Annotated in this window: 43 protein-coding genes and 1 other RNA gene; 30 read left to right on the top strand and 14 right to left on the bottom strand. The window is 54.5% G+C overall.

The features are described from left to right. Nucleotides 1–137: 137 nt before the first annotated feature. The 5 genes from Q6A51_RS25045 to Q6A51_RS25065 all read left to right on the top strand — a co-directional run bounded on the left by Q6A51_RS25045 (nt 138) and on the right by Q6A51_RS25065 (nt 7,963). Nucleotides 138–908 carry a DegT/DnrJ/EryC1/StrS family aminotransferase gene (locus Q6A51_RS25045; RefSeq protein WP_304575998.1) on the top strand — a complete coding sequence of 257 codons (771 nt, stop codon included), beginning with the start codon at nt 138–140 and terminating at the stop codon, nt 906–908. Further along, the gene (locus tag Q6A51_RS25050) at nt 905–1,930 is read left to right on the top strand and encodes an NAD-dependent epimerase/dehydratase family protein (protein ID WP_025259290.1); all 1,026 of its coding nucleotides are present in this window, start codon (nt 905–907) and stop codon (nt 1,928–1,930) included. Before Q6A51_RS25045 ends, Q6A51_RS25050 begins: the two co-directional genes overlap by 4 nt. Nucleotides 1,931–1,978: 48 nt before the next feature. Beyond that, nucleotides 1,979–3,349 carry a lipocalin/fatty acid-binding family protein gene (locus tag Q6A51_RS25055; protein WP_122320711.1) on the top strand — a complete coding sequence of 457 codons (1,371 nt, stop codon included), beginning with the start codon at nt 1,979–1,981 and terminating at the stop codon, nt 3,347–3,349. 475 nt (nt 3,350–3,824) lie between these two features. Further along, nucleotides 3,825–4,298, top strand: coding sequence for a hypothetical protein (locus Q6A51_RS25060; protein WP_025259288.1), 474 nt, complete (start codon nt 3,825–3,827; stop codon nt 4,296–4,298). A 323-nt stretch (nt 4,299–4,621) separates the two neighbouring features. Beyond that, nucleotides 4,622–7,963, top strand: a complete 3,342-nt coding sequence (locus Q6A51_RS25065; protein ID WP_201019959.1) for a glycosyl hydrolase — start codon at nt 4,622–4,624, stop codon at nt 7,961–7,963. Between the two features lie 274 nt (nt 7,964–8,237). Here Q6A51_RS25065 and Q6A51_RS25070 read toward each other — a convergent pair whose 3' ends face one another. Further along, nucleotides 8,238–9,224 carry a helix-turn-helix domain-containing protein gene (locus Q6A51_RS25070; RefSeq protein WP_025259286.1) on the bottom strand — a complete coding sequence of 329 codons (987 nt, stop codon included), beginning with the start codon at nt 9,222–9,224 and terminating at the stop codon, nt 8,238–8,240. 155 nt (nt 9,225–9,379) lie between these two features. Here Q6A51_RS25070 and Q6A51_RS25075 point away from each other — a divergent pair, with 155 nt between their 5' ends. The 8 genes from Q6A51_RS25075 to Q6A51_RS25110 all read left to right on the top strand — a co-directional run bounded on the left by Q6A51_RS25075 (nt 9,380) and on the right by Q6A51_RS25110 (nt 16,239). Beyond that, entirely contained in the window at nt 9,380–9,853 is a 474-nt protein-coding gene (locus Q6A51_RS25075; RefSeq protein ID WP_025259285.1) for a hypothetical protein, read from the top strand. A 455-nt stretch (nt 9,854–10,308) separates the two neighbouring features. Continuing rightward, nucleotides 10,309–12,111 (top strand): glycosyltransferase, encoded by a 1,803-nt coding sequence (locus Q6A51_RS25080; protein ID WP_147471842.1) that lies wholly within the window; start codon nt 10,309–10,311, stop codon nt 12,109–12,111. A gap of 291 nt (nt 12,112–12,402) precedes the next feature. Beyond that, entirely contained in the window at nt 12,403–12,900 is a 498-nt protein-coding gene (locus tag Q6A51_RS25085; protein ID WP_304575977.1) for a PAAR domain-containing protein, read from the top strand. A 2-nt stretch (nt 12,901–12,902) separates the two neighbouring features. After that, the gene (locus Q6A51_RS25090; protein WP_304575978.1) at nt 12,903–13,649 is read left to right on the top strand and encodes an alpha/beta hydrolase; all 747 of its coding nucleotides are present in this window, start codon (nt 12,903–12,905) and stop codon (nt 13,647–13,649) included. Continuing rightward, nucleotides 13,646–14,161: a hypothetical protein gene (locus tag Q6A51_RS25095; RefSeq protein ID WP_304575979.1), complete on the top strand. Its 516-nt coding sequence runs from the start codon at nt 13,646–13,648 to the stop codon at nt 14,159–14,161. Before Q6A51_RS25090 ends, Q6A51_RS25095 begins: the two co-directional genes overlap by 4 nt. 7 nt (nt 14,162–14,168) lie before the next feature. After that, entirely contained in the window at nt 14,169–15,005 is an 837-nt protein-coding gene (locus Q6A51_RS25100; protein WP_201006135.1) for a hypothetical protein, read from the top strand. A 32-nt stretch (nt 15,006–15,037) separates the two neighbouring features. Further along, nucleotides 15,038–15,280, top strand: coding sequence for a hypothetical protein (locus tag Q6A51_RS25105; protein ID WP_304575980.1), 243 nt, complete (start codon nt 15,038–15,040; stop codon nt 15,278–15,280). A gap of 122 nt (nt 15,281–15,402) precedes the next feature. Beyond that, nucleotides 15,403–16,239, top strand: coding sequence for a macro domain-containing protein (locus tag Q6A51_RS25110; RefSeq protein WP_201006132.1), 837 nt, complete (start codon nt 15,403–15,405; stop codon nt 16,237–16,239). Between the two features lie 65 nt (nt 16,240–16,304). On the opposite strand, the gene Q6A51_RS25115 is transcribed toward Q6A51_RS25110, so the two are convergent. From Q6A51_RS25115 to ffs, 3 genes are all read right to left on the bottom strand, one after another. Then, nucleotides 16,305–16,790 (bottom strand): TIR domain-containing protein, encoded by a 486-nt coding sequence (locus Q6A51_RS25115; protein ID WP_236124288.1) that lies wholly within the window; start codon nt 16,788–16,790, stop codon nt 16,305–16,307. Nucleotides 16,791–17,114: 324 nt separating this feature from the next. Next, entirely contained in the window at nt 17,115–17,948 is an 834-nt protein-coding gene (locus Q6A51_RS25120) for a hypothetical protein (protein WP_304575981.1), read from the bottom strand. A 324-nt stretch (nt 17,949–18,272) separates the two neighbouring features. Then, nucleotides 18,273–18,369: signal recognition particle sRNA small type (gene ffs / locus Q6A51_RS25125), an RNA gene on the bottom strand. 455 nt (nt 18,370–18,824) lie between these two features. Here ffs and Q6A51_RS25130 point away from each other — a divergent pair. Beyond that, complete coding sequence (locus Q6A51_RS25130) at nt 18,825–19,100, top strand: hypothetical protein (protein ID WP_122320727.1); 276 nt, start codon at nt 18,825–18,827, stop codon at nt 19,098–19,100. A 107-nt stretch (nt 19,101–19,207) separates the two neighbouring features. On the opposite strand, the gene Q6A51_RS25135 is transcribed toward Q6A51_RS25130, so the two are convergent. From Q6A51_RS25135 to Q6A51_RS25155, 5 genes are all read right to left on the bottom strand, one after another. After that, nucleotides 19,208–20,350 (bottom strand): zinc-binding metallopeptidase family protein, encoded by a 1,143-nt coding sequence (locus Q6A51_RS25135; RefSeq protein WP_304575982.1) that lies wholly within the window; start codon nt 20,348–20,350, stop codon nt 19,208–19,210. 141 nt (nt 20,351–20,491) lie between these two features. Further along, a complete protein-coding gene (gene ligA, locus Q6A51_RS25140) occupies nt 20,492–22,855 on the bottom strand; it encodes an NAD-dependent DNA ligase LigA (RefSeq protein ID WP_304575983.1) in 2,364 nt (787 codons plus the stop codon). A gap of 268 nt (nt 22,856–23,123) precedes the next feature. Beyond that, nucleotides 23,124–23,972 (bottom strand): cell division protein ZipA, encoded by an 849-nt coding sequence (gene zipA / locus Q6A51_RS25145; RefSeq protein ID WP_122320733.1) that lies wholly within the window; start codon nt 23,970–23,972, stop codon nt 23,124–23,126. A 251-nt stretch (nt 23,973–24,223) separates the two neighbouring features. Further along, nucleotides 24,224–27,712, bottom strand: coding sequence for a chromosome segregation protein SMC (gene smc, locus Q6A51_RS25150; RefSeq protein WP_304575984.1), 3,489 nt, complete (start codon nt 27,710–27,712; stop codon nt 24,224–24,226). 4 nt (nt 27,713–27,716) lie between these two features. Beyond that, nucleotides 27,717–28,376 carry a GntR family transcriptional regulator gene (locus Q6A51_RS25155; protein WP_304575985.1) on the bottom strand — a complete coding sequence of 220 codons (660 nt, stop codon included), beginning with the start codon at nt 28,374–28,376 and terminating at the stop codon, nt 27,717–27,719. A gap of 263 nt (nt 28,377–28,639) precedes the next feature. Here Q6A51_RS25155 and xdhA point away from each other — a divergent pair, with 263 nt between their 5' ends. The 4 genes from xdhA (at nt 28,640) to guaD (ending at nt 34,729) form a co-directional block, all read left to right on the top strand. Then, a complete protein-coding gene (gene xdhA, locus Q6A51_RS25160; RefSeq protein ID WP_304575986.1) occupies nt 28,640–30,094 on the top strand; it encodes a xanthine dehydrogenase small subunit in 1,455 nt (484 codons plus the stop codon). Then, entirely contained in the window at nt 30,087–32,441 is a 2,355-nt protein-coding gene (gene xdhB / locus Q6A51_RS25165; RefSeq protein WP_304575987.1) for a xanthine dehydrogenase molybdopterin binding subunit, read from the top strand. The genes xdhA and xdhB overlap by 8 nt, the downstream gene beginning before the upstream one ends. A 121-nt stretch (nt 32,442–32,562) precedes the next feature. Continuing rightward, entirely contained in the window at nt 32,563–33,402 is an 840-nt protein-coding gene (xdhC, locus tag Q6A51_RS25170) for a xanthine dehydrogenase accessory protein XdhC (protein WP_201019967.1), read from the top strand. 7 nt (nt 33,403–33,409) lie between these two features. Further along, nucleotides 33,410–34,729: a guanine deaminase gene (guaD, locus tag Q6A51_RS25175; protein ID WP_304575988.1), complete on the top strand. Its 1,320-nt coding sequence runs from the start codon at nt 33,410–33,412 to the stop codon at nt 34,727–34,729. A 129-nt stretch (nt 34,730–34,858) separates the two neighbouring features. Here the strand turns inward: guaD and Q6A51_RS25180 are convergent, their stop codons facing one another. After that, on the bottom strand, nt 34,859–35,611 hold the full coding sequence (locus tag Q6A51_RS25180) for a GntR family transcriptional regulator (RefSeq protein WP_304575989.1): 753 nt from the start codon (nt 35,609–35,611) through the stop codon (nt 34,859–34,861). 87 nt (nt 35,612–35,698) lie between these two features. Then, complete coding sequence (uraH, locus tag Q6A51_RS25185) at nt 35,699–36,052, bottom strand: hydroxyisourate hydrolase (RefSeq protein ID WP_201006107.1); 354 nt, start codon at nt 36,050–36,052, stop codon at nt 35,699–35,701. 367 nt (nt 36,053–36,419) lie between these two features. Here uraH and puuE point away from each other — a divergent pair, with 367 nt between their 5' ends. The 8 genes from puuE to Q6A51_RS25225 all read left to right on the top strand — a co-directional run bounded on the left by puuE (nt 36,420) and on the right by Q6A51_RS25225 (nt 43,851). Further along, a complete protein-coding gene (puuE, locus tag Q6A51_RS25190; protein ID WP_201019970.1) occupies nt 36,420–37,343 on the top strand; it encodes an allantoinase PuuE in 924 nt (307 codons plus the stop codon). Further along, nucleotides 37,340–37,855 carry a 2-oxo-4-hydroxy-4-carboxy-5-ureidoimidazoline decarboxylase gene (uraD, locus tag Q6A51_RS25195; RefSeq protein ID WP_201019971.1) on the top strand — a complete coding sequence of 172 codons (516 nt, stop codon included), beginning with the start codon at nt 37,340–37,342 and terminating at the stop codon, nt 37,853–37,855. Before puuE ends, uraD begins: the two co-directional genes overlap by 4 nt. Before the next feature lie 52 nt (nt 37,856–37,907). Beyond that, nucleotides 37,908–38,903 (top strand): allantoicase, encoded by a 996-nt coding sequence (gene alc / locus Q6A51_RS25200; RefSeq protein ID WP_304575990.1) that lies wholly within the window; start codon nt 37,908–37,910, stop codon nt 38,901–38,903. Between the two features lie 89 nt (nt 38,904–38,992). Beyond that, nucleotides 38,993–39,496: an ureidoglycolate lyase gene (locus Q6A51_RS25205; protein WP_304575991.1), complete on the top strand. Its 504-nt coding sequence runs from the start codon at nt 38,993–38,995 to the stop codon at nt 39,494–39,496. Nucleotides 39,497–39,529: 33 nt separating this feature from the next. Continuing rightward, the gene (locus Q6A51_RS25210; protein ID WP_304575992.1) at nt 39,530–40,825 is read left to right on the top strand and encodes a urate hydroxylase PuuD; all 1,296 of its coding nucleotides are present in this window, start codon (nt 39,530–39,532) and stop codon (nt 40,823–40,825) included. 507 nt (nt 40,826–41,332) lie between these two features. After that, nucleotides 41,333–42,118, top strand: coding sequence for an outer membrane protein OmpK (locus Q6A51_RS25215; protein WP_304575993.1), 786 nt, complete (start codon nt 41,333–41,335; stop codon nt 42,116–42,118). A 155-nt stretch (nt 42,119–42,273) separates the two neighbouring features. Then, nucleotides 42,274–42,963 (top strand): lipopolysaccharide core heptose(II)-phosphate phosphatase PmrG, encoded by a 690-nt coding sequence (gene pmrG, locus Q6A51_RS25220; RefSeq protein WP_304575994.1) that lies wholly within the window; start codon nt 42,274–42,276, stop codon nt 42,961–42,963. Between the two features lie 21 nt (nt 42,964–42,984). Beyond that, entirely contained in the window at nt 42,985–43,851 is an 867-nt protein-coding gene (locus tag Q6A51_RS25225; protein ID WP_304575995.1) for a phosphatase PAP2 family protein, read from the top strand. Here Q6A51_RS25225 and Q6A51_RS25230 read toward each other — a convergent pair. Further along, a complete protein-coding gene (locus Q6A51_RS25230) occupies nt 43,781–44,689 on the bottom strand; it encodes a DUF808 domain-containing protein (RefSeq protein ID WP_304575996.1) in 909 nt (302 codons plus the stop codon). The genes Q6A51_RS25225 and Q6A51_RS25230 overlap by 71 nt on opposite strands. A gap of 213 nt (nt 44,690–44,902) precedes the next feature. Between Q6A51_RS25230 and Q6A51_RS25235 the strand changes: the two genes are divergently transcribed. Both Q6A51_RS25235 and Q6A51_RS25240 read left to right on the top strand, forming a co-directional pair. Continuing rightward, nucleotides 44,903–46,192 (top strand): hypothetical protein, encoded by a 1,290-nt coding sequence (locus Q6A51_RS25235; RefSeq protein ID WP_304575997.1) that lies wholly within the window; start codon nt 44,903–44,905, stop codon nt 46,190–46,192. Continuing rightward, nucleotides 46,193–46,843 carry a LysE family translocator gene (locus Q6A51_RS25240; protein ID WP_201019979.1) on the top strand — a complete coding sequence of 217 codons (651 nt, stop codon included), beginning with the start codon at nt 46,193–46,195 and terminating at the stop codon, nt 46,841–46,843. It abuts the gene before it with no gap. Here Q6A51_RS25240 and Q6A51_RS25245 read toward each other — a convergent pair. After that, nucleotides 46,796–47,596 carry an AraC family transcriptional regulator gene (locus Q6A51_RS25245; RefSeq protein WP_201019980.1) on the bottom strand — a complete coding sequence of 267 codons (801 nt, stop codon included), beginning with the start codon at nt 47,594–47,596 and terminating at the stop codon, nt 46,796–46,798. The genes Q6A51_RS25240 and Q6A51_RS25245 overlap by 48 nt on opposite strands. Before the next feature lie 224 nt (nt 47,597–47,820). Here Q6A51_RS25245 and Q6A51_RS25250 point away from each other — a divergent pair, with 224 nt between their 5' ends. After that, on the top strand, nt 47,821–48,300 hold the full coding sequence (locus tag Q6A51_RS25250; protein WP_201019981.1) for a transketolase: 480 nt from the start codon (nt 47,821–47,823) through the stop codon (nt 48,298–48,300). 6 nt (nt 48,301–48,306) lie between these two features. On the opposite strand, the gene Q6A51_RS25255 is transcribed toward Q6A51_RS25250, so the two are convergent. Next, nucleotides 48,307–48,813, bottom strand: coding sequence for an Lrp/AsnC family transcriptional regulator (locus tag Q6A51_RS25255; protein WP_201007386.1), 507 nt, complete (start codon nt 48,811–48,813; stop codon nt 48,307–48,309). A gap of 153 nt (nt 48,814–48,966) precedes the next feature. On the opposite strand from Q6A51_RS25255, the gene Q6A51_RS25260 reads away from it, so the two are divergent. After that, complete coding sequence (locus tag Q6A51_RS25260; protein WP_201007384.1) at nt 48,967–49,983, top strand: 1-aminocyclopropane-1-carboxylate deaminase; 1,017 nt, start codon at nt 48,967–48,969, stop codon at nt 49,981–49,983. The last annotated feature ends 158 nt before the right edge of the window (nt 49,984–50,141 follow it).

Below are 50,141 nucleotides of genomic sequence, written 5' to 3' on the forward strand. Positions count from 1 at the left end.
CAACATTTCCATGCTGATCACCCTGTGTTCTCCTGCTCAAAAAGTGAGCAGAAGCAGTTGAACACCTGGGTCAGTTTTCAGTCGGCAGAACAGCCTCTACTGGGTCAGTTTTCGGTCAGCGGCAACACACTGGAGCCATTCTAGCAGTGGATGTCTACGGTTATGCCAACGACTACAAGTCTCTGGAGAAACTTGCTAAACAGAACGGGCTGCGGTTGTTCATCGATAGCGCGCCGGCATTTGGCAGCCTTTATCAGGGTCAGCGCATTGGTGGATTCGGCGATGGGCAGATTTTCAGCTTTCACGCGACCAAGCCATTCAACACTCTGGAAGGCGGTTGCGTATGCACTAATGACGCTGAACTGATGAGCCGCGTAGCGGCAATTCGCAACTTTGGTCAAAGCGATCAAGGCGAATGCCTATATGTAGGGCTCAACGGGAAGATGAGTGAAATCAATGCGATTGTCGGCTTGGCTCAGTTGCCATCTCTGGAGTTGCAACTCAAATGCCGACGCCAAGCTGCTGCGCGTCTGATTCAGGGTTTGGAAGGCATACCTGGCCTGAATGTATGCCAGCCGACAGGGGAACAGGAACCGGTCTGGCAATACCTCCCGGTACGCGTAGACCCCGAACACTATGGAATGAATCGGGATGAACTACAACACACTATGGCAACGGCCAATGTGATGGTTCGCAAGTATTACTCGCCAGCGTGCCACTTGATGCCGGCGTATGCCTCCCCCCTGCAAACCGATCTGAAACTGACAGAGGAACTCGCCTGCAGTGTCCTGGCACTGCCTATCTATAACGACATGAGCGAAGCCGAATGCGATCGGATAGTCGCATTGCTATACACGCTTTATTTATCAGGACTTCCAGTGGTGGATCATCAAGGGGTCGCATCATGAGTAAAAAAATCCTGGTAGCAGGCGCTGGCGGTTATATCGGTATTGTCTTATGCCAGCTTCTGGTTAAAAGCGGTTATGAAGTCATCGCGTTTGACCGTTTCTTTTTCGGAAGGCGCAATGGTGATTTTGAGCTTTCGTCAACTCTGGTAATCCGGGGAGATATACGCGAAATAGAGGCCTCTCTGCTTGAGCATGTCGATGCCGTGGTGGACCTGGCCGGACTCAGCAACGACCCGGCAGCCTTGATCTCACGTCATGCAACGTATTCGATCAACTACGAGGGTGCCTGCCATCTGGCCCGGACGGCCAAGGAAGCCGGAGTCAAAAACTACGTTTACATGAGTTCGGCCTCTGTTTATGGGCGGTCCGGAAATGAACCTTTGCAAGAAGAAGCGACCTGCGTTCCTCAAAGCCTTTATGCGGAACTGAAACTTAAGGTGGAAAATAGCCTGTTAGCGCTGGGCGACACACACTTTCAACCTGTCATGCTGCGCAATGCAACGGTGTTTGGCCTCGCTCCACGCATGCGTTATGACCTGGTCGTCAACACCATGACGCATATGGCGATGCGTGAAGGCGTGATAAGAATCGACGGTGATGGTTGCCAGCAAAGACCCTTCATTCATGTTCGGGATGTCGCACGGGCTGTGCTGCTGGCACTTGAGCTTGACACAGAGTTAGTGCCCGAACGCATATTCAATGTGGGCGGCGATACGCTGAATTACACCATTAAACAAATTGCCGAGTGCGTTGCACAACAAGTAAGTTCTGCACAGATCATCATTGCCCCTAACAACGCAGACAGCCGTGACTACTGCTTGAACTTTAATCGAGCTCGGAAACAATTAAAATTCACACCCTCAATCGACATTGAGGCTGGAATCAAAGAAATCGTCACCGAACTGACCACGCAGTCAAATATGCCGGGTGATCCTTCCTGCTTTACCGCACCTTGGTATAAAAATCTGATGGAGTGGGAAGAGCGACTGACAAGACTGAGCTTACGAGGCCGAATTCTCTGATTGCTGAATCACTGACGCCTGCTCGTCAGTGATAGGAGGAGCCTCACAATGTTTAAACGCATGAACAAGGCAATAAGCTCAGTGCTATTTATGGGCCTAAGCGCGTGGGGAAAAATAGCAGAGTGCAAGACAACCGAGGAAGGTTTTTATGAGCAGACTCAAGTAACAAGCCACCTTAATTACTGGCAACGTACACGTCATGAATGGGACGCTACGGCACAGAACAGCGACGTCAAAAGCACATTGAAACAAGCTGTTCTTGCACAACATATAGACATTACATCAGGGTATGCTCTAAATACCCTAGGGCTGGATATAGGCCTTTTCAGCAGCGCGCCCTTGACGGCAAGCCAAGGCAGTATTCATCCCAACACAATGGGACTGTCTCAAGAAAAACAGTTGTCCGAAGAACGCTACTCAGGGGACAGGGCAGGCTGGAGCTACTACAAGGCTGCCGGCAAATGGAGATCAGGCCCGTTCTGGGCTCGACTTGGGTATTTACAACCCCACGGTCAAGGCTTATTGGCGACAAACTGGAGCTTCGTACCTGGAACCTATCGCGGTTTGGAAGCCGGCGTAAAACTGCCACAGCCGTCAGGTGTTCTTGAAATGTCTTATTTTTGGAGCGATCAATACAAAGCACCATGGTATACAAAGACAGACTCTTTTTTACAAGGCGATGGGAGAACCCGAATACATTACTTGCACACTCTGGGATTAAAATATCAAGATGACAAAGACTACTCAGTTGAAGCCGCATGGGGACAAGCACAAGGTTACCGTCAGCAGTTTTTCTTTAAAGTCTCACGGCCTGTCAATATCACGCTCATGCCGGCACTCATGACCTATCAGCTCTATGCTGCACGAGACCAGAAACAGGAAGACGCACAGTATACCGACCTGGCGTGGCTGCAAGCCCTGACTATTGGTTCCACCCAAGGCTCACTGGGGTGGCGGATAGAGGCTACCTCCGTGAAAGCAGAAGGATCGATGGGATATTTCACACCACGCATGACACCCGCTTATGGATCATCCAACGGTCGCATGGATATAGGGTGGGATAGCCGTTCAGACTTCAATGCACATGGCGAGCGCGCCCTGTATACAGGCATCACATACAAATTGAGTAAGGAAGAGCGAGGACTGACAGTCGGTATTGCCCACACTTACGCCTGGAATGCCCGCCCTGCCGGGTCTATCGACATTCAACAACAGACATCACTCACAGAACAGGCTTGGCGATACAGCATCGCTTACAAGCTGCGCACGGGAAGCGATCGTTACACACAATTCGACTTTCGCCACATACGATACCGGAACAGCGCCAATGGATCACCCCAACAATCAGGCTATTCCAGCATTCCACTCAAGAGCAACGAATCCATTCTGTCCGTCAGCGTTCCTTTAAAATTTCTCTGACGTGAGCCTGATGAAAACCATCCATTCCTGCGCGGCTTTCTGAATGGGCTTGGTGTAACGCCGCCTCTCCTCATCACTCTACTGAGTGTCCTCACGCTAAACCTCAATACTCCGCCATTAATGACCGAAAAAAGTGCAGGGAAGTTTATTCATCTCAAGCAATCCCTCTTGAATTAAAACTCAGAAAAATCACATAAACCTCACCGAAAGGCGGGGGATGTCAATGAACGCTGAACCCGCCACAATACCGGAACCTTGAAACACACGCCTTCAGAACCCCAGGGTAAAAACCGGATGTTCGCACAGACGGCGTGTTCCTTTTATTGCCTGGCTAAACGATCAATGGCCCGCACAATCAACTCATTGTCCTGTTCAGACAAGCCAGCCCCCTGCGCCCTTAGATAAGCTTTACCAAGACGATTAAGACATGGCATTTTGAATGCTTACTTTCTCTTAGTGCGACAAGGATAGCTGTATGGCCGACATAGATTTCTATACGCTTTTCTCCGGCTTGCCTGAAAGTCATGATCACCGCTTTTCGCAAATAGAGAGTTTCTATTCACAGCATAGGGTTACGCTATTATGCACGCTGCCTTGGCTCGCTGCTGAGCTGGCTGAAAATGACGGAATTCTGGCAATGTCCTGTTTTATCCGCCGGTATGGAGGAAGTCGCTTATATATAAACAAATCACATCACGATTTTTTAGAAAAAATAGAAATAATTATTTCAGAAAAAACTTATAAACAACTGCTCACTCACGCAGGTGCCAGTGGAAGCATTGATATTCCCTCTGCATGGGGAATATTCAGCGCCTTGAGAAAGGTAGCCATACAGCAGGCCATTACAGAAGATATGCCTGCACAGAAAATCGCCAATTGTTTTGGTGTCACTGAACGCCATCTCCGAAATCTCGCTCATAAAGAACTACTTAAACGCGCTGCCATTTAATTCTGCGGCCCAACAGGGGGATTCATCAAGGCCACAGGGAAGTGCCACGATGCTTAAGCTCTAACCATTTAAACCCTGAAAACCATGCAGATCTGTGCAAGGAAACGCTGAAAAAGTCACCTGCAAGTTGTTAACTTATGCAATACCCAGGGTACCGCGGTAGGGATTTCTATTTTAATTGATGGGCACGTATTGCCACCCAATTACAAATAAGACACCTGCTTTGACAGCAGTCTCGAACACAAAACGGCATCGCTGAATAGCGACTGTCTGCCTTCGCGCAGCCTAAACAAAACCACGTCAACACTATCGAGGAGAATACCTTGCGAACGTCTGTCATCATCCCAACCCATAACAAAGCAGAATACCTTAATCTTGTGCTCGCCTCTCTGGTTTCTCAAACTGAGGCGCCGGATGAGATTGTCATCATTAATGATGGATCAAGTGATCATACACTTGATGTTATTCGGAACTATATCGATAGACTGCCGATTCGGGTTCGATCTCAGGCGTGTGGTGGCCGCGCAGCCGCACGTAATGCAGGCCTGGAAGAAGCCACAGGAGATTTAATTATTCTTTGTGATGATGACCGAATCGCCGCACCTGATTTTGTCGAGCAGCATCGTGCAGCGTTGCAGCGTGACCCCTCCGTGATCTGCATTGGATGGAAGAAACGAGCCTTGACCATTTGGCGGAACGCTCTGCCCCTGATACCAACTGATTATGAACGCCTTAGCGTTTCTGCCGGATTCTCATTTCCATACTTACCCGATGACACATGGCAGGCACTCATTTCGCCCAGACAAATCATGAATGATTTTGATGAGTTCCTGAAATTATGGGTGATGGGGGATGAAATTGACAACTCACCAGGAGAGCCCTCTTTGTGTGCTGAGTTGATGCCCTGGATTTGGGGGACAACAGCCAATATGTCTTTTGACAGACGCTATGGCAAAGAAGCCGTCTTTGACGAAACCTATAAGGGCTGGGGTGTTGAAGATGTTGACTTTTGCTTAAATCTTATCCAGCAGGGACGACACATTAGCTTTGAAAATTCGGCTGTAAACTATCACCAAATACACAAACTCGGCGATGCAGGATTACGTGAGGCGAAAGCCGAACGAATGCACCAGGCAAACATCAATCTCAACTATTTCTGCGAAAAGCATAGAACACTGGAGGCTCATCTCTACCGGCGTGTACAACAAGGAATGAAGCCGCATGAAGCCGCTGCTATTTTGTTGACCGCACGCCAGGATTCAAGCGGTATTCTGACCGAAGAGTTGAGAACCATTTACGCACTCCAAACGTTCTCCAATGAAGATTGCGGCGACTTGAAGTCAATTTCCGGCAATGATCTTTGGGCTCTGGACAGGGTTCAGGAGTACCTGTGGGATGATGAGCAAAGCCAGAGACAACCTGTTCCCGCAACCCAATCTCGCTCTGGACGTATGCAGCCTGCCCGTCCTCGGATCGCAGGTTTAATGCAAAAGCTGCCCACTACACATAAATGGTGGACTCCTATGTTGTGGCAAGCAGAAGAAAAGCAGTTTTGCGAAAGGATGTATGCCTTGCCGCTATGTTTCCAGGCGACGAAGAGCGGCATGAAAATCGGCTATCCAAGAGCCGTGCAAATCACACCAGATAACCGAACATTTGAACTGCCTTTTTTACATGACCTGACCCTTCGCTTGGCAGAGGATGAGGCAGTAAGCTTCGGCGTACAGGATTACTCCGACAGAACAGTGGATGTTGTTTGGGAGGGGAAAAACCAGCGCATGACCATGCGAGCTGTTCAGGGTTGTCCCTCTGTTCATTTCTGGTTTGAGGGCCCTTCACATCTGGACATCTCTTTTGAACACACCACCCACTTTTCTGCCTGCCCTGATGACCAGGCGATTATTGCAACTTCCAAAGACGTGCAGTATTTGATTTGCTACAAAGGTTGCTCTTGGGAGTGCAAAGATAATAAAACGCTGGGCGTCCGGGGTGTCAAACACGACTCCGCCGTGACCGTGCACGTTCTTCCCGATCTAGAGGGAACACTGCTAAAGCACTTCCTTCTTCAGGGGACAAGAAGACCAGTGGACAAAGGCTTCGAGTGGGAAGTGGATCATTCAGAGAAACGCGTTCAGATGCATTTCGCGATGCACAATGATGATGAATCTCAAAGTGGCGGCTTTCTGCAAGCGCTGTTACCGCATCAGTGGCGTCGAAGCAGCGGGCTTGTCGCCCTTGGTCATTATGCCTCTGCACGCGGACTCATGACCCTTGTTGATGTAACTGAATTCTCGGTAGACATGAAAAAGCGCAGCTTCCTGCCCTACCTTCCACCGATCGTCGATGCGACAGCTCACACCTATCAATTGATCGACGATGCCCACACTGCATCCGCAACAACAGCCTTATGGCAACGTCCCTTGGAAGGGTATTCATCAGACGATGGATATTGGGCCGGTAAAGCACTTGTTCGCCTGGCAGACATGGCGAACACTGCTCGGTACGTTGGCCATGATTCAGCTGTTCAGCATTTTATAGAAACCATCAAATACAAGCTGGAAAGCTATTTTGAAATGCGCGACCAAACAGGCTTTTACTACGACAAACAGTGGACGACGTTGTTATTTACGCCCTGCTCGGTACACGGAGTGGCTGAGCACATGAATGATCATATCTATTATTATGGTTATTTTTTAAGAGCGGCCGCCGCCGTAGGACTGCACGATCGCGCCTGGATTAATCGTCCTGAAATCAAAACTGTTTTGTTAAAAATAATAGGCGATGTGGCCAACCCTGAGCGTGACAGCACCCTCTTTCCGTTCATGCGGTGCTTTGATGCCTATTCGGGTCACTCTTGGGGTAATGGCAGTGGTGCCTATTCCCAAGGACTTAACGCCGAGCCGTCAAGCGAATCGATCAATTTTGCCGCATCGGTAGCACTGCTAGGCGGTTTACTGGAAGATCAAAAAATTCAAGATCTTGGCATCATGCTCTATACCGCCGAATGCGAAACAACACTCGATTACTGGTTCAATCGCTGGGACGATAGTTTTCCCGACAATTTTGCGCAGCCTTTTGTTGGAATGTTATGGTCAAGTGGAGCAAGCTGCAGGTCCTGGTTTGATGTTCGCCCGACCGAAGCCCTGGGTGTCAACCTCCTGCCGATCCAGGCAAGTTCGACTTATTTATATGGCAATCCGCATTTACAGGCTGTGCTAAACAAAATTTATGCTGACTGGGATCACAATGGGCCGCGCTGGGGAAACGTAATGGCGATGACTCAGGCATTGACCAATACCTCGGCCGCACAGGCGACTATTGATCGTTTTTCTGAATCGGAACTGACAGAGTGGTCGTTACACCCCGGCACTGTACAATTATGGATTGCAACGCTTGCCAAACTCGGTGAACCGGTGGAATCCATAACCTGTAATCTGCCGTTCTATGCCGTCTTCGAGAAAAATGGCAAGCGCAACTATTGGGCCTTCAATCCCGGAAAGGAACCTGTCGATGCCTTTTTCTCGGACGGCTTTCAACTTCTGATTCAACCTGGTATCGATGCAACCGGATGGCATCCCAATTTACGAGAGCCGACCTCGGAGAAAGAGCAGCACAAGCCTGGCGTATTCGTGCCTATGGCAGGGCTCTTAAAAGCTGATCACTAACGGATAAGAACTACAGCCAAGCTGCCAGCAGTTTTTCTTGAAAGTCTCGCGGCCTATCAGTCCGATGCGGCACGGGACTTAACCAGGAAAGACGGACAGTAGAGCAACGTGGCTTGGCTGCAAATACTGACAATAGGCTCCACACTGGCCTTACTGAGTAGACAGGGAGACTATATCGTGAAAAGTTCGATAAAATTTCAGGTCACGATGCCATCCGCTTGCGGCTTGTCCGGCGGTCCTTCACAGAGCTCTAAAGTGAGCCTGATTAACTTCATTAACACCTGTGCTGCATCCTGAACTGGCTTGGTGTAACGCCCCAGCACTCTTTAAACTTTCTACAAAAATGCGAAGCACTGCTAAAACCACATGAATACGCGATATCCGTGAGGCTTAAGCGATCATTGCTGCGCAATTTCAACGCCTGACTTGCCTGTTCGAGCCTCATTTTCCACAACAGCTTTTCTACACTTTCCCCGTGCACATCCCTCATCACTCGATTGAGCGTCCTCACGCTAAACCTCAATGCTTTCGCCATTTTACTGACCGAAAAAGACATATCATCCAAATGCGCACTCAAATACTGGATACTCAAATCCCTGTAATGACTATTTTTTGACTTCGCCAAATCAAAGGGCACGATGCTATAGCTCTCGATAGTCTCCTTCAGCAAATAAATCAATGCTTGCAGTATACGCTCTCCTGTCTCCGCCCCGTATGTCAACTCGTCGCAAATGAGTGTCAATGCAGAGTTGTAGAATAACTGTGATTTCTTTTCACGCGTGCTGTCAAAACGGAAAGGCAGTTGCATCTCGACCAACGACAGTATTGAATCTATTTGACTTGCCGGAAAGGTCATCATGATCAAGTGCACATCCTCATGAAGAAGCACTTCAGTTTCGACCCCGAGATTAAACAATCCCCAATCACCGGGTTGTAAGGTGATCATTTTATTATTCTGAACGTACTGAATACTTCCTTTTCGCTGAAAAACCAAAAATCTCCTTGCAGGAAGCGAGTGCGTCTCAGGCAATCCACTACAACCAATCTTCCATGGCGTAGAACGCAGCGAGGTTACATTGAATTCACCGAACTGCTGAGCGTAGAAATGAGCGTTGAAACCCTCCGTCACACCATGAATCTTGAAGCTCTTCTCCCAGAGGTCCGTGGGAAAATTACAGACATTCTCATTAAACATATAAAACCATTGAAAAACACGTTGCTCCGGAGAAAATTCCGACGCCCACACAGATGCCTTGTTCATTTTAACTCCTATTTGACCGAACCATGGCTCGCACAATCAATTCTTTGACCTGTTCAGACAAGCCAGAACACCGTGCTCATAGATAAGATGTACCAAGACGTTTAAGACATCACACCTGGCTTCTTACTTTCTCTTGATACGACAAGGATTGATGCATGGCCGACATAGACTTCTATACGCTCTTCTCTGGCTTACCAGACCGGGATGACGATCGCTTTTCGCAAATAGAGAGATTCTATTTAGTGCATCGACATGCGTTATTATGCACCCTGCCCTGGCTGGCTGCCGAGCTGGCCGAAAATGACGGCATTCTGACAATGTCCTGTTTTATCCGACGTTATGGAGGAAGTCGTTTGTACATAAATAAATCCCATCAAGATTTTTTAAAAAAGATAGAAATTATTATTTCAGAAAAAACACACAAACAATTCATTACTCATGTCGGTGCCAGTGGCAGCCTTGATATACCCTCTGCCTGGGGTATCTTTAATGCGTTTAGAAAAGTGGCTATACAACAGGCAATTACAGAAGACATGCCTGCGCAGAAAATTGCCAATTGTTTTGGAGTCACTGAACGCCACCTCCGCAATCTCGCCCACAGAGAACTACTTAAACACACCGTCAGCTAACGAAAATAAATATCCACCGATCGTAATCTGCCTGCCTAGGTGGAACGGTTCCATCGTTTTGATTTATCAAGGAGCCCAGGGAAGTTCGACGATGATCAGTTGCGCACTAACCCATTGAAATCAATAAATAAATACCCGTGAAACGGCCTGAATACAGGGGTGCCTGCTTCAGAAAAACAGAAGCATATGCAAACACACTTGCACTTCGGTTCGATGCCGGCAGCCTCGATAACGCCCAAAAAGCCGATAACGAACGGATCAAAATAAACCCTGAGCCATAAGTAAAACTGGGCAGTTCTCTATAAAAGACAATGTTCGCCCTGAAACAAGGCGTGTTCGATACACGCTGCGGCAACAGTCAATTGACACTGATGAGCGTCTGCATAAACAGCCAACACCCTGATAGATATTGATTCATTTCCTTTACGCATCCAAAATCATTGTGGGAGCACAACGTGGAATATCATATAACAGTCGGATTATTATTCGCGGCTTGGGCAACACTCGTCCTGACAATTAAACGCTTAGCCCATCACGTCAGGGGAACAGGTGAAGTCAACATTTCTCTCCTATGGCTCATCATCGTCATTGCACCCAGCGCGTTTCTACCCTTTAAAGAGGCGATGTTTATTTTAATAGGCACATCGGTCTCACTGACCCTGGCAATTCAAACACGAAAATGGTTTTTACCTTTAACCAATACAATGGGCATAGCAGTCACGACCGTAGAGTATCTGCCCTTTTTCTTAATGCTGACAGCCCTCGTCATCCATTATGCCTCCCTTGAAATAGAGGGATCAATTGTTGTCGGAATACTATTTTCATTTATTTATATGATGCTCACGGCCCCCTTCAAGCCTCTGTTAAATGTTCCTCAATTCAACATGCACTTCCCGAAAATGACACGCGCTCGCGAGCGGTTGGCAGAGCGCAGTGATTTCGACAGCGTGTGCGTCCATCTGCCCTCTTATTCAGAACCTCCCGAAGTCGTCAAAATGTCTATTGATGCCATTGCAAACAACTTGGGGAGACAGTCACATCTTTTGGTCATCGACAATAACACTAAAGATGAGCAGATCTGGCAACCGTTGGAAGCGCACTGTGAAGTCAAGGGCGAGTCCGTATCATTCAGGCATGTCGAAGGAATCACGGGTGCCAAAGCAGGTGCGTTGAACTATGCGCTTCGCCAGTCACCGTCTCATACAGAATTTATTGCCGTTGTGGACGCAGATTACATCGTGGAGTCAGCTTACTTTGAGGAGTATCAAAAGCTTTTCACGGACCCGGATATCAGCTATGTCCAACTCAGTCATGACTATCATAGCTACGAAGAAAACGTTTTTTTGGCGGGGTCTTACTACACCTATACGCCCTACCCCAAAATGGTATTGCCTGCGCTGGATGAATATGACGCTGGCCTATCGATTGGAACCATGTGCCTGTTCCGTCGCGACGTTATTACTGAAATAGGCGGATGGGGTGAGTGGTGCTTGACAGAGGACTCTGAACTCACAATAAGAATGGGGCTGGCGGGCTATAAGGGAAATGTGTTGGGCGATACGGCAGGACGCGGACTGTTGCCTGAAACATTTGAAGCCGTTAAGAAACAGATTTTTCGCTGGGCAGCAGGCCCGACACAACAGTTACTGCATCATTGGCGAGGCTATTTATCCGCGCTGACCCTAGGACAAATGAAATGGAATACTTTCATTTTGATCATGCGTACCCATCTACACCGCTTCGCAATACCCTTGAACATGCTTATCGTCGTATTGGCGATAACGGTTTTCCCCGCATGGGCCGAGTCGGACATCCCTTTCAGTATACTGGTTTCATCCATCATATTCAGTGCGGCCCGCGTGGCACTGCTTTATGGTGACAAATGGATTACATTCCAGATGATGGGCGGCGTACGGGTCAAAGACTTCTTGAATAGTATCCTTATCGAGAATGCCTTGAGATGGACAAACATGTGCGGCTTCCTGGCACCGCTCGTGAAAATTTCCCTTCCATGGAACAGAACCGAGAAATTCCCTAAAGCACGAGAATCAGGACGGATGTTGCGTTCGGTCGCAACCGAACTCAAGGTTGGCATATTTTTTGTTGCCCTGACGATGGGAGGACTCATTAATTATTATGACGAGTTACCTAATTTAATAACCTTGGCAGGAATGGCTGGGCTCTGGACCGCTACAACCTTTCTAGGAGCGGGGTGGGCGGCTTATCTTTCCGAAAAATCACTACCGAAAAATTTATGACTTAACCAGCCCATACACTGCACCGAGTCAGCAGTTGAGTTATTGACAAACCTCAATCACTCAACTGCTTTCGTAATGGGTAACGGCGGAGGCCTTGTATGATTTCCGTGAGCCTGGTGAGCCCCCAACGAACCGGGAAGTGATCCGCTACTGGCGTCGCACATGCTCCAGGAAGACAGACGTCATCCATTGCTGAACGTCGGGTAGGCCCTTAAACTGCCACCGCTGACAAGCTGTGAACGATTCGGCTTGCCAATCAGACCCATCCGACACTTTGAAATGGAATTTCGCATGAGTGGCAAACCTGCTGCCCGCCTTGGCGACCCCACCAGTTGCCCACTGCCTGGGCACGGCACCAACCCGATAGCCAGCGGCTCCCCCGATGTAAACTTCGACGGCCTGCCAGCCGCCCGCATGACCGACAAATCCGCCTGCGGCAGCCCCATCACCGGCGGCGTCAGCTCAACTGTCTTCATCAACGGCCTTAACGCCGCGACCATCGACAGCACCGGCGCACACGGCAACATCATCATTGGCGGGTCCGGCACGGTCATCATCGGCGACACCTTCGTCCCGGCCCCCTTCAGCGGCCTGCTGCCAATGCCCGTGCATTTCAGCGACAAGCTCAAACTCATCAACGAAACCACCGGCGAACCCATGGCCAATCACGGCTACGCCATCCAACGCGCCGACGGCAGCATCGAACACGGCGTCAGCGATGCACAGGGCTTTACCCACATGATCAGCTCGCACCTGGCTGAAAGCATCAAACTGTTTCTGGAAGATTGAAAATGGCCGTTGAACAACAAGCAGAAGAAATTGTGCTGCCGAACGGGAAGACAGCGCGTCTGGCGACGACGCATACGTTGACGGCAGTTAATGATGCCGTGATTAAAACGGTGCCGGTGGCTGAGAAGAAGGCGGTAGTGTTTTTTATTGGGGGGGCGGCAGATCAGGAGGCTTATTATTTCCAAGGGCCTTTTTACAACATCAACGACGCCCAAGCCGTTCTCAACCCAAGAATCCAAGCCATAAAAGCTCTTTCATCCAAATACATCAGCTATACAAAAAGCTATAAGCACGCCAAAGGTGACAGCGATATCCAAACTCATTTCATCGATAACATACCCAGCAAATCATGCCCCGTTTATATCGTCGGGCACAGTCTGGGTGGGTGGAATGGAGCACATCTTTCACAAATCCTGTCCGAGGCCGGTTACAACATCAAGTTCCTGGTCACTCTGGACCCGGTAGGTGAGGGCTTTTTGGTGTGGGTAGGCTCTGACATCTACTTCTCTGAACCGACCCCTGTTGCCGAAACCTGGATCAATATCAGGGCTAGCGCCCGTAGACCCGATGACTCCGATGGCGTCGCAAACTTTGGAGAGCACTGGGTTATCGAAACAGGGCCAACAATAAATATAACAGCCGATATCAACCACTACGCAGCAGGCAGAATGTTTGCAACACCTGTCCAAGGAGACAAATCAGCATGCGATCTGGTTTTTGAATCTATCCAAGGTATCTTTGGCCAATGAATATGTATCGCAGCCTCATATGCTTGATAGCAATTTCATGCACCGCCTGTGTAAAAACAGCAAACATTCCTCCCGCGGAACTGACGCTATCATCATTTGGGCCAGCACCGGACTACCCTTATACACTTAACTTTACCTCAAGCGTAGATCTACAAAATGCGTTCAATGACTACGAAAACAGCAACCAATTAACACCCACACTTATCTGCTCCCTGGACCCTGACGTAGAGTTTTCGATAGAGCGCCCTATCAACATAAGAGCCGAAGGACGGGTGGAAGCAAGAAATCAAACCAAACCCAATTACAGCTTTACTTCCAAGCTGGTATTTTATTATTACAACCCGGATGGATCCCAGCGTCAGCATAATGACTTTGAAGCTATAAGACCATTGCTTGCAAAACAGGCATCAGTCCCTTGCAAAGTGCGTATTACTGCCTATGGGTACAAAGCCTACTTTACAAATACGTTATTTATTCCGTCTACCGTGATAATCGAGCAGATAAGTAAATGAGCGCTTGATGAAAGTTTTTTATATTTCCACGCTCTTGGCAGCAGCCTTGTGTACTGCGTGCATGAAAACGCCAAACATCCCGCCCGCAGAGCTTAGATTATCGTCTTTTGAGCGAGGCCCCAATAATCTTTATACGATTGAATTTACCTCAAGCATTGATCTGATGCGCGCCTTCAACAATTACGAAAACAGCAACCAACAACGCCCAGTATTGACGTGCTCTCTGGATCGCGATACAGACTTTTCTACAGCTCATGTCATTAAAACAAAAGCCAGTGGCTTAGTAGAGGCAAAAAATCAAAGCAGGCTAAACCGCGACTTCATTTCAGAAGTATATTTTTCTCATTCAACACCAAACGGAAGCGAAAGCAGTCTGAGAGAGTACGACGACATAAAAGCATTGATTGAGGACCAAGTATCAATCCCTTGCAAAGTCCGTCTCACAGCTTCATGGGGATACGATAGTTACTACACCAATACCTTCTTTATCCCATCAGCGCTAATACTGGAAAAAGTGAGGGAAAATAACTCAATCACTGAAAGCCCCCTACCTACCGCGCACCCATTTATTGCAGATCGCTGGCCTCCTACTTTAATATTCCCGGCAATTGGAATCCCTCTGCCTGCACCTATCGTCATCATCGACGACACCTTCTTCTCGGCCTCCTTCAGCAACAAGTTCAAACTCATCAACGAAACCACCGGCGAACCCATGGCTAACCGCAGCTACGCCATCCAGCGCGCCGACGGCAGCATCGAACAAGGCGTCAGTGATGCCCAGGGCTTCACACATAGGGTGAGGTCGCAGGTGGCTGAAAGCATTAAAGTGTTTGTGGCGGATTGAAGATGGCCGTTGAATAATAAGCAGAAGAGATTGTGCTTTTGAACGAAAAGCCAGCGCGTCTGGTGATGACGCATACGTTGACGGCGGTTAATGATGCTGTGGTTAAAACGGTGCCGGTGGCTGAGAAGAAAGCGTTTTTTATTGGGGGAGCGGCGGATCAAGATGCTTATTATTTTCAGAGGCCTTTTTGCCCAAACCGTTCTCAACCCAAGAATTCAAGCTATAAAAACCTTTTATCCAAATACGTAAGGCATACAAAAATTATAAGCACGTGAAGGTGATAGCGATATCCACACTCAATTCATTAATACACACCTAGCAAAACCATGCAACAAAAAAATTTAAAGCACCGCACTTATCCTACAAACCAAAACACCGTTAACACAAAGAGAAAACCATGAAAAAAATCACAATATATGATAAACGCTTGATAAAAAAATTCTTGATACAGGCTTCATTTATCAGCGCCTTTTTCACATTAGCTTTGGCCTTCATGTCAATACCAGATGATTTCAAAAAACCTAGCGGCTATTCTTTTTTAGCATTACTTACCATAATATATATATTTAACTGGGTAGAACTAAATAGCTTAAAATCCATAAGCTTAAAAATAGAAGGCAGCACAGTAAACATTAAAACCGGAGATTTATTTTTGCAGCCTGGATTTAAAGCAATTGCATTCAATGAGTACTTCGACACAATAGTGGATGACAAAATAATCTCGCACGCCTCACTAAATGGAATATTTATAACACAGCACTCCAAGACATCACTAGAAGCTCTAGACAAACATATTGAAAGCTATGATTACGACAACGACGATTTACTTGAAGATGCCCAAAACCGGATAAGTGGAAAAAAACAAAAATACGAGCTAGGTACTATATGCGTATATAACGATTTTCTATTAGCAGCCTTTAGCCGATTTGATGAAAAAAACAAAGCCTATCTAACGATGCCTGACTACTTAGGTTTTCTTATAAAATTTTGGGATAAAGTAAATAAGATATATGCTCAAAAAAGCGTAAGCGTACCAATATTCGGCTCTGGCATAACACGAATAAAAGAGCACCGTAACATCTCCGACGAAGAACTATTAAAAATCATGCTCTGGACTTTTCGAATTAGCGAAATGCGTTTCAAACACCCAGCAAAACTATCAATAATCATTCACAAAGATAAAATCAACGAGATAAACCTTCTCGATATCCTCTCAACAAAACACGGGTTATAAAATAGCGCAGCGCAAAATCAACTCCAATAAAGCCCATAAAAAAATTATGGGCCATAACAACCTCCTCAGAGATCCAAGTCAGAATATATTTTTGAGGTGTAATTATGCGGACCTTTCCGCTCACCCTTTTTAAAATCCGATGGATAGTTATCCAAGGCAAACTTAATTATCGCAGGCTGGAAAGATACTGAAATCGTGTAATATTCATTATCCAGCAGTGGTTTCGGTATAAAATTCTTGTCAACAGTACGATCACCATCCGAATTAGCCACAACCACAGGTAAATTTAGCTCTATAATCAAATCAATTTCATATGCAAGAAATGACTCTCCATCACCGCCTTTCTTCTTAGCGTCTTTACTGCCTATCAGCACAATCTGTTTGGCATTCTTCATCCTTTCTCGAAGATTCTTCTTAATTGTCTCTGGCTTACTTGTGTCTTTTGATATAAAAAGATCATGGGCATCGTAAAAATCAAAATCAATATTCTCGTTATCCCTCCAAGCTTCCATCATCCTATACAGATGAATATTTTCACTAGCAAAAGCCACGTACGTTTTATTCCTATAACTCATAACTTCCCCTTATTTAAAATCAGCCATATTTACAAGCTATAATTACATTTAAAATCATACAACCTATAGAAAACGCCGGAGCTTACTTATAGCATCCTCAGTTAATATTTTTCTTTTAAAAACTCATACAACCAAAAACCCTAAGAACAACAAGCTCCGAACATTCTAAATATCAAACTTAAAAAGCGATACATTTTTTGTGACATCACTTCTCCTAATAACGGCAATTCAACCAGAGACTATATAAACGCATCAATAGACTTAGATAACTGCATTTGCATTAGCTTAACATGCTCAGCATTATACCCCCCCATGAAAAATAGAATACTTTCTAAAAGCTATATACTTTGTAAATCCAAATTTTATATATGTTTTCCCATTCTGCGCTTTAAACGCAACACCAACCACAATAAAATCCGCACCTTGAAGATCATCAATATCTTTTAAACGAAAATCCTCCATCAAATCAGAGTCTAGCTCTTCATCGTCAATCAGAATGCTCGGTTCTGTCTTATAGTCACCACAGTTCAACCACAGCGCACCATTATTTTTCTTCACGTTATTGATACGCCCCCAAAACACTCTGGGTGTACCGAGCGGAGCATTTGAAATTTCTGCCTGAGGAATTAGAAAGTCTGTGAGAGCACCCTCAAGAACAACACGCCCACCGTCTGCAACCATTTTTACAGTAGCGTCATCCTCAGGATATGCAGGATTACGCCACAAACTGGAAAGGATTTGTCGCAACGATTTGTTTTCGGGATAGTCGCCAATACTGGCGTATTTTCTTGTGGTTCCCCAGCGGGATTCTTTATCAGGTTTTGGCGCTGGAGCAGCTACCTCAATTGATTGTTTACGCTGTTTATCCAGGTCCACATGGATAGTGGCCGGATCACCCAAGGAGGGCTCGATATTATCGTCAGCAATAAGGGTGACTTTTTTATCGCACTCTTCATCATGGTGTGCAGCAAAACACGCTGCTCGGTGATATTTTTCCGTAGAGAAACCTTTGACAAACCATGCACGCTCGTCGCACAAGTCACAGGCGATATTGCCGCGATATTTTTCGGGATCTTGCAGATATAAAGTTATCCCGCAATCACTACCATCTGGCACGTAAGTAACCGAATCCATTCAGCAATCCCAATTCCCATTGAGCCAAAACGATGGGAACGGCCTTGCCTAAGCTAACCTCCCTTCTTCACGAGAATAACAGCTACAAAAAGCCACTGGAATGCCATCATCACAAAAGTTTTTCACACCCACGTGTGGGCCTGCACAGTTATGGGAAAGCTGGGAAGCTAAGCAAACACATGTTTACTAGCGTAAGAATATGCAAAAAGTTATGCCCACAATAAAGCAACACCCATTCAGGTGTATCCATCACTACCAAGCATCAGGACTTTTCAAACAGACAACCCGTCAAAAAACTCAACGAGTCAAAAAGAAAGGTGGCAACCCCACCAGCCACACCCCGGCACACAATGTTCCCGCTATGGCTGCTCCCTTCCGGGCCTGACCAGGTTGACGGGTAATCGTTGCGGGGGGACCGATGGGGTCACCATAACGACACTCGCCAGTCGGCGAGCCGCGCCATTGTACCGGTCTGGCGCGAAGTTACAACCCGTAATCCAGGATAAAAATTCGAGATTGCTCAAGCACTTGTGTCACAAGGGCTCGGCGGGTTGCAGGGAGCGGGTTCGGGGCTTATAGTCGCGCCGTCGCTGCATATCAGCGATGGGGTGTGGAAGCCCCGCTGTGTTAGAGGCCGCAGAAGCTCATAGAAGCAATCGGGGACCGAAAGGTGTCTGATTGCTGTGCTATGGCGGCTGTGCGCTGGGGGCACCTTCGGGTGCGCCGGGTTCCTCTAACCGGTCTTCCACACCCACGCACAGCTGCCACCCACTCATGTGGAAGTGAGTCTTCGGTAGCCTTATCCAATATGAGGAACCAAACCATGTTCAAAATCACACCCAATCCCCCTGCCCTCACGCCCTGCGGAGGTGCAGCATGACCCGCTTCGTACCTCTCAAAAGCAACAACACTGATAACCCTGTGATGCATATCGACAGTCAGGCGCCGCTGGATTTTCTGTTTGCCAGTGCCGACCGGCGTATCCGCATGGCTCGTCGCCTCTTGGAATGTCTGGACGGTGCCGATGACGCTGATGTGCGTTATATGGCCAATGCGGCGCTAATGCTGTTGAGCGATGGCTGTGATGCGCTGGATCTGGTGGAGAAGCAGGTGTTTCGGCCTGGGTTGGACAGGGCTGTGGTCAGGCATTAGCAGATTGGGGGCCTGGGTGATGCCGTCGCGGCCAAGGCCCCTCCCACAAGTGAGATGTATGCCTGATTGATCGGTATTTCACGGTTTGTTCGCGAATGAATTCGCTCCTACGGGGTGGTGGAGCCTTGGATGACGAGGTGGATGAAGTGCAGTTTGGCGATGGCCGGTGCGGGCAGGACGAAGGGGTAGAAGTCGGGTTGGCCCATGCTGCGTGACAGTTCGTTGAGCATGCTGGCCAGTTCTATCCAGGCGTTGATGAATGAGAGGAAGGCCGGGCCGTCGGGGTGTTGGGGCTCGTAAAGGGCTTGCAGCGGGAACGGTTGGTAGTCCAGCTCCATTTCCCGGGCGCTCATGCCCAGGCCCAGTGCGGTGTCGACGGCATCCATCATGTGCAGGTAGTGCGCCCAGGTTTCCGCCCAGTCTTCCCACGGGTGCATGGTCGCGTAGGCGCTGACGTACTGTTGCTGCCAGCCTTCCGGGGCGCCGTTCTGGTAATGGTTCTCCAGCGCGTCGGCATAGCTGGCGCGTTCGTCGCCGAACAGGTTGCGAAAGCCGTGCAGCCAGTAGGTGTCGGCAATCAGCCGGTCCCAGTAATAGTGCCCCACTTCATGGCGGAAATGCCCCAGCAAGGTGCGATAAGGCTCGTGCATCTGTACGCGCACGGCTTCGCGGTGGGCGTCGTCGGCTTCTTCGATATTGAGGGTGATCAGGCCGTTGGCGTGGCCGGTGGTCGGTGGTTTGCCTTCCAGGTCGATGCCGACAAAATCAAAGGCCAGCCCGGTGTCTTCGTCGCTGGTTTTGGGGATGACTTCCAGCCCGAGGGAAATCAGTTGCGCCACCAAGCGCCGCTTGGCGGTTTCGACCTTGCGCCAGCGCTCGGGGTTTTCCGGGACGGATAGGTCGGGGATGGTGCGGTTCAGGCTACAGGCGATGCAGTATTCACCTGCATTGTGAGCCGGAAACAGCCAGTTGCAGGCGGCTGGCGTGTGCAGGTTGGCGCAGCGTCGGTAGAGGCCTGCGCCGGCGTCTTCGCTCAGGCGCCAGGTATCGGGCTCGGCGGCGGCTTCGATTGTGGCGATGCGCTCCTGTTCCGGTAGATAGCCCAATGCCGCCGAGCAGGCCAGGCACTGGGAGTTGGGAAAGAACACCGATTGGCCGCAGCGGCACTGCCAGACCTTGCTGTTGCGCTTTGTTTCGCTGATGAAGGGGGCAGCGATCCTTGAACTGAGTTGTTCGAAAAAGCGGTACATGGTGGTTTCCCTGGGGTCCGTGAACAGACTAGATCATGGGCGAGGTGCAGGGGTTCCATGGATTTTCTCGGGTGGTGGTTTTCGCGAATGAATTCGCTCCTACGGAGGCCGGCGCAGGTGCGAATTCACTCGCGAAGGGCATCAATCCACTTCAATTCCCTGCCCGCTCAGAAATGCCACAAAGGCTTCTTCATCCAGTACTTCCAGGCCCAGTTCGTTGGCCTTGGTGAGTTTGGAGCCTGCGCCGGGGCCGGCGACGACGGTGTGGGTTTTGGCCGAGACGGAGCCGGATACCTTGGCACCCAGGCTTTCGAGTTTTTCCTTGGCGATGTCGCGGCTCATGCGTTCCAGCGAGCCGGTCAGGACCCAGGTCTGGCCGGCCAGCGGCAGGCCTTCGACGGTTTTCTTCTCGCTGCGCCAGTGCATACCGAACTCCTTGAGCTGCGCTTCGATAGCTCGCGCCCGCTCGGCGTTGGCGCTGTCATCAAAGAACTCGCGCACAGCCTTGGCCTGTTTCTCCGGCAGCGCCTGACGCATGTCCAGCCAGTCGGCGCTGATGATGTTTTCCAGCGTGCCGAACTTGTCGGCCAGTTTCTGTGCGCCGCCCGGCCCTACCGAGAAGATGTGCAGTTTGTCGATCAGGCTGCCCAGGGTGGTGCTGGCTGCAAATTCGGCACCCAGCTCGCCTTCATCCTGCAATTGCAGGCCGCTCTCGCCCAGCAAGGCATCGATGACTTCACGGTTGTGGCTGTCCTCGAAGAAGCTGTGAATTTCGTGAGCGACTTCCAGGCCGATATCCGGCAGGTAGGTGAGCACTTCCGGCAAGGCCTTGCGAACCCGCGCCAGGGACGCCAGCGAGCGGGCCAGCACCTTGGCGGTTTCTTCGCCCACATCGGGAATGCCCAGCGCGTAGATGAAGCGCGCCAGGGTCGGCTTGCGGCTGTCGGCAATGGCCTTGAGCAGTTTGTTGCTGGAGACTTCGGCAAAGCCTTCCAGGTCGATGATCTGTTCGTATTGCAGTTTGTAGAGGTCTGCGGGCGAGCCGATGAGCTTTTCGTCCACCAGTTGCTCGATGGTCTTGTCGCCCAGGCCTTCGATGTCCATGGCTCGACGCGAGACGTAGTGGATGATCGCCTGCTTGAGCTGCGCGCCACAGGCCAGACGGCCGACGCAGCGATAGACCGCGCCTTCGCTGATGGTTTCCTTGCCTTTGCTGCGCTTGACCAGTTGCGTGCGTTCTACGTGGGAGCCGCAGACCGGGCAGGTTTTCGGCACCTCCACCGGGCGGGCGTTTTCCGGGCGGCGTTCGGCCACCACTTGCACCACTTGCGGGATGACGTCACCGGCACGGCGGATGATGACGGTATCGCCGATCATCACGCCCAGGCGTGCGACTTCGTCCATGTTGTGCAGCGTGGCGTTGGACACCATGACGCCTGCGACCTTGACCTGCTTGAGACGCGCCACAGGTGTGACTGCGCCCGTGCGCCCGACCTGGAATTCGACGTCCAGCAGTTCGGTCAGTTCTTCCATGGCCGGGAACTTGTGGGCGATGGCCCAGCGCGGCTCACGGGCGCGGAAGCCCAGTTCACGCTGGGAAGCCAGGTTGTTGACCTTGAACACCACGCCGTCGATTTCATACTTCAACTGGAGGCGGCGCTCGCCAATGTCGTGGTAATACGCCAGGCACTCTTCGATCCCGTCCGCCAGTTTCAGCTCAGGACTGATCGGCATGCCCCATTTCTTGAGCTGATTCAGCATGCCTATATGGGTGTCGGAAATTTCGGTAGAAACCTGGCCCAGGCCATAACAGCAGAATTCCAGCGGGCGGTTGGCGGTGATTTTCGAGTCAAGCTGGCGCAGGCTGCCTGCCGCCGCATTACGCGGGTTGGCGAAGGTCTTGCCGCCGGTTTCCATCTGGCTGGCATTGAGCCGCTCGAAACCGGCCTTGGACATGAAGACTTCACCCCGCACTTCAAGCACGTCAGGCCAGCCTGTGCCTTGCAGCTTGAGGGGGATATTGCGCACGGTGCGCACGTTGACGCTGATGTCTTCGCCGGTGGTGCCATCGCCACGGGTGGCACCACGCACCAGCGCGCCGTCGCGATACAGCAGGCTGACCGCCAGGCCGTCCAGCTTGGGCTCGCAGCTGTATTGCACCTTGGCACCGCTACCGAACAGGTCGTCTGCCGGCAGGTCAAGGCCTTCGCTCACGCGCCGGTCGAACTCGCGCATGTCGGTTTCTTCGAAGGCGTTGCCCAGGCTGAGCATGGGGACTTCGTGACGCACTTGAGTGAAGGCCGAAAGCGCCGCGCTGCCGACACGCTGGGTCGGGGAATCCGGGGTGACCAGATGCGGGTTTTCAGCCTCAAGGGCCTTGAGTTCGTGAAACAGGCGGTCGTACTCGGCATCCGGGATGCTGGGTTCGTCCAGCACGTGATAGCGGTAGTTGTGTTGATCCAGCTCTGCGCGCAGTTCCAGGATTCGGGTTTCGACGACCTTCATACAATGTTCTCTCAAAAAGCAAAAAAGCAGCCTTGGCTGCTTGATGTGGCATGTAGGAGCGGATGCCGATCAGTTAAGGCATGCAGTCACCTGTGGGAGGGGCCTTGGCCGCGACGACCTGCTTACAGGCAACACATTTTCAGCGCCTGAAACCGGGCTGTCGCGGCCAAGGCCCCTCCCACGGATTTTGATTCCAGCCCCCCGACTTTTGAAATCAGCCTCTTAACTGATCGTCATTAGCATGGAGCGGATTCATCCGCTCCTACTGTCAGCGGCGCTGGGTTAATGCGCGGCGCTCGAATTCGACAATACGCTGGCGGTAATGCTCAATGGTTTGAGCGGTCATGACACTACGTTGGTCGTCTTTCAGTTCGCCGTTGAGTTCATGGGCCAGCTTGCGGGCTGCGGCGACCATGACGTCGAACGCCTGCTTCGGATGACGCGGCCCAGGCAAGCCCAGGAAGAAGCTGACGGCACGGGTGCTGAAATGGTCGATGTCGTCCAGGTCGAACACGCCCGGCTTCACGGCGTTGGCCATGGAGAACAGGACTTCGCCATTGCCAGCCATGCTTTCGTGACGGTGGAAGATGTCCATTTCGCCGAAACGCAGACCGCTTTCCAGGATGTTCTGCAGCAGTGCAGGCCCTTTGAAACCGCTTTCGTCACGGCAGATCACGCTGATGACCAGCACTTCTTCGACAGGCGGCAGGTCCTTGTCTTCGGTGATGCGCTGGGCCGGCTTGTCGTCCGGGAAGTCGTCGTTGCGATCGGTGAACAGACTAGGGCCGTCCATATCCAGGTTCAAATCGCCCTGTTGCGGCTCGTCCTTGCGCTTCTTGTCGCTGTTGCTGCGTTTGCTCTCACGCGGGGTCGCACTCAACGACGGCAGGTCCTGCTCGTCCAGTTGAGGTTCCTTGTGGGTATCCAGCACGCGGGGTGGGCCCAGCAATTCTGCGGACGTGGTTTCATCGTCGTCCGGCAGATTGGAGAAGCTTCGGTCGAGCCTGAATTTCAGTTTCCCCTTGCCGCCGCGCATACGGCGCCAGCCATCGAAGAGAATACCGGCAATGACAATAATGCCGATGACGATCAGCCACTCGCGCAGACCGATTTCCATGTAATCCAGTGCCTCTAATGAAGAATTTTCAAAATAAGGGCCTAAACCCCTTTAATACGTGGTGCCAAGTCTATGTTCTAACTGGCATTTTGCCCACGCCGAAATAAAAAAGTGGTCACTAAACTAGCACGACCAAAGGTAACTTTACACCGTCTGTTACACCTGTTTGGCCCTGAGGGTAGTATCTATCGCTACCGCTTCACATATTTGAGCCACTAAAAAGCCATTTCCCCGCGAAATCACGTTACAGATCACGCATCCACAAGGGCCATCGCCTCCTCGACATCCACCGCTACAAGGCGCGAACAGCCGGGTTCATGCATGGTTACGCCCATCAGCTGGTCGGCCATTTCCATGGCGATCTTGTTGTGGGTGATGTAGATGAATTGCACTGTTTGTGACATTTCTTTCACCAAGCGTGCATAACGTCCCACGTTGGCGTCATCCAGGGGTGCATCGACTTCGTCGAGCATGCAGAACGGTGCCGGGTTGAGTTTGAAAATGGCAAAAACCAGTGCCAATGCAGTCAGGGCTTTTTCCCCACCGGACAGCAAATGAATCGTGCTGTTCTTCTTGCCGGGAGGACGCGCCATGATTGTCACCCCTGTATCGAGTAAATCTTCGCCCGTCAGTTCCAAATAAGCGGAGCCGCCACCGAAAACTTTCGGAAACAGCGCCTGAATTCCGCTATTTATCTGATCGAAGGTCTCCTTGAAACGATTGCGGGTTTCCTTGTCGATCTTGCGGATCACGTTTTCCAGCGTCTCCAGAGCCTCCACCAGATCAGCGTTCTGGGCATCGAGGTAACGCTTGCGCTCAGACTGTTGCTGGTATTCGTCGATGGCCGCGAGGTTGATCGCGCCCAGGCGCTGGATGCGCCCCGCAATGTTTTCAAGTTGTTGCTCGGCACTCGCCTCGCTGGCTTCGGGGCTCAAGGTCGCCAGCACGCCGTGAAGGTCATAGCCGTCTTCCTGCAACTGGTCCTGCAAGGCCTTGCGCCGCACCGTCAGGGATTGCCACTCCAGGCGCTGCTGCTCCAGCTGGCCACGCAACAGTTGCGATTGTTGCTCGGCCTGGGTGCGACGCTTCTCGGCGTCGCGCAGTTCACGGTCGGCATCTTCCAGAGCGATTTTGGCGATACGCATTTCGTCGTCGACGACCATGCGTTTTTCCAGCAATTCTTCGAGCTTGAGGCGCAGTTCTTCAAGCGGGGCCTGCCCTTCTTCCAGGTTCAGGCCCAGTTGCTCGCTTTTTTCGGACAGCCGCTCGGACTGCATCTTCAGGCGCTCAAGGGCCTGGCGCGTGGAGTCGTGCTGCGCCTTGATCGAGCCCAGGCGCACCGCCAGTTGATGGCTGCGATCCTTGTGCTGACGCGCCTCCTGACGAATCCGGTCCAGACGCTCGCGCAGGCTGTCGCGCTGGGCTTGCAGCAGCTCGCGCTGCTCGGTGTCCTGGGCCATGGCGTCCAGGGCGTCTTGCAGTTGCACGCGGGATTCACCCAGGTGCTCATGCTCCATGGCACGCTGCTCGCCCACTTCGATGAGCTCTTCATCAAGGCGGGTACGGCGCAGGGTCAACTGCTCGACCTTGGCCTTGGCCGCCGACAGCTGGGCCTTGAGTTCGCCCTGCTGACGGGTTTCGTCTTGCAGGCGGCGACGCAGTTGTTCGCGGGTTTCTTCCTGTTGAGTCTGTTGCTCACGCAGCGACAGCAGTTGTTCTTCACGGGCCGCCAGTGCCGCTTCGAGTTCGTCACGCTCCAGCCCAAGCCGTTGCAGTTCCTGACCACGGGCCAGAACGCCGCTCTGGGCTTCACTGGCGCGGCGCACGCGCAAGAAGTGACGCCCGACCCAGTAACCGTCGCGGCTGATAAAGCTTTGCCCGGCACTCAACTGCCCACGTCGGGCCAAGGCTTCGTCGAGGGTTTGCACCGGCATGACCTGCCCCAGCCAGGCCGACAGGTCGACCGGGCTTTCGACCTTGTCCAGCAGGCTGCCCGGCAGGCGACTGGTATCGGCTCCGGGGCTCAGCAGGCGCAAGTCGCCCTGCTGGAAACCGGCCAGATCCAGCCCGGCAAAATCATCCACCAGCACCGCTTGCAGGTCGGCACCCAGCACGGTTTCCACCGCCAGTTCCCAGCCTGCTTCGACACTCAGCCCTTCAGCCAGACGCGGGCGCTCGGCCAGTTGCTGGTCACGCAGCCACTCGGCAGTGCCGGTGTCCGGGTCGAGGGCTGCCTGTTGCAAGGCTTCAAGCGAGGCCAATCGGCCATTCAAGCGTTGCAGTTCGCCCTGGGCCTGCTGCTGGGCCTGATTGGCCTGTTGCAATTGATCGCGCAACTGCTCCAGTTGCTCGACGACCTGCCCTTCGTTCAGGTGCAGGTCGTCGATGGTCATTTCACGGGTGGCCAGGTCTTCGCTCAGTTCAAGAATGGCCGCGTCTTCGGGGTCAGCGGCCAACAATTGGCGCTCTTCGTTCAAACGACGCTGACGCTCGGCCAGACGCTCAATGCTTTGTTCCAGTTGCTGAATGCGCGACTGCTGCACCTGAGCCTGACGTTGCGGCTCGGCCGATTGCTGGTTGAAGGTGTCCCACTTTTCCTGCCAGCCCTGCATCGTGGCTTCGGCGTCTTCCAGGGCAATGGCCGATTCCTCGGCGGCAGCGCTGGTCATTTCCTGTTCCGGTTCGAGCATTTCCAGCTCTTCGCCCAGGGTCGCCAGCAAGGTGGTGTCGTGGCCCAGGTGCGACTCGGTTTCCTGTCGGGCACGCTCGGCTTCGCGCAGGTCGTCCTGCAACTGACGCAAGCGCTGCTGGCCGTGCTGAATGCTCTGCTCGACACGGGCGATATCGCCACCCACGGAATAGAAACGCCCCTGCACCACATTGAAACGCTCGGACAGGTCGTGATGGCCGTCCCGCAGTCGCTCGATGCTGGCATCGGCACTGCGCTGGTCAGCCACCAAGGCCTCGAAACCGATTTCCTGATTGCCGATCACTGCCTCGCGCTGGCCAACCTGCTCGTTCAGGGCCTGCCAGCGCAGAGCCGACAACTGAGCCTTGAGCTGACGCTCTTCGGCCTTGTATTCCTGATACTTCTCGGCGGCCTGTGCCTGCCGATGCAAGCGCTCAAGCTGGCGTTCAAGCTCTTCGCGCAGGTCAGTCAGGCGTGCGAGGTTTTCGTGGGTGCGACGAATGCGGTTTTCGGTTTCCCGGCGGCGCTCCTTGTACTTGGAGATGCCGGCCGCTTCTTCGATGAAGTTGCGCAGGTCTTCGGGCTTGGCTTCGATCAGCTTGGAGATCATGCCCTGCTCGATGATCGAATAGCTGCGCGGCCCAAGGCCGGTGCCCAGGAAAATATCGGTGATATCGCGCCGACGGCATTTGGTGCCGTTGAGGTAATAAGTGTTCTGGCTGTCGCGGGTCACTTTGCGGCGAATGGAAATTTCCGCGTAGCTGGCGTATTCACCCACCAGCGTGCCATCGGAGTTGTCGAACACCAGTTCGATGCTCGCCTGGCTCACGGGCTTGCGGCTGGTGGAGCCGTTGAAGATGACGTCGGTCATCGACTCGCCGCGCAGGTTCTTGGCAGAGCTTTCGCCCATCACCCAACGCACGGCGTCGATGATGTTGGACTTGCCGCAACCATTGGGGCCGACAACGGCCGCCATGTTACTGGGGAAGTTCACCGTGGTGGGGTCGACGAAGGATTTGAACCCCGCCAGCTTGATGCACTTCAGACGCATGGTTTCAGCCTGTGGACAAAGCAGCCAGCACCAGGCTGCAGCTGCGTTGGCAATAATGAGTAAGGATTACGCGAATCTGTGGCAGGTCCCGGGCCACAACGGCTTCAAGCATTTGTGAGAACAGCGTCAGATAATCGCCCAGTTCGGCCTTGCGCTGTTCAAGCGCCAGGTAATAGCTGCGGCTCATGGACGGTTGCAGGTTCTCGACGGTCTCTTGCAGGTACGGGTTGTCGGCAAACGGATAGGCGGCGCGCATGACGTTGAAGCTTTCTTCAACGAATACCGTGACATCCTCACGCTCATAACTGTTCTTGAGACGTTGCTTGATTTGCATGAACGGTGCCAGATCCGACTCGCGCTGCCAGCGTTCGGCAACCGCCGTGGCGAGCAGGATATACAGTTCGGCCATCAGCGAGCACAGGCCGACCACATTATGGGCATCCAGCACAGTCACCTGCGCACCACGACGCGGCAAGATCACCACCAGATGCCTGCGCTCCAGAATCAAGAGAGCTTCGCGCACTGTACCGCGACTGACACTCAGCGCCTGCGTGACCTTTTGTTCCTGGATCCGCTCTCCAGGTTTCAGCTCGCCACGGATGATCCGCTCGGCAATGTGCTGAGCGACTTGCTCGGCGAGGCTGTCCGATGCCTTGAACGTCATGTCTTTCCTTTCAGCAGCAGTTCTACTTATTAAGAGAAGGAGTGTATCGCAACCTTTGGGCATGGCGCAGGGCCATGGCCGTGAAACTGGCACGAATTAAGCAAATCATTGATGTGACAGACTTATTGTCGCTTATGTGTTGCGTGACTTATCGACTGGCAACGGAATTTCCTGACTTTACAGTCAGAAAAAAATTGACCCGATAAGCAAAGCTGATAAATTCATCGACATATCCGATTACAAGAAATCGAGGGTGTAGCACCGTGATCCAGTTCCTTTTGAACCAGGAGCTCAAAACCGAGCACACCCTGGACCCGAACCTCACCGTGCTCAATTACCTGCGCGGGCATGCGCACAAGACGGGCACCAAGGAAGGCTGCGCCAGTGGTGACTGCGGCGCTTGTACCGTTGTGCTCGGCGAGCTGGAAACCGACAGCCATGGCACTGAGCAATTGCGTTATCGCAGCCTCAATTCGTGCCTGACCTTCGTGGCGTCGCTGCACGGCAAGCAATTGATCAGCGTCGAAGACCTCAAGCATCAAGGGCAACTGCATAGCGTGCAAAAGGCCATGGTCGACTGCCATGGCTCGCAATGCGGCTTCTGTACGCCAGGGTTTGTGATGTCGCTGTTCGCCCTGCAAAAGAACAGCCCTCAGGCCAACCCCCATCAGGCCCACGAAGCCCTGGCGGGCAATCTTTGCCGCTGCACCGGTTATCGCCCGATTCTGGACGCTGCAGCGCAAGCCTGTGGCCAGCATCAACCCGACCAGTTCGACCAGCGTCAGGCCCAGACCATCGCCCGCTTGCGCAGCATCGCCCCCAAGACAACCGGCGAACTGAACGACGGCGAAAAGCGTTCTCTGGTGCCGCTGACCGTGGCCGATCTGGCCGACCTGTACAGCGCGCACCCACAAGCCAGATTGCTGGCAGGCGGGACCGATCTGGCGCTGGAAGTCACTCAGTTTCACAAGCCGCTGCCGGTGATGATTCATGTTGGCCATATTGCCGAAATGAAGCGCATCGAGCGTTTCGAGGACCGGCTGGAGATTGGTGCCGCCGCCTCGCTGACCGACTGCCATGCAGCTCTCAAGGCTGAATACCCGTATTTCGGCGAGTTGCTGCAACGCTTCGCTTCGTTGCAGATCCGCAATCAGGGCACGCTGGGCGGCAATATCGGCAACGCCTCACCCATCGGCGACGCCCCGCCGCTGTTGATCGCCCTGGGCGCACGGATCGTGCTGCGCAAGGGCGACACTCAACGCACCCTGGCGCTGGAAGATTACTTCATCGATTACCGGGTGACGGCACGTCAGGAAAGCGAGTTCATCGAGAAGATCATTGTGCCGACCGCCAAGGCTGGCCATGTATTCCGCGCCTACAAGGTGTCCAAGCGGCTGGATGACGATATCTCGGCGGTCTGCGCGGCTTTTTGCCTGCATCTTGAAGACGGCCAGATTGCCGATGCGCGCATTGCGTTCGGCGGCATGGCAGCCATTCCCAAACGTGCCGCGGCCTGCGAGCGGGCCTTGATCGGTCAGCCCTGGACATCGGCGTCCATCGAACTGGCTTGCAGCGCACTGGCCGAAGATTTCACGCCGCTGTCGGATTTTCGCGCCAGCAAGGAATACCGTCTGCTCAGCGCGCAAAACCTGCTGCGCAAATATTTTATCGAGCTGCAAACCCCCACTCTTGTGACGCGGGTGACCGACTATGTCTAATCATCTACCGCCCAAGACCCAGGCCGAACTGGTCGCGCTGTTCCAGCAGGACCTGACCACCGGTGTTGGCCGCAGCGTCAAGCATGACAGCGCCGACAAGCACGTCAGTGGCGAAGCGATCTATATCGATGACCGCCTGGAGTTTCCCAATCAACTGCATGTGTATGCACGCCTCTCGGACCGCGCCCATGCGCGGATCGTCAGCGTCGACACGGCTCCGTGCCTTGCTTTCGACGGGGTGCGGATCGTCATTACCCATCAAGACATTCCCGGCCTGAAAGACATCGGCCCGCTGCTGCCCGGCGACCCGTTGCTGGCCATCGACAAGGTGGAGTTCGTCGGCCAGCCGGTGCTGGCCGTGGCGGCCCGCGACCTGGAAACCGCACGCAAGGCGGCGATGGCGGCGGTCATTGAATATGAAGACCTGGAGCCAGTGCTGGATGTGGTTCAGGCCTTGCGCCAGAAGCATTTCGTGGTCGACAGCCATACCCACAAGCGTGGCGACTCGGCCAGCGCCCTGCAAGGCGCACCGCATCGTTTGCAGGGCAGCCTGCATATCGGTGGCCAGGAGCATTTCTATCTGGAAACCCAGGTATCGTCGGTGATGCCCACCGAAGACGGCGGGATGATCGTCTATTGCTCGACCCAGAACCCTACGGAAATCCAGAAGCTGGTGGCCGAGGTGCTGGGCGTTTCGATGAACAGAATCGTGGTCGACATGCGGCGCATGGGCGGCGGCTTTGGCGGCAAGGAAACCCAGGCAGCCAGCCCGGCATGCCTGTGCGCCGTGATTGCCCACCTCACCGGGCAACCAACCAAGATGCGCCTGCCAAGGGTTGAAGACATGCTGATGACCGGCAAGCGCCACCCGTTCTATATCGAGTACGACGTGGGTTTTGACGACAGCGGACGCCTGCAGGGCATCGAGCTGGAACTGGCGGGCAACTGCGGTTATTCGCCGGACCTGTCGGCCTCGATTGTCGACCGCGCCATGTTCCATGCCGATAACTCGTATTACCTGGGCGATGCAACCATCAACGGCCATCGCTGCAAGACCAACACCGCGTCCAACACGGCCTATCGAGGCTTCGGCGGCCCGCAAGGCATGGTGGCCATCGAGGAAGTGATGGACAGCATCGCCCGCTATCTGGGCAAGGACCCGCTGGCAGTTCGCAAGGTCAATTACTACGGCAAGACCGAGCGCAACGTCACGCATTACTACCAGACCGTCGAGCACAACCTGCTGGAAGAAATGACCGCCGATCTGGAGCACAGCAGCCAGTACGCCGAACGTCGCGAAGCGATCAAGGCCTTCAACGCCAGCAGCCCGATTCTGAAAAAAGGCCTGGCGCTGACACCGGTCAAATTCGGGATTTCGTTTACCGCCAGCTTTCTCAATCAGGCGGGTGCGCTGATCCATATCTACACCGATGGCAGCATCCATCTGAACCATGGCGGCACGGAGATGGGCCAGGGCTTGAACGTCAAGGTCGCCCAGGTGGTGGCCGAGGTGTTTCAGGTGGATATCGAGCGTATCCAGATCACCGCGACCAACACTGACAAGGTGCCGAACACCTCACCGACTGCGGCGTCCAGCGGCACGGACCTCAATGGCAAGGCCGCGCAGAATGCCGCTGAAATCCTCAAGCAGCGGCTGGTGGAATTTGCGGCGCTGAAGTATCAAGTGACCGAGGCCGATGTGGTATTTCGCAATGGCCATGTGCGTATCGGCGAGCAGGTGCTGTCCTTCGCCGAGCTGGCGCATCAGGCGTGGATGGGCCAGGTGTCGCTGTCCAGCACGGGCTATTACAAGACGCCGAAGATTTTCTACGACCGCAGCCAGGCGCGGGGTCGACCTTTTTACTATTTCGCCTTTGGCGCCGCCTGCGCCGAGGTGATCGTCGACACCCTGACCGGCGAGTACAAGATGCTGCGCACGGACATCCTGCATGACGTCGGCGCCTCACTGAACCCGGCCATCGATATCGGTCAGGTCGAAGGCGGCTACATTCAGGGCGCAGGCTGGCTGACCACCGAAGAGCTGGTGTGGAACGACAAAGGCAAATTGCTGACCAACGGCCCGGCGTCCTACAAGATCCCGGCGGTGGCGGACTTGCCACTGGATTTGCGGGTCACCCTGGTGGAAAACCGCAAGAACCCGGAAGACACGGTGTTCCATTCCAAGGCCGTGGGCGAACCGCCCTTCATGCTGGGGATTGCAGCGTGGTGTGCGATCAAGGATGCGGTGGCGAGCCTGGGGGATTATCGGCATCAGCCCGACATCGATGCGCCCGCGACGCCGGAGCGGGTTTTGTGGGGGTGTGAACAGATGAGACGTCTTCAATGAACATCCCCGTGGGAGCGAATTCATTCGCGAAGCGGCATGTGAAAGTGCCATTGACGGTGGATGTGCTGACGTCTTCGCGAATGAATTCGCTCCTACCGGGTCCGTCAACTCAGAGGCACACATGAACGACTGGATCAGCGCCCTGGCCAGGCTACAGGCCCAAGGTGAGCCGAGCATTCTGGTCACTATCATCGAGGAGCTTGGCTCGACGCCACGCAATGCGGGCTCCAAGATGGTGGTCACGGCGCAGGGGATCCACGACACCATCGGCGGCGGCCATCTGGAATACAAGGCCATGGAAATCGCCCGTGACATGCTGGCCAGCGGCAGCCAGCAGACGCGCCTGGAGCGCTTCAACCTCGGCGCCAGCCTCGGCCAGTGCTGCGGCGGCGTGAATGTCCTGCTGTTCGAGCCCATGGGGCAGCCACAGGCGCAGATCGCGGTGTTCGGTGCAGGCCACGTCGGCCGGGCGCTGGTGCCGCTGTTGGCCAGCCTGCCCTGCCGGGTGCGCTGGATCGATTCTCGCGAGCAGGAGTTCCCGGAACACTTGCCCGAGGCCGTGCTGAAAATCGTCAGCGACGAGCCTGTCGATGAGGTCGCGCAACTGCCCAAAGGCAGTTACTGCATTGTCATGACTCACAACCATCAACTGGATCTGGAACTGACAGCCGCAATCCTCAAGCGCGGCGACTTTGGCTATTTCGGGCTGATCGGCTCCCGGACCAAGCGCGTCAAGTTCGAGCATCGCCTGAAGGAACGCGGCTTTGATGCCGCCTTGCTGCAACGCATGCGCTGCCCCATGGGCCTGGCGCAGGTCAAAGGCAAGCTGCCTGTCGAGATCGCCATTTCCATCGCCGCCGAAATAATCGCTACCTACAACGCCAGCTTTGGCCAACACAGTGCCAGCGCCGAACCTGTCGCCAAACTGCTGCCCGCCTCGCGGCGCAGCCAGTCGCAATGAGATGCCCATGACCCTCGTTTCAAGCAACAAGAAAGCCTACCGCGCCAGTATCGTGCACAGCATTGCCGACCCCGCCCAAGTCGGGGTCGAGGCGTCTTATGAATATTTTCCCGACGGCCTGATGCTGGTCGAAGACGGCAGGATCACCGCCGTCGGCAATGCCGCTGACCTGCTGGGTAGCCTGGGCAGCGATGTGGAACTGATCGAGTATCAGGACGCGCTGATTACTCCGGGCTTTATCGACACCCACATTCACTTGCCGCAGACCGGCATGATCGGCTCGTATGGCGAGCAGTTGCTGGACTGGCTCGACACGTACACCTTCCCTTGCGAGAGCCAGTTTGCCGACCCGGTGCATGCCGCTGAAGTGGCCGATATCTTTCTCAAGGAGCTGCTGCGCAACGGCACCACCACGGCGCTGGTGTTCGGCAGCGTTCACAAGGAGTCGGTAGACGCACTGTTCAGCGCCGCTCAAAAGCTGGACCTGCGCCTGATCGCCGGCAAGGTGATGATGGACCGCAATGCACCGGACTATCTGGTGGATACCCCCGAGTCCAGCTATGCGGACAGCAAGGCGCTGATCGAACGCTGGCATGGCCAGGGCCGCCTGAGCTACGCCGTCACCCCGCGCTTTGCGCCCACAAGCACGCCGGAGCAACTGACCCTGGCAGGCAAGCTGCTGAGCGAGTATCCCGGCCTGTACATGCAGACGCATATCAGCGAAAACCTGCAGGAAATCGAATGGGTCAAGGCCCTGTTCCCGGAGCGCAAAAACTATCTGGACGTGTACGACCACTTCAACCTGCTGGGCGAGCGCTCGGTGTTCGCCCATGGCGTGCATCTGTGTGACGAACAGTGTGCGCGGCTGGCAGAAACCGGATCGGCCATCGCGTTCTGCCCGACCTCCAACCTGTTTCTGGGCAGCGGCCTGTTCAATCTGCCGAGGGCTGAAAAGCACGGGATCAATGTCGGGCTGGGGACCGATGTGGGCGGCGGCACCAGTTTCTCGATCCTGCAAACCCTGAACGAAGCCTACAAGGTCATGCAGATGCAGGGCGCGAGGCTCAGCCCTTTCAAATCACTGTATCTGGCCACATTGGGTGGCGCACGGGCGCTGCGGCTGGACGACCGGATAGGCAGCCTGAAGCCCGGCAACGAAGCTGACTTTGTGGTGCTGGACTACAACGCTACGCCGCTGCTGGCCTATAGGCTGAAACAGGCCAAGGACATTGCAGAGATCCTGTTTGTGCTGATGACATTAGGCGATGACCGCACGGTGCAACAGACATGGTCAGCGGGGCAGTTGGTGCACCAGCGTGAGGGTTGAATCACACTTCGTGGGAGGGGCCTTGGCCGCGACAGCAATGTGAAGTGCGCTGAAGATGTGTTGCCTGTCAGCAAGTCGTCGCGGCCAAGGCCCCTCCCACAGAGACCTGTACGCCTTGACTACCAGGCATTACCCCTTGCCCGGTTTCTTCTTGCCCATCAGGTGCGAAAACACCGCATGCAGATCATCGGACGCGCCGTCGTCGCCGAGGTTGAGCTTGCTGTCGATGTGGTCCATGTGATGCATCATCAGTTCCACGGCCAATGCGGCATCGCGGGCTTCGATGGCGTCGATCAACTGGGTGTGTTCATCGTAGGAGCAATGGGTGCGATTGCCGTTTTCGTATTGAGCGATGATCAATGAGGTCTGCGACACCAGGCTGCGCTGAAAGCTGATCAGCGGTGCGTTACGGGCGGCCACTGCCAGTTGCAGGTGGAACTCGCCAGACAGGCGAATCCCGGCGCCACGATCCCCTCTGGCAAAGCTGTCGCGCTCGTCGCTGACCATCTGCCGCAACTCAGCCAGTTGCTCGGCGGTCGCGTGTTCGACCGCAAGCTCGGTAATGGCCTTTTCCACCATGCGCCGGGCGAAGAACACCTGACGCGCGTCCTCGACGCTGGGGCTGGCGACCACCGCCCCCCGGTTAGGCCGCAACAGCACGACACCTTCATGAGCCAGGCGCGACAGGGCGCGACGAATGATGGTGCGACTCACGCCAAAGATTTCGCCCAGTGCCTCTTCGCTCAGCTTGGTGCCCGGAGCCAGACGCTGCTCAAGGATCGCCTCGAAGATATGCGCATAGACGATATCGTCCTGGGTTGCGTTACGGGCTGACTTGACCGCGCGTGGCTGTTTCTTCAGGGGCAGGGACTGTTCGTTCATGGGCACTCGTGTGCAAGTGGTTTACGGCGTAGGACGGACGCATTGTACACAGTGCGCCAGCACAAGGGCGCGCCTCGCGCTGTGCAATCAACTGCCACGATAGGTCGAGTAGCTGTAAGGCGAAACCAGCAGCGGCACGTGATAGTGCTCCTGACCTGCATCAATCCCGAAGCGCAGCACCACCACATCGAGAAAGGCCGGCTCAGGCAGCGTCACGCCACGCCCGCGGTAGTAATCGCCCGCATGAAACTGAAGCTGATAGACACCCGTGCGGTAAGCTTCGCCCTGGAGCAAGGGAGCATCGCAACGACCATCACTGTTGGTGACCGCCGTGGCGACTCGTTCAAGACGCTCGCCTTCGACCCGGTAAAGTTCGATGTGGATGCCGTTGCCGGGGCAACCGTGCGCGGCGTCCAGCACATGCGTGGTTAATCGTCCCATTGATATCAGCACCTCGTTGAATGGTTGAATTGCGGGCATGATGCACCATCAGGGTGCTTGCCAATCGTAGACAGAGATCGATTAAGACACTTTTAAAAAAACTTGTACACAATAAAACCTGCGTCCGTGAGTCCTGAAATTTCTGAGCAGAGGTTTAGTGCCGAAAACACTGAAGCAAAGGAAAGCATTAAGGTTTTTCATTTTAAGCTGACCACTCAGGCAAGTTTATTGCATGACTCAAAGCGCTAGCGTGCGAAATTTTATGGGTTACAAAGTTGATATTATTTTGTATACAATCGGCGCAGCGCGGTTTTCTGCCACAGGGCTTGTACCGCACCAGATTTCACGCACCTAAAGGAAGCTTGCAGTGAGCGCTGACTATCCACGCGACCTGATCGGTTACGGCAGCAATCCTCCCCATCCTCATTGGCCCGGCAATGCGCGTATCGCCCTCTCCTTCGTCCTCAATTACGAAGAAGGTGGCGAGCGCAACATTCTGCATGGCGACAAGGAATCCGAAGCCTTCCTGTCCGAGATGGTCGCGGCGCAACCGCTGCAAGGCCAGCGCAACATGAGCATGGAGTCGCTGTACGAATACGGCAGCCGTGCCGGTGTGTGGCGCATTCTCAAGCTGTTCAGGCAATTCGATATCCCGCTGACCATCTTTGCCGTGGCCATGGCTGCCCAGCGTCACCCGGACGTGATCCGCGCCATGGTCGCTGACGGTCATGAAATCTGCAGCCACGGCTATCGCTGGATCGACTACCAGAATATGGATGAAGCCCAGGAGCGCGAGCACATGCTCCAGGCCATTCGCATCCTGACCGAAATCACCGGCGAACGCCCGCTGGGCTGGTACACCGGCCGCACCGGCCCCAATACCCGTCGCCTGGTGATGGAGGAAGGCGGCTTTCTCTACGATTGCGACACCTACGACGACGACCTGCCCTACTGGGAGCCGAACAACCCGACAGGAAAGCCGCATCTGGTGATTCCCTACACGCTGGACACCAATGACATGCGCTTCACTCAGGTGCAGGGCTTCAACAATGGCGAGCAGTTTTTCCAGTACCTCAAGGATGCTTTCGACGTGCTTTACGCCGAAGGTGCAGAGGCCCCGAAAATGCTTTCCATCGGCCTGCATTGCCGCCTGATCGGTCGCCCTGCCCGTCTCGCTGCACTCAAGCGCTTCATCGAGTACGCCAAGAGCCACGAACAGGTCTGGTTTACCCGCCGTGTCGATATCGCTCGCCACTGGCACACTCAACATCCTTTCAAGGCCGCGCAATGAGCCAGTTCCAGACACTGAAGCCCTCGTCTCTGAGCCGTGAAGCGTTCATTGCAGCCTTTGCCGATATCTACGAACACTCGCCATGGGTCGCTGAAAAGACCTATGAACTGGGCGTGAGCCCTGAGCTGGATCAGGTCGAAAGCCTGCATGCGCGCATGAGCGAAATCCTGCTCAACGCCGATCATGAGCGGCAACTGGCGCTGATCAACGCTCACCCGGATCTGGCAGGCAAAGCCGCCATCCAGGGTGAACTGACCGAAGCCAGCACCAGCGAACAGGCCGGTGCCGGCATTCATCAATGCACAGCCGAGGAGTTCCAGCGTTTTACCGAGTTGAATCAGGCCTACAAGGCCAGGTTCGGCTTCCCGTTCATCATGGCGGTCAAGGGAAGCGACCGGCACAAGATCCTGGCGGCCTTCGAGCAGCGTATCCATCACTCGGCAGAAGCCGAGTTCGCCTGCGCGCTGGCCGAGATCAACAAGATTGCCCTGTTTCGCTTGCTGACCCTGTAGACACTACCTAGCCCATTCCTTCCAAGCCCATCGAGAAAGGCAGACAAAAAGAATGAAAGTTTACGCCGCACCGTTCGAGAAGTTCGTCAATCTGGCCGACGCACGCCTGGGGACCAAAGTCCTGTCAGTCACCGATGACTGGTTCGCCGATGCCAACCGCCTGTTCCAGCCGACCCCTGCGGTCTGGAAAGAAGGCGTGTTCGATGACAACGGCAAATGGATGGACGGCTGGGAATCGCGGCGCAAACGCTTTGAAGGTTACGACAGCGCGGTGATCCGCCTGGGCGTGGCAGGCACCATCAAGGGCGTGGATATCGACACCTCGTTCTTTACCGGCAACTTCCCGCCTTCCGCCTCTCTGGAAGCCTGCTTCCTGGCATCGGGCGACCCTGATGAAAACACTCAATGGGTTGAAGTGCTGCCGTCGGTAGAGCTGCAAGGCAATAGCCATCACTACCACGCCATCAGCAACGATCAAGCGTTCAGTCACCTGCGTTTCAATATCTACCCCGATGGCGGCGTGGCACGTCTGCGTGTGCACGGCATCCCCTTCCGTGACTGGTCCGAAGTCAGCGATAGCGAGCAGATCGATCTGGTCGCAGCGCTTAATGGCGGTCGCGCCATTGCCTGCTCCGACGAGCACTACGGCAGCATGAGCAACATTCTGAACCCTGGTCGCGGTGTGAACATGGGCGACGGCTGGGAAACCGCCCGCCGCCGCACGCCGGGCAATGACTGGGTCATCGTCGCGCTGGGGCATCCGGGCGAAGTGGAAAGAGTCATCGTCGATACACTGCACTTCAAAGGCAACTACCCGGACAGTTGCTCGATCCAGGGCGCCTTCGTCAAAGGCGGCACCGACAGCCAGATCGAAACCCAAAGCCTGTTCTGGCGCGAACTGCTGCCCAGCCAGAAACTGAGCATGCACGCCGAACATGACTTCGCCGAGCAGATCAAGGCTATCGGCCCGATCACCCATATCCGTCTGAATGTATTTCCCGATGGCGGCGTGAGTCGCTTGCGAGTATTGGGCAAAATAACCAAATAAACACACCCTCCCGTAGGAGCGAATTCATTCGCGAATCGGCGATGGCCCTTCGCGACTGAAGTCGCTCCTACAGGCCCAGAGAGACTGTAATGCGCAAACTGATTATCGAGCCGTTGACCAAAGAAGCCTTTGCCCCGTTCGGTGATGTGATCGAAACCGACGGCAGCGCTCACTTCATGATCAACAACGGCTCGACACAGCGCTTTCATCGTCTGGCCGAGGTGGAAACCGCCACGCCAGATGACAAGGCAATCATCAGCATCTTCCGCGCCGAAGCACTGGAGATGCCGTTGACCATTGCCATGCTGGAGCGCCACCCGCTGGGCAGCCAGGCTTTCATACCGCTGCTCGGCAACCCTTTTCTGATCGTGGTCGCGCCACTTGGCGATGTACCTGAGCCAGAGCTGACCCGTGCCTTCGTTTCCAACGGCAGGCAGGGTGTGAATTACCATCGCGGCGTCTGGCACCATCCGGTGCTGACGATCGAAAAGCGGGATGACTTCCTGGTGGTTGATCGCAGTGGAACCGGCAATAACTGCGATGAGCATTTTTTTGAAGAGAGCCAGTTGATGGTGCTCGATCCAAACCAATAGGAAGGCCTGGCCCCCCAGGCAAAAGGAAATACCGTGCTGGCACATCTGATGGAATGGCTGAATCTGGGCGTGCGCTGGATTCACATGATTGTGGGCGTGGCGTGGATCGGCGCCTCTTTCTACTTTGTCTGGCTGGAAAACAACCTCAATCGCTCAAACCCGCGTGACGGTTTGTCGGGTGACTTGTGGGCCATCCACGGTGGCGGCATCTACCACCTGGAAAAGTACAAGCTCGCGCCGCCGACCATGCCCGAGAACCTGCACTGGTTCAAATGGGAAGCCTATTCGACCTGGCTGTCCGGGGTTGCTCTGCTGTGCGTGGTGTTCTACGCCAACCCGACACTTTATCTGCTGGCTCCAGGCAGCAGCCTTTCGCCTGCGGCGGGTGTGCATATCGGCCTTGGTTCACTGTTTGTCGGCTGGTTCGTGTACAGCTTTCTGTGCGACTCGGCACTGGGTAAACGCCCTGCGCTGCTGGGTGTGATCCTGTTCGTGCTGCTGGTCGCGGCGGCCTTCGCCTTGAGCCAGGTGTTCAGCGGGCGTGGAGCGTATCTGCATGTGGGCGCCATCATGGGCACCATCATGGTCGGCAACGTGTTCCGCATCATCATGCCGGCCCAGCGCGCACTGGTAGCGGCCATCGCCGAGAACCGTACGCCGGACCCGGCTCTGCCCGCCAAAGGCCTGCTGCGTTCACGGCACAACAACTACTTCACCCTGCCGGTGCTGTTCATCATGATCAGCAACCACTTTCCCAGCACCTATGGCAGCCAGTACAACTGGCTGATCCTGGCGGTGATTGCCTTGCTGGCGGTGCTGGTACGCCATTACTTCAATACCCGACATGACAGCCACAGATTCTTCTGGACCTTGCCGTTCGCGGCGCTGGGCATGATTTGTCTGGCCTACGTCACCGGCCCCGCGCAACCGCAGAAGGCTCATGATGCGGCGGCAAAAATCGAGTATCAGCCACTTCCCGGCACAGCCGTGGGCGGCTACAGGGCCGACGAAAAACGCCCCGAACCGGTTGCTGCGCCCGCACCGGCTGAAACCGCCAAGGTTGCAGGGATAGAGTTCGCCAGGGTTCATGAGGTCATCCAGCAACGTTGCACCGTTTGCCATTCGGCCAACCCCACCAGCAACCTGTTCAGCGCCGCGCCTGCGGGCGTGATGTTCGATACGCCCGAGCAGATCCAGCTACTGGCCCCGCGCATCAAGGCCCAGGCCATCACCACACCGATCATGCCTTTGGGCAACATCACCCAGATGACCCAGGAGGAACGGGATCTTGTGGGCGCATGGATCGATCAAGGGGCCAGTGTTCATTGAACACTCTTCGCGGATGAATCCGCACAGGTTAATGCCGATCAGTTAAGGCACAAACAACACTTGTGGGAGGCAGCTTGCTGGCGAAAAAAGCCTGAAACTGGCAGATATTCTGCGTCGTACGCTGAAGTCGCCAGCAAGCTGCCTCCCACAAAGTGATTTGTGACCTCAAGAGGAAAAACGCCCCACTTTCGCCTGTCATGCTCCGCTCTGGAGCACTTGAGCTGGCACTCGCCACCCAGTATTCTCCGCCGCCGCTTTACAAGCCGCCAATTGCCAGGCCTGAACTGAAATTGTCCGTTCAGTCAGGTCCTGCATCCCGTAAAAATCATCGGAAACCGGCCATTGCCGAGTGTTTCAGGTATCCGCGTGGCTTTTTCACAGGGTTGGCTCAGCTTTTGCTAAATCACGAAGCTGACCACGTAGACAATTTATTACAACCAGAGCAAAGGCGTCACAAACAGAACGCCCACCTCAAGAACAGCTATCTAACCTCAAGGGAGCAACCGCATGAACCGTACTTTTTCCAGCCTGTTACTGGCCGGTAGTCTGCTGGCCGCAGGCTCGGCCATGGCCGGCGATCTGTTGCAATGGCAGACCAACAGCCTGACCTACCTCAACGGTCGGGACTTCACGGTCAACCCGGAAATACAACAGACCTTTACCTTCGAACATGCGGATGGCTGGAAATACGGCGACAACTTCTTCTTCGTCGACAAGATCTTCTACAACGGCAAGAAAGACGCGAACAGCGGCCCGAACACTTACTACGGTGAGTTCTCGCCACGCCTGTCGATGGGCAAGATCTTCGGCCAGAAGTTTGAGCTGGGGCCTATCTCGGACGTGCTGCTGGCCGCCACTTATGAGTTCGGAGAAGGCGATAACGAGTCGTACCTGATCGGTCCAGGCTTTGACCTGAACATCCCGGGCTTCGATTACTTCCAGTTGAACTTCTACCAGCGCCAGACCGAAGGCAATCGTCCGGGCGACGGCGTATGGCAGATCACGCCGGTATGGTCCTACACCATTCCAATGGGCAAATCCGATGTGGTGGTCGACGGCTTCATCGACTGGGTCGTGGATAACGACAAGAACGCCCGTGGCACCTACCACGCCAACCTGCACATCAACCCACAGATCAAGTACGACCTGGGCAAGGCGTTGAACTTCCCTGAGAAACAACTCTACGTCGGTATCGAATACGACTACTGGAGCAACAAGTACGGCATCAAGGACACTTCATCCTTTGATACCGACCAGAACACTGCAAGCCTTCTGGTCAAAGTGTTCTTCTGATCACAGGCCGCATCGGGCGAGGTTGCACTGCGGTGCCGCCTCGCCAGTACTGAACACCCTCTTTCTCAATTGTTTTTTCACATCTCGTTGACCGGTCATTGACCTGTCGCGCCCTACTCTGCGGTCCAGTCCTCCCCTTGTGACGGCGACCAGCCTTGAATACCCAATCGCTCTACGACCAGTTGGCCATTGCCAGTCACGCTGGCTACAGAAACCTTACCCATTACCCAAAAGCGCTGTGGCTACTGCCGCTGATGCTGGCCGCTATATGGCTGGGCACCTCGCTGTTGACGCCCTCTGGCCCACTCGATCTCTCACTGGGCCACAACCTGCGCAAGGCCGGCGTGCTTGCCCACTGGGCCGAAGGTGATCTGGTCATTCTGGTGCGCCATGCAGAGCGTTGCGATCACTCGACCAATCCCTGTCTTGGACCACCCGACGGCATTACCCGTAAAGGTCAGTTAGTAGCACAGGAACTGGGCAATTCGTTCAGAGCCCTTGATCTGAGCCACACGGACATTTTCAACAGCCCTCTGCTGCGTACGGCCCAGACCGCAGGCTTTGCGTTCAAAGGCGCAAGCATTCCTCAGGACTGGTTGGGCAACTGTCGCCACACGATGCTGGAAGACTTGCAGCAGCACAAAGTCGACCAACGAAACATGGTGCTGGTCACTCACAGCGAGTGCTTCAACCAACTGGAGAAGTCGCTGAAAGTTTCGGCACGCACCGTGCCCGACTATGGCAGCGCCCTGTTCATGGCTGTTAACCCCAAAGATCACAGCACCAGGATTCTGGGCTTTCTCGATGCCCAGGACTGGAAGTCCGTCATGCCGCAACATCCATAAGCCATCAGGAAATCCGGCCGCGTGAATACTCTAAAAAATCGCTTCTACTTGATGAATGTCGGCATACCTTTATTGCTGGCGGCTCTGGTCTTTGTCGTCTTCGACCTGACCGAACTGGATGTCACCCTCAGCAATCTGTTGTACGACCCTGTTACCCAGGTATTCCCGTTCCAGCACGACAGGCTTTTTGAAAACCTGACACATCGCTGGCCACGGATCATTCCGGACTGGACAGGTGAGCTGGCAATCATCGGAGCATTGCTTTCATTTGTATGGCCCAGGTTCAAGGCCGACAAACATCAGCGCCTGATTGCCACTCTGGAAAGACTTCGTATCGCCAGGGTACTCAAGTTTCTTGCCCGTCACCGCCGTGACTTTATCTTCGTTGTCGTTGCCTTCGCGATAACCACTGGCATGGTTCATTACTTCAAAAGCCACACCAGTGTTTACTGCCCGGTCGAAACAACCCTGTATGGCGGCACTCAGGAAAAGAAAGAATGGTTCGAGAACTTCAACCTGCTGCATGAAGCCGGAAAAGGACGCTGCTGGCCCGGTGGTCACGCCTCAAGCGGTTTTACCCTGTTGGCGCTGTACTTCGTCGCCCGCCGCTACCGCTGGCGACATGCTCGCAAGCTGTTGGGCTGGGTTCTGCTGCTGGGCATGGTGTATGGCACGACCCGCGTCCTGCAAGGCTGGCACTTCATGTCCCACACCTTCTGGTCCGGGATTCTGGTATGGCTCACGATGCTGCTGACCGCCCTGTTCTTCTATGGACGACCAGCACTTCAGGCATCACTTGAGCCAGGCAACAATCAGCTCAACCCCTTGCCGACTTCCACACCTTACCCGCCAGCGTCACCACGACCACCAGTGCCGCACCGGCAATGATTCCGGCAATGGCATCCATCAGGGTCGGGACTACGATGGAGAAACCGCCGACAGCACTGGCCGCGCTTTCGGTGATGCCCTCGACCCAGTGATGAGCGAACGGCAAGCCATGCACCAGAATGCCGCCGCCGACCATGAACATGGCGGCGGTGCCAAGGATAGACAGCGCTTTCATCAAGACCGGAGCCAGCCAGAGCAAGCCATTGCCTATGCTTTGCGAGGCAGAGCTGGCGCTCTTTTTCAGGTGCAGGCCCAGGTCGTCGAGTTTCACGATACCGGCCACCAAACCATATACGCCGACTGTAATCAGCACCGCGACTATCACCAGTACGCCAACCTGATCAAGGAACGGCCGGCTTGAAACCACGCCCAGTGCCAGGACGATGATTTCTGCCGAAAGGATGAAGTCCGTGCGGATGGCGCCTTTGATCCGTTCCTTCTCGAACGCAACCATGTCCACTGATGCATCGCCAGCAGCCTGTTTACGCTCTTCGTGTTCTTGACCTGCATCGGAATGCAGCCATTTGTGGACAATCTTTTCAGCCCCCTCGAAACACAGGTAGGCACCGCCGATCATCAGCAAAGGCAGGATCGCCCATGGCGCAAAGGCGCTGATAAGCAATGCGGCAGGCACCAGAATCGCCTTGTTGAGCAATGAGCCCTTGGCCACCGCCCACACTACCGGCAACTCCCGGTCGGCCGAGACGCCCGTGACTTGTTGCGCATTGAGGGCCAGGTCATCGCCCAGCACACCCGCCGTCTTTTTGGTGGCCAGTGCCACATCGTCGAGCAGGGTTGCAATGTCATCGAGCAGGGTCAGCAAGCTTCCAGCAGCCACAATCAATATCCTTGAACAAATAGAAAAACAAAACGGCGCTTATTGAATCACAGGCTACAGTCAATCGTATGACCCTATGCTTCAGAATCATCTGACCCGCGCCGACTCACAACGTTTTGCCCACATTCACGACTGTCACACAACAGCAATTATTTCCAATACCCGCTCCGTCCCGACTGCTTTGATTGGCCCCCTCATCCACCGGGAGCCATCATGAACAGCATTTTCTGGCCTAGGCGAAAACAGCACCTGATCCGATCCGTCCAGCTTGCCAAGCCCGACACGTTCCCACCCGAACTGCTCGACTCCTTGAAAAACATCACTCGAATGGCCAATGCCATCCGGGAGCTCGAACGCGCTGGCAGCAAAGACTCAGTGCTGGTGAAAAACATCGTGCTGTCGATTGCCAATCATCTGGCGACCGCCTCCGGCCAACTGACGGATGAAGCTTCAAGACAAGCCATGGGCCTGCTTGCAGAAGGGCTGATGGGGTGCATGGCTCTCGAAAATGCCGGCCCCGCGCTGGCAGCACTGAATGAGAATGAACTGGTGGGTTACGTCGGGCCGCTGTCGACATGGCTGGGCAAGTCACGGGAAACAGGGTTTTCGGCATTTTTCGGAACGCCGAACCAGAAGCTCCAGGCGGTCTCGGATGTGATCGACCATCACTTCGAGAGCAGCGTGGCCAGGCTTTCCGAGCGTTTTGACGTCGAACTTCAACGGTTGCCAGCCTGTTCTTACAAGATCATCGATCTGTGTGCGATTGCCGGTGAGGCCGATACCTTCCCCAAGCACTTCGCTTATTTCATGCCCGAAGATCAGGGCATCAAATACGCGCCGTTCAAGCGCACGGTGGTGTTCGCCAACACGTACCTGAACCTCTACCGGCAAATCGCGCTGGAGCAGAAGGGTATCTTTGGCTGGGCGGATGCTGATCTGCCGGCAGAACAGGACGCCGAGCGTTACCTGATCGGCTGGTTCCGCGGGCATGACCTTGGCCACTCGATCGTGCTCAAGAACACCGATTACCGAAAGCTGAGTCGCCATGACCGCTGGGGCTCGATGATTGCCCAGGAAACCGTGGCCGATGTGTTTGGTTTCATGTTGGCAATGGACCCGGCGATTGCTGAAAGGCTTGAACTGGACCCGGTCATGATGATGCGGCTCTATGTGCTGGAGCTGTTCCGTTACCTGCGGCGCGGGCCAGAGCAGTTCCCGGACGCTGGCGCCGCTTACGTCCAACTGAAAATGCTGGAAGAAGCCGGCGTCTTGTCGGTGCTCAAACCGGGCACCATCGCCATAGACTCCGAAGCGTTCCCGCAGGCCATGGCCCATATCACCCGCACGCTGCTCACCGCAGTCATGTCCGATGATATCCAGGCTTTCGACGGCTTCCTGAAAAACTATGGCGCCCACCTTGCCCAAGGCGCGGATCTGCTGTTCGGGCTGCCCGTCTGTGAAACCACCCTTTTCTATGAACAGTCCTTGCTGGAGAACACATAAGTGGAGTTTTACAACGGCTTTCTATTGAGCCTTTCACTGTGCCTGGAGATCGGTCTGGCCAACATGGCCATGATCACATTGTCGATGCAGCGCGGGTTCAGACAGGGCGTCTGGCTGGGCGTAGGCACCTGCATCGGCGACCTGGTCTACGCCATTCTCGCTCTGGCGGGCATGGCGGTGCTGCTTCAGTACGAGGCGGTTCGCTGGGCGCTATGGCTGGGTGGCTCGGCGGTACTGGCTTACCTGTGCTTCAAGATGGTTGCCAGCGCCATGCGGGTCAAGGCTGGGGTCAGCGGATCGGAAATGCAGTGGGGCAACACGAATTTCGCGCTTTTCTCCAAGGGCATCTTTCTCGCAATGTCCTCGCCCAGCGCGATCCTGTGGTTTGCTGCGGTAGGCGGCGCAATCATCGCCAAACAGGGCGTGGACCTGAACAGCTCGGTTCTCTTCCTCTCGGGCTTTTTCAGCGCAGGTATTTTCTGGGCACTGGTGCTGTGTACCCTGGCCTACCACGGTGGCCAGCTGCTGGGTGAAAAGATGCTCAGATGGACCTACATCGCATCGGCGCTGATATTTGCCTACTTCACCCTGTACGTCGTCATTTCAGGCTATATGGAGTTCGTCAGTGCGCAGCCCGTTATTGAACATTGATGCATAGCGATTAGGGGATATGCCCATCACCCGGCGGAACGAATTGCACATGTGGCCCTGGTCATAAAAGTACAGTTCAGTGGCAACCCTTGCCGCCGCATCGCCCCGGCGAAGTCTCTTGCGCACTTCGATCAGCCTGAGCTGCTTCAGGAACTGCATAGGCGCCAGAGACTTCACCATCTTGAAACTGCGCACCAGATGAAACTTCGAGAGCCCTGCCATGGCACTGATATCTTGCAGGTCGATGTCTTCGTAAAGGTTGTCGAGCATGAATTCCACAACTCGGGAAACCACATCAAGTTCGACGATAACGCTGCCTTGATCCCGAAACCTGGAGAGTTCGGCCAACAGTTCATAAGGTGCCTCTTCGCGGCGGGAAGAGTCATTGGCCGCGTGCAGCGCAGCGATGGCCTTGAACAGGGCACCGTCGATGAACGCGCCTTCGTCAAACAGCGGCCCCTGGGTATCGCCAAAGACCGACGCCACGTGAGCGGCATCCAGGTGAACACTGATGAACCTGGCACCTGCCGAGCAGAATCGGGAAGACTGGACCGTCATCGGGTTATAGAGGGTGACCTGACCGGGCAGCACTTCCTGAGAGCGGCCGTCATACCAGATACGTTCGCGACCGGAAAGATTGGCGCTGATCACATATTCTTCATGGGTATGGCGAGGAAACTCAGCGTTGCATGCTGAAACCAGAGAGCACTCGGCAAACGGGCGTTTTGAAAGGGCTTCGATGATCGGCGTCATAGTGTTATTCCGTTAACTGCTCTGAAAGTCCCTGCCCCGACCTCCAGATCGAGCCCGCGCCGGCCGAGTAAATACAGGCGCTTGAGTGAGATTGTCCTACAAACGCACAGTATCGTTTTTGTATCAGGGGTTCAAGCGAGCAACTCCCCCTTCCCGACTTGTGGCGTGAGTGTTGCATCACGAAACCCGATTATTGATCGCTGCACCAACAACAAGGGGCTGTCATGCACACTGATTCGCAACGAGCGCAATGGTTGAAACCGACCTCTCAAGAGACGGGCGTCATCATCGTTTCCAATGCAAACCTGCCTCAATACATCATCGACACACTCAATACCGAAATCAGTGACTGGGAACAGGTGGCTTATCTGGTCATCAAGCAATCGACCCAACTGGAAGAGGAATGGCTCGATGCTGAAAACCGGGCCTTCAGTGCGCAAAAACCTTCGAGCTGCGAAGCCAATGGCTTGCTGAGTTCAATCCCCAAGACCTGCCATCTGCTGGATGTGGAAGCCAGCCATCGGGCGCATCTGTCCTGGCTGGGTTCGGTGTGCGGGCACAAGCTGCACTTTTTCGAGCTGGAGAAGCTGGAAGAACAGACCCCGTCCAAGGCCTCGATGGACTCACAGGTAGAAGAAATACTGGCGGCGACCCGGCATCTGGTGAAGAACTACCTGCAGGATCATTTCATGTCGCCCTCCTGACCGTGCCTACATGGGGATCTGGGTGGTTGAAAGCACCTGACGCAAGCCCATGAAGGAGCGGATCTGCCTGACGCCCGGCAGATAAAGCAGTTGCTCGGCGTGCAGCCGGTTGAAGCTCTGGCTGTCTTTGGTGCGCAGCAACATGAAATAGTCGAACTCCCCGGTCACCACATGAAACTCCATGCAGCCGGAAACCTTCTGCGCAGCCTCCTCGAACTGGGCGAATGAGTCCGGGGTCGAGCGATCCAGTACCACGCCGATCAGTACCACCATCCCCGCTTCCAGCGCTTCGCCGTTGAGCAGCGCCACCACGCCTTTTATGACACCCGCGTCCTTGAGCCGCTCGACACGCCTCAGGCAGGCCGGCGGGCTCAGTTTGACCTTTTCGGCCAGCGCCACGTTGGAAATGGACGCATCACGCTGCAACGTCTTGAGGATGGCCCGGTCGATCCTGTCGAGCAGCGGCGTGATATCGGCGTCCGGCTTTTTGCCTCGTTCATTTATTGCTTTCATATGGACTTTCTAGAAATAAAATTAATTTTCAATTTCCAGAGACTAACTTTAATTTCCTAAATAGACAATTCTTTGCAACCACGATTATTGATCGATTTTCTATGATAGGTCCCATCGCAGCACGTTAATGATTCCTCTCATTGGAGACTCGATATGAACCTGACCAAATTCAAGCGCTATCCCCTGACATTCGGCCCTTCGCCTATCACTCCGCTCAAGCGTCTCAGCGAGCATCTGGGCGGCAAGGTCGAGCTGTATGCCAAGCGCGAAGACTGCAACAGCGGTCTGGCATTTGGCGGGAACAAGACGCGCAAGCTTGAATACCTCATCCCCGAAGCCATCGAAGGCGGTTATGACACCCTGGTGTCCATCGGCGGTATCCAGTCGAACCAGACTCGTCAGGTAGCAGCCGTCGCCGCTCACCTGGGCATGAAGTGCGTGCTGGTCCAGGAGAACTGGGTGAACTACTCCGATGCGGTGTACGACCGTGTGGGCAATATCGAGATGTCCCGCATCATGGGAGCTGATGTGCGTCTGGATTCGGCAGGCTTTGATATCGGTATCCGCCCGAGCTGGGAAAAAGCCATGGCCGATGTGGTCGAGAGTGGCGGCAAGCCGTTCCCGATTCCGGCAGGCTGCTCGGAACACCCTTATGGCGGCCTGGGCTTCGTGCGGTTTGCCGATGAAGTGCGCCAACAGGAAGAAGAACTGGGCTTCAAGTTCGATTACATCGTCGTCTGCTCGGTCACCGGCAGTACCCACGCCGGGATGGTGGTCGGTTTCGCTGCCGATGGCCGTGCTCAGCGGGTGATCGGTATCGATGCCTCGGCAAAACCGGATCAGACCCGCGAGCAAGTGCTGCGCATTGCTCAGAACACCGCAAAACTGGTGGAGCTGGGCCGTGAAATCACCGCCGATGACGTAGTCCTCGATACTCGTTATGCGTACCCGGAATACGGCCTGCCAAACGAAGGCACTCTGGATGCAATCCGCACCTGCGCCCGTCTGGAAGGCGTGCTGACCGACCCGGTCTACGAAGGCAAATCCATGCACGGCATGATCGACATGGTCCGCAACGGCGAATTCCCCGAGGGCTCGAAAGTGCTTTACGCACACCTGGGCGGCGTACCGGCACTCAATGCCTACAGCTTCCTGTTCAAGGATGGTTGATCGCACATGACATGAATTGTTAAGGCGTACCTGTACCTTGTGGGAGGGGGGGGGGGGGGGGGGGGGCGCGGGGGGGGGCACGCCCTTTTTTCCGCGCGACAAACCTTTCTGGCGCCCCCCCCCCCCCCCCGGGGGGGTGTCCACTTTATAAATAAGAC

The sequence above is a fragment of the Pseudomonas serbiensis genome, assembly GCF_030580745.1.
Taxonomy (GTDB): Bacteria; Pseudomonadota; Gammaproteobacteria; order Pseudomonadales; family Pseudomonadaceae; genus Aquipseudomonas; species Aquipseudomonas serbiensis.

What these genes read in the sequence shown, in the direction of transcription:
- Q6A51_RS25060 (WP_025259288.1), top strand. Translation starts at nt 3,825, where the DNA reads ATGGCCGACATAGATTTCTATACGCTTTTCTCCGGCTTGCCTGAAAGT.
- Q6A51_RS25090 (WP_304575978.1), top strand. Translation starts at nt 12,903, where the DNA reads ATGGCCGTTGAACAACAAGCAGAAGAAATTGTGCTGCCGAACGGGAAG.
- Q6A51_RS25260 (WP_201007384.1), top strand. Translation starts at nt 48,967, where the DNA reads ATGAACCTGACCAAATTCAAGCGCTATCCCCTGACATTCGGCCCTTCG.
- Q6A51_RS25070 (WP_025259286.1), bottom strand. Translation starts at nt 9,224, where the DNA reads ATGAACAAGGCATCTGTGTGGGCGTCGGAATTTTCTCCGGAGCAACGT.
- alc (WP_304575990.1), top strand. Translation starts at nt 37,908, where the DNA reads ATGAAAGTTTACGCCGCACCGTTCGAGAAGTTCGTCAATCTGGCCGAC.
- Q6A51_RS25050 (WP_025259290.1), top strand. Translation starts at nt 905, where the DNA reads ATGAGTAAAAAAATCCTGGTAGCAGGCGCTGGCGGTTATATCGGTATT.
- uraD (WP_201019971.1), top strand. Translation starts at nt 37,340, where the DNA reads ATGAGCCAGTTCCAGACACTGAAGCCCTCGTCTCTGAGCCGTGAAGCG.
- Q6A51_RS25245 (WP_201019980.1), bottom strand. Translation starts at nt 47,596, where the DNA reads ATGACGCCGATCATCGAAGCCCTTTCAAAACGCCCGTTTGCCGAGTGC.
- Q6A51_RS25110 (WP_201006132.1), top strand. Translation starts at nt 15,403, where the DNA reads ATGAAAAAAATCACAATATATGATAAACGCTTGATAAAAAAATTCTTG.
- Q6A51_RS25205 (WP_304575991.1), top strand. Translation starts at nt 38,993, where the DNA reads ATGCGCAAACTGATTATCGAGCCGTTGACCAAAGAAGCCTTTGCCCCG.
- Q6A51_RS25130 (WP_122320727.1), top strand. Translation starts at nt 18,825, where the DNA reads ATGACCCGCTTCGTACCTCTCAAAAGCAACAACACTGATAACCCTGTG.
- zipA (WP_122320733.1), bottom strand. Translation starts at nt 23,972, where the DNA reads ATGGAAATCGGTCTGCGCGAGTGGCTGATCGTCATCGGCATTATTGTC.
- uraH (WP_201006107.1), bottom strand. Translation starts at nt 36,052, where the DNA reads ATGGGACGATTAACCACGCATGTGCTGGACGCCGCGCACGGTTGCCCC.
- Q6A51_RS25055 (WP_122320711.1), top strand. Translation starts at nt 1,979, where the DNA reads ATGTTTAAACGCATGAACAAGGCAATAAGCTCAGTGCTATTTATGGGC.
- Q6A51_RS25095 (WP_304575979.1), top strand. Translation starts at nt 13,646, where the DNA reads ATGAATATGTATCGCAGCCTCATATGCTTGATAGCAATTTCATGCACC.
- smc (WP_304575984.1), bottom strand. Translation starts at nt 27,712, where the DNA reads ATGCGTCTGAAGTGCATCAAGCTGGCGGGGTTCAAATCCTTCGTCGAC.
- Q6A51_RS25180 (WP_304575989.1), bottom strand. Translation starts at nt 35,611, where the DNA reads ATGAACGAACAGTCCCTGCCCCTGAAGAAACAGCCACGCGCGGTCAAG.
- Q6A51_RS25075 (WP_025259285.1), top strand. Translation starts at nt 9,380, where the DNA reads ATGGCCGACATAGACTTCTATACGCTCTTCTCTGGCTTACCAGACCGG.
- Q6A51_RS25120 (WP_304575981.1), bottom strand. Translation starts at nt 17,948, where the DNA reads ATGGATTCGGTTACTTACGTGCCAGATGGTAGTGATTGCGGGATAACT.
- xdhC (WP_201019967.1), top strand. Translation starts at nt 32,563, where the DNA reads ATGAACGACTGGATCAGCGCCCTGGCCAGGCTACAGGCCCAAGGTGAG.
- ligA (WP_304575983.1), bottom strand. Translation starts at nt 22,855, where the DNA reads ATGAAGGTCGTCGAAACCCGAATCCTGGAACTGCGCGCAGAGCTGGAT.
- guaD (WP_304575988.1), top strand. Translation starts at nt 33,410, where the DNA reads ATGACCCTCGTTTCAAGCAACAAGAAAGCCTACCGCGCCAGTATCGTG.
- Q6A51_RS25135 (WP_304575982.1), bottom strand. Translation starts at nt 20,350, where the DNA reads ATGTACCGCTTTTTCGAACAACTCAGTTCAAGGATCGCTGCCCCCTTC.
- Q6A51_RS25100 (WP_201006135.1), top strand. Translation starts at nt 14,169, where the DNA reads ATGAAAGTTTTTTATATTTCCACGCTCTTGGCAGCAGCCTTGTGTACT.
- xdhB (WP_304575987.1), top strand. Translation starts at nt 30,087, where the DNA reads ATGTCTAATCATCTACCGCCCAAGACCCAGGCCGAACTGGTCGCGCTG.
- Q6A51_RS25250 (WP_201019981.1), top strand. Translation starts at nt 47,821, where the DNA reads ATGCACACTGATTCGCAACGAGCGCAATGGTTGAAACCGACCTCTCAA.
- Q6A51_RS25155 (WP_304575985.1), bottom strand. Translation starts at nt 28,376, where the DNA reads ATGACGTTCAAGGCATCGGACAGCCTCGCCGAGCAAGTCGCTCAGCAC.
- Q6A51_RS25255 (WP_201007386.1), bottom strand. Translation starts at nt 48,813, where the DNA reads ATGAAAGCAATAAATGAACGAGGCAAAAAGCCGGACGCCGATATCACG.
- Q6A51_RS25085 (WP_304575977.1), top strand. Translation starts at nt 12,403, where the DNA reads ATGAGTGGCAAACCTGCTGCCCGCCTTGGCGACCCCACCAGTTGCCCA.
- Q6A51_RS25235 (WP_304575997.1), top strand. Translation starts at nt 44,903, where the DNA reads ATGAACAGCATTTTCTGGCCTAGGCGAAAACAGCACCTGATCCGATCC.
- Q6A51_RS25215 (WP_304575993.1), top strand. Translation starts at nt 41,333, where the DNA reads ATGAACCGTACTTTTTCCAGCCTGTTACTGGCCGGTAGTCTGCTGGCC.